Origin of the sequence: Burkholderia sp. WSM2232, assembly GCF_000472545.1 — a bacterium.
Classification (GTDB): domain Bacteria; phylum Pseudomonadota; class Gammaproteobacteria; order Burkholderiales; family Burkholderiaceae; genus Paraburkholderia.
Genome location: NZ_AWZV01000019.1, coordinates 1 through 57,671, shown reverse-complemented (window position 1 = coordinate 57,671; position 57,671 = coordinate 1). Strand labels below are relative to the sequence as shown.

Genomic DNA, 57,671 nt, shown 5'->3' with positions numbered 1-57,671 from the left:
ATCGTGCCGCCCAACTGGAACATGCCGGTAATGGCGGCCGCGCGCTCGACAGGCAAGCCCGCATCCTTGATAAGTGTCGGCAGCCAGCCCGTCAGCAGATAGATAATCAGCAGGCCCATGAAGTACGTGAGCCACAGCATCAGTGTGCTGAATGCGTAACCGTCGGCAAACAGCATGCGTACCGGCGCTTTTGCAACAACTACGGGCTCGGGCGCCGTGAAGCGAACGTCCTTGTCGAATGCGTGAGCGCAGACGCGCCCAAGCGTCGCCGCAATCCGTTCGGTCGGCAGCTTGCGTACCAGCATCAGACGCGCGGATTCCGGCAGGAGCCATACAAGCAGCGGCACGCTCACGAGCGGCAGGATGCCGCCGAACAGGAATACCGCGCGCCAGCCGTAATGAGGAATCAACGATGCGGCGACGAAACCGCCCGCGCCCGAGCCGAAGTTAAAGCCGGTAAACATGATGGTGAGCAACAGCGAACGGCTGCGCGAGGGCACATATTCGGACAACAGCGTGGTCGAATTCGGCATGGCGGCGCCGAGGCCCAGCCCGGTCAGAAACCGCAGTACGACAAGCTGCAGCGGAGATTCGGCAAACGCACAGATCAGGCTGAACAGACCGAAGCAGAGCACCGAAGCGATGAGCACCTTCTTGCGTCCGATGCGATCGGCAATCGGACCGGCCGCCAATGCGCCGACCGCGAGGCCGACCATGGCAGCGCTCATGACCGGCCCAAACGCGGCACGGCCCACATTCCAGTCATGCATGATGACGGGCGCGACGAAGCCCATCACGGCCGTATCGAGGCCGTCCATCATGACGATCAAAAAGCAGAGAATAAGGACAAGCCATTGGTAGGGCGACATTTTGCGCGCGTCGATAAACGCCTTGATGTCGACTGAGTCAGCTGGTTTCATGCGTGTCTCCGAAGAAAATAGTTTCCCGTCCCGGCTTTCTGTGGAAGCTGGGTTTTGTTCTGTTATCCGAATCAAACGCCGACGTCGTGCGGCGCACTGCCACGCGCGTTAAACCGCTTGCGGCACTTTGCGCGTTTTCAGAAACGCTTCGAGGGTTTCGCCGCGCATGCTTGCGTACATACCCAGATTGGTGATCTTCACGACGCGCGCGAATTTCTCCAGTACGAAAAAGCAGACGCCGTAGCGGATCAGGCCGATCCAGTCGGCGTTATCGACGAGCGTGCGCTCTTCTGGCGTGAGCCGTGCCGCGTCGTAGGCCGCCTCGCGGTTCTCCTGCCACAGAGCGCGCGCGGGCGCTTCGCGCATCTGCCAGAAGAAGCGGTTCAGCCGCATCGCCTTCATGCTCTGGCGAATGTCGAACGGATATGTACCCGTCAATTCTTCGACGCCTTGCAGTTGCGGATTCATTGCGCCGCCTCGTCTTCGTAGATCGTGACCGCCATTGCCGTGCTGGTGGCGAGGTAATAGTTGCGATGCAGTTCGCGCACCTTCGGGCCCAGCGCGCCGCGCATGGCGAGCCACATGATCGTTTCGACACTTTCCGCGCCGCCTAGCCGGACGTAGTCGACATGCTTCATCGCCGCAAGGCGCTCTGGGTCGTGAACGATAAGATCCAGGAACTCCATGTCCCACTCGGTGTTGTTAAAGCCGCTGCGCTCGCCGTGCACCTGGTGCGACAGACCGCCCGTGCCAACCACTACGACGTCGAGGTCCTCCTCGTAGGATTCGATCGCGCGGCGCAGCGCCTGCCCGAGTCGATAGCAACGGTTCGCGGTCGGCAGCGGATACTGCAACACGTTGACTTCCATGGGCACGAGCGCAAGCGGCCAGCCGCCGGCATGCGGCAACATCAGCGACAGTGGCGAATTGCAGCCGTGATCAAGCGGACGGTCCTGGAAAATCGTGAGGTCGAATTCGTCGTTGACGAGTTGCTCGGCAATATGAATTGCGAGATCGGGGTGGCCTGCGATGTCGGGAAGCGGACGCTTACCCGCGCCTTCGTCCGCGAATTCATGATTGGCCGATACGCCGAGCGCGAACGTTGGATAGCAGTCGAAGAAGAAGCTATTCGCGTGGTCGTTGTAGAACATCACCATCGCGTCCGGCCTGCGCTCGGCGAGCCAGCTTGCCACCGGCTCATAGCCTTTGAAAAGCGGCGCCCACGCGGGATCGTTCTGCTTGCCCTTGTCGTACGCCATGCCGATAGTCGGCACATGCGATGTGCCTATGCCGCCAATAATCCTTGCCATTTCGTGTCGTCCGTTACTTCGTGTTGCGCCATGCAGGCGCGTCGATCGGATAGATTGCAGGAGCACTACAAGCTGCCCATGCAACCGCCTTGGGATACAAAGTTAGGGATTTTGGCGTTCTTGCGAAAGTGCGGGTAAACGTGGGACAGACCTGGAATTAGCACTAAGTGCGCGCTAAAGCGTGGCTCCCGCGCTATTGGCTCCGGCTGGGAGCCGCATCGCGCCGGGGCATTTTGGTATCCCGAACCCGACCGCAAGCGCGATAGACACTGCATTTCTTCCGCACATGCCATAAACAGAACAGATGGCCTATAAAGCAACTCGCAAGCCGTATTTCTCGCGTGGTGCGACACCGTTTGCGTGGCTATACTGGACGACGTCCAACGAGTCCACCACGATGAACGAAACTACTCAGCAGGCTATTGTTCAGACCTTACGCGAGAAAATACTCGCAGGCGAACTGTCGCCGGGCCAGCGGCTCGTCGAAGCGCAACTTGCTCAATGGCTCGGCGTCTCGCGCACGCCGCTACGTTATGCATTGAGCGTGCTGTCTTCCGAGGGACTGCTCGACCGTTCCGGAGCGCGGGGTTACGTGGTGCGCCGTTTCAGCGTGCGCGACGTGCTCAACGCGATTGACGTGCGCGGCGTACTCGAAGGTCTTGCGGCGCGTTCCGTCGCCGAAAGCGGAGTAAGCGCCGCGCTTGCTGCGGCGCTCGACGACTGCCTGCGCGAAGGCGACGACATCTTCCGCAACGCCCAGCTGCAACCAGGCGACGACGTGCGCTATGCCGCGATGAACGGGCGCTTTCACTCGCTCATCATCGAGGCTGCGCACAATACCGCGGTGAGCGCCGCGTTGAGCCTGAACGACAAGATACCGTTCGTGTCTCCCTTCACGATTGCATTCGACGAAGCCGCACGCGAGCGCCAGTTCATGATGCTGATGTACGCACACCGGCAACACCATGCGATCGCGGACGCGTTGAAGAAAGGCGAAGGCGCCCGCGTGGAGGCGCTAATGAAGGAACACACGCACATCTCGAAGGAAAGCTTGAACCTGTCGCTGCCGGCCTTGCATATGATCGCGGGCGCGGCATGACACACGACGCATCGCTCAGTCGCATCAAGAATGCTGGGAGAGCGCAAACAGGCGCTCGGGAAGACGCGCAGCCAGGCGCCCTCTCCCTCGGCAACGCGCTCGCGAAGCACACGGCGCCCGCGAGCACCAAAGCGCTTCTCAACCTCGCGCAACTCCGCGCATTCCGCCTTGTCGCCGATAGAGGCAGCGCAACGCGCGCGGCGGCGGCGCTGTTTCGGGCGCAATCGGCGGTGACACGATCGGTGCAGGAACTCGAGTCGGCGCTCGGCGAACCGCTATTCGATCGCGGTCCTTCCGGCATGCTGCCCACGCCCGTTGGCCGCGCCGTGCTGCTTCGCTGCGAAAGAATTTTTGCGGAACTGGAAGAACTCGCGCAATGGTGCGCCGCGCGCCAGACGCGCCGCCGCCCCACTGTTGAGGGCGCATTGCCGGCATACCTGCTGAACACGCGGCGGCTGCAAATCTTCGTCGCGCTTGCGCGGCATCGTCATATGCCCAGCGCGGCAAAGACTTTCGGCATCAGTCAGCCCGCAGTGAGCACCGCCATTCGCGTGCTCGAAAGCGGCTCGGGTTTGAGCCTTTTTCACCGCAGCCCGCGTGGCATCCTGCTCACCGCCGAAGGCGAAACCTTCGTGCTGCACGTGCGCCGCGCGTTGAACGAACTGCGCCACGTCCCCGACGATATCGCTGCGTTGCGCGGCAACATTCAGGGTGCGGTAACGGTCGGTGCGTTGCCGCTCGGGCGCACGCTCATTCTGCCTAAAGCCATTGCGAAGATGAGCGCGGAACATCCCGGTGTTCGCGTCGTCACGGACGAAAGCGCGTATGAAGCGCTGGTCGCGGGTCTGCGAGCGGGCGACATCGACTTCATTCTCGGCGCGCTGCGCGAGAACGACGCGACCAGCGGGCTAAGAAATGAGCGCCTGATGTCGGAAGACATGGTACTTCTTGTGCGCCGCGATCATCCGCTTACGCGCGTGCGCGAGCCGAGCATCATGGACCTGCGCGACGTGCAATGGATTCTGCCGCGCAGCCACGCACCGGCTCGCGCGCTGTTCGAAGCGCAGTTCAAACGAATGAAAGTCAAGCCGCCGCTGCCCACGGTCGAAACCGCCGACCTCGCGGTAATTCGCGGCCTGCTGCTGGGCACCGATATGGTTGCGGCGTTGTCCGCGCAGCAGTTGCACTACGAGGTAGAGGCGGGCCAACTCGCGGTGCTGAACGTGCCGCTGCACAACACGCGCCGCGACATTGGCCTGACGCTGCGCGCAGCGGGCGCGCCTTCGCCAGCGGCACGCGCGCTGATCGACGCCATCCGTCTGTCCGTGGTGGACGTTACGCGAACAGTCAGCGCGGCCGCGAACTGATCGCAGTCTACGCAGAGGCGCGAGCGTCCCACACCGAAGCAGGCAGGCCTACCACGCCGTCGAACAGCCAGCGCGCGGTGCGCAACAGCGCCGCACTCAACACTTCAGGATGATCGCGCTCGCCGCCGAGCGTGAGTTCGACAGTGAACTCGCCGGTCGGATGCTCGACAGATACGCGCTTGCGCGCACCTTCCGCATCGACCTTTGCGAGCCCTTCGCATACGGTGCCGGGCAACACCGTGGCGGTTGCCACGCTAACCGCGCCGAGCACGCCAATGGAGGCGTGGCAGCGGTGCGGAATGAAGCTGCGCGTGGAAATGGCGCCGCCGTCGCGCGGCTCCGCGACGAGGCACATCTTCGGCACGGTGCGTGAGCTAACGTCGCCGAGATTCATCATCGGACCCACGGCCAGACGGATCTTTTCGATGCGCGCCTTCAGTTCGTCGTCCGCGTCGAGGTCCTCGCGGGTTTCGTAACCGGTACGCTGCAGATCGCGCGCTCGCATCAGCACGAGCGGCATGCCGTTGTCGATGCACGTGACTTCCACGCCTTCCACCGTGTTTTTTAGTTGACCCGTCGGCAACAGCGCGCCGCATGTCGAACCAGCCGTGTCCCTGAATTCCAGTGGAATGGGCGCCGCGTGACCCGGCACGCCATCGATGCGCGAGTCGCCTTCATACGTCACGCGAGAGTCTGGCGTACTGACCGTTGCCACCGCGATCTGCCCAGTGTTGACCATGTGGATGGCCACGCGCGTGCTGCCGTCTTGCGCTTTGACCAGTCCGCGCTCGATCGCAAAGGGACCGACGCCCGCCAGAATGTTGCCGCAGTTCTGGCCGAAATCGACGCGCGCCTCGTTGACGACAACTTGAGCAAACAGGTAATCGACGTCGGCATCCTCGCGCGACGAGCGGGAAATGATCGCCACCTTGCTGGTGAGCGGGTCCGCGCCGCCGATACCGTCGATCTGGCGCGGGTCGGGCGACCCCATTACGGCAAGCAGAACGCGGTCGCGCTCCGTCGAGTCGGCGGGCAGGTCGGACGCCATGAAAAACGCGCCTTTCGAGGTGCCGCCACGAATCATCATGCAGGGAATGCGGGTCTGTGTGCGACCTGACATCGCGGGTCTCCAACGCTAATGTGCGACTCATATTGTAGGTTCGGCACCGGTGGATCGAGCACCTAAAGCGACCCGTGCCGGCATCTAATTTCTTTATCGGTAAGGTCGGCATAGGGGCGTTCCGACCTGCTGACCGTCGCGCCCGAGGCCCTGCTGCTGGTTGCGGCAATGCGCTTGAGCAAAGCGCTTTTCAGCGCGCTTTCTACAGACAAAAGGGCGCTGACCAGCCATCGCCTCGATTGCCCCTCAAACCCCCCTCTATTCGACGAATTGAAGTTCGCGTGCGCGGCGCACACTGGCATCGTCGTAATCAGATGAATCGCCCGATTGCCTCACACCCGCAAGGAGCTTCAGATGTCTTTCCGTGATCGCCCGAATCGCCAGTTCGACGAAAACTTTCCTGAGCCCGCACCGGCGGACCTGGGCGACGCTGCGCCTATCGGCGACCCGCGGACCATGCAGGGCCTGCACGTTGCTTCGCAGAATGTGTTGCGCCTGGCCACACAGACGTACAATGCAGCGGCGCGCGGCGACGACACAGCGGTGCATGCGGCGCGTGCGTCGCTGGAACAGCAGCTCGGACTCGCCACGCAGCTGATCGCCGAGCTTCTTTCCAGCGGCACCGACCAACCCACGATGCACTAACCGGCCTGTTTGCACGGCCAACGATAACGACAGCGGTTTCCAATCTTCGAGACACGAAATGAGCGCTTTGACGGTAATTTTCTGCATCTGGGCAATGGTCGCGTTCTGCGCGGTGCTGTTCATTCGCGGCGCCACCGCGCGCGTCGAGCGTCCTGTCAAATCGGCGCAAACCCGTCCTGCACGGTTTTCCATCGCGGAATAAGGGCTCAAAAGGCGCAAGCGCCGGCTGCATCAACCTGTGACGCCGTTGCGCCGAACCTGTGCGAACGACAGTGCAACCGCGCCTTTTGCCGACACCGCTCGCGCATCGAACTCGACGTGATTCGAGCCGATGCGGCTCAACGCTTTGTAAAGATCCGGTCTGCGCGCCGCGAGCCATTCGCGGCCAGGGCTAACCCTTACGAGCGTGGCATCGAGCCCGGCATGGACTAAAGCGCCCGGCGCCTCGCCCTCCGGGCTACTCGCCAATATCCGGCCGAATGGGTCGACTATCATCGCCGTGCCGGCCGGTCGGTTCTCTCGCGCAATCTCCGCGCCATCGCTGAACACCACGAACATTCCATTGTCGACAGCACGCGCAGGCAGCCAGCGGCGCAGCCACTCGTCCGAGTTCTCGCGTTCTGCACGCTGCGCCGCCTTTGCGCCTGATTCACGCGCAAGCGCCGGCTGTCTCGACACGGGGTGCGCGTACTTACTGCGCTCGTCGCCGAAACCATAGCTTCGATGCGGCGCGAGCAGCAGCGTCGCGCCCATCAGCGCAGTCATGCGCACATTCTCGACCACATAGTTGTCCGCGCCGATCAGGATACCGATGCGTACATCCGCCGACGCATCGAAAACAGTGAAGCGATCGCCACTGACGATACGCGGATGCTCGATCGCATGCAGCTTTCTGTGGCAGTGGAGCACGCCGCCCGGCAGACACACCACATAGCTGTTGAAGAACTGCCCGTCCGTCGCTCGCTCGACGAATCCCACACCGGCCCCGACACCTGTTCGCTCCACCGCATCCGCAACGGCTCGCATAGAAGGACCGTCCAGCGTCTGTGCAAGGGCATTCAATTCAGCGCGGCCCAACTTCGCCATGCTCGCATAGCCGCTAATGCAGGCCTCGGGAAAGACCACGAGGTCGATATTCTGCGAAGCCGCGAGTGCGAGCCAGTCCGCAACGCGCGCGACATTGTGTGCAGCTTCGCTGCGGCACGAAACCAGTGGAACAGATGCAACGCAAAACGATGAAGCAGTCGAAGACGGCATGTTAACGGCCCCACAATATGAGAACAGCATCATTGGACCGGTTGGCTATCGATACGTAAAATGAAAGTTTTGACGCATTCAATTACTAAACAGAATGGAACTGAAACTCCTGCGGGCGTTCCTCACGGTCACCGAATTGCGTCATTTCGGCCAGGCAGCAGAGCTTTTGTGCGTGAGCCAACCGGCTCTTAGCAAGCAGATTGCCGCATTGGAAGCGAGCCTCGGAGCGCGCCTCTTCGAGCGCGGCCGGCACGGTGCAGAACTCACGACTTTCGGCGCGGGCTTTCTGGCGGACGCGCAAGCGCTGGTTCGCGATGCTGACGAAGTGCTCGCCCGAGCCCGCGAAGCCAGCAGCGGCGCGCGAGGATTTTTGCGCATCGGCCTCGGGCTCTCCACATTGACCGAAGTCCCGCAACTGGTAGCCGATTTTCGCAAGCGCTATCCGAACGTCAGCGTGACGCTGAACGACCTCTCGTCGGCTGAGCAAACGCGGCGGCTTCTTTCCGGCAAGCTGGAGGTGGGCTTTCTGCGCTTGCCGGCCGACGCCGGCCTCTGCTCTTTCCCCATGATCGACGAAGCGCTGGGTCTGGCTGTTCCGCAGCATGCGCGCTGGAAGCGCATTCCGTCCAATCTCAACGAACTGAATGAGCCAGGCTTCATTGCACTCGCGCGCGGACGCGGTCCCGGACTCGCAGCACAGGTCGACCGGTGGTGCGCGGCACACCGATTCGTTCCCAACGTCATCCAGCAGACCGACGACATACAAACCGTACTTGCCAGTGTTGCCGCAGGCGTCGGTGCCGCTTTTCTTCCGTCACGTGTGCAGTACCTGCTGCGCGATGCACGAGTGCTTCCCTTGACAGGACCTGGCGCCCGCTGGCGCGTCGGCCTCACCTGGCAAAGCGCGCGTGACGACGCGGTCGTGAAATGCTTCGTCGCGTTCGTGCAGGCAGAGATGAAGAGCAAGCGGCCCAACGGCACGAAGCGAAGTTAAGGCCGCCCGCGCGAATCGACACGCGCTTGCACTCGCAGCCCCGGCTTGACACGTATATGCCTCACGAGGTATATAAACACTATGGACTCAACTTTCGCCATCATCGCCGAGCCTAGTCGTCGCGCCATTCTCAGCCTGCTTGCATCTTCGGAGCGGTCCGTGGGCGACATCGAGGAGCAGCTCAACCTCTCGCAGCCCTCGGTTTCAAAGCATTTGCGCGTGCTGCGCGAGGCCGGCTTCGTGGAGTCGCGCGTGGAAGCACAGCGGCGCGTGTACCGCATCAAGCCCGAGCCGCTCATGGAAATCGACGCGTGGCTCGCGCCATTCCGACGTTTCTGGTCGGTCCATCTGGACGCTCTGGAGCGTCACCTCGATCAAACTCATGCCGCACCACGCCGTAAGGAGAAAAAACGATGAGCAATCGCGATTCATATAGACCCGGCCCCGCCGCCGACGCACACGTTCAGAAAGACGCAGACACGTGGACGCTCGTGCTCGTGCGAGAGTTGCGCCATTCTCCGGAAAGGGTGTGGCACGCGCTGACCGACCCTGCAAGTCTGCGGGAGTGGGCGCCGTTCGATGCGGACCATAGCCTCGCGTCAGTCGGTCCCGTCAATCTTTCCACGGTCGGCACCCCTACACCGCAAGTCTCCGAAACCGAGGTGACGCGCGCCGACGCACCGCATCTGCTCGAATACCGCTGGGGCGACAATGGTCTGCGCTGGCAACTGGAGCCGCTTGGCGACGGTACGCGACTCACGCTGTGGCATAGCATCGATCGCAAGTTTATTTCGATGGGCGCAGCAGGCTGGCACATCTGCTTCGACGTGCTGGATCATTTGCTCGCGGGCGATCCGCTCGGACGCATCGTTGCGGGGGACGCGATGAAGTTCGAATGGCCGCGTCTGAACACCGAATACGCAAAGCAGTTCGGTCTTTGAACCGCCAAAGCTTAGGAGAGCAATATGAGCAGATCGACCTCAACGGGAGCGCTGCCGGCCTCGGAACTGATCGACAAAAGAATTACCGATCTCGCGGACTGGCGCGGTGCGACGCTGAGCAGAATACGCAAGCTCATCCACGAGGCCGATCCCGACGTGCTGGAAGAATGGAAATGGATGGGTACGCCTGTCTGGTCGCACGATGGAATCATTTGTACCGGCGAGTCGTACAAGTCGGTCGTCAAGCTGACGTTCCTGAAGGGTGCTTCGCTCGAAGATCCGGCAAAATTGTTCAACTCGAGCCTGGACGGTAATGCGAGGCGAGCAATCGACATTCGCGAGGGTGAAGAACTCGACGCCGACGCGTTCAAGTCCCTGATTCATGCGGCGATTGCACTCAACACGGCAGGCAAGAAATCGAAGCCTAAACGCGCCGGGTAGCTCGCGGCCGTGGGGGCCGGGCAGCAGTCAGGCGCGCACGCCGAATCGCGCAGCACACGCCTGCTTCACTCGCTCCACGGTCGCCGCCCAATCTTCGCCTTTGTCGCGGCGAAATAGCCGCAACGTGTGCGGATACCACGGCGAATCGCTGCGCGCGTGCATCCAGCGCCAGTCCACATCTTTCTCCGGCAGCATCACCCAGCATGGCTTGCCGAGCGACGCAGCGAGATGCGCAATCGAGGTGTCCACACAAATCACCAGATCGAGTTGCGCGACAATTGCGGCGCTGTCGGCCAGATCGGTCACCATCGAACCGACATGTAGCAGAGGCTGAGCAGCGGGCGGGTTGCGCGCTTCGTCTTCGCCCTGCCCTTTCTGCAGACTCACGAAGCTGAGGCCGGCCACGCTCCACAGCGGCGCTAGCGCGGTGAGCGAGGGAATAGAACGGTTGATGTCGTTGTGATGCCTCGCATTGCCCTTCCACACGAGCCCGATCCTGCGGCCCGGCGGCAACGTGTCGAGCAAGGGCCGCCACTTTTCGACGAGCGAAGCGTCGGCCGCGAGCCTGACGGGTCGGGCAATGGTGTCGATCGTCGTGCGCAGATGAAGCGGCGCACTCAGGAGGCTCGTCCAGCAATCATAAGTGGAAGCGCGAGCTGCCGCGGTGTCGTGATCGAGCACGACGTCCACGCCGTCGACGCGAGCCATCAATCGGTGCAGCGCGGGTGCGCAGGCAAATGCGATATGTGCGGCACCCTGTGCTTTCAACAACGCGAAATAGCGGCTGAATTGCAGCATGTCGCCGAGGCCGTCTTCCTGCCAGACCAGCAACGAGCGTCCCGACAGCGCATCGCCCTGCCACTGTGCACAGGCAAGCCGCTCAGCAGTGTGTCGATGCACGAATGCGGGGTGCTCGTAGCGGCACTCGTAAAGCCGCCAGCCCTCCTCGAAGCGCCCTTCGCCGAGCAACAATACCGCGAGCCCGAAACGCGCATCGTGGTAATGGTTGCGCAAGGCGAGCGCGCGGCGATAGGCGCTTTCCGCCTCAGGAAAACGCCTCAGTTGCGCGAGTGCGGAACCGAGGTTGTAATGCGCTTCGGCTAGTTCCGGTTGAACCGATAGCGCCTGTTCGAAGGCCTCGACGGCCTCGGTCAACCTGTCGAGCACGCGCAAAACGCAGCCCAGATTGTTACGCGCCGGCGCAATGTCGGGACGCAAGCGAACCGCCTCCCGATAAGCGGCAACGGCCTCGTCCAGGCGTTCCAGTTTGAAGAGTGTGACGCCGAGGTTGTAATGAGCCTCTGCGTAATCGGAGCGAAGCGCAATAGCCTTCCGGTACGCCGCTTCGGCCTCGGCGAGGCGGGCGAGATCGGTGAGCGCCGCGCCGAGATTGACGTACGCTTCGGCGTAATCGGGACGCAAGGTCAACGCAAGCCGGCAGGCGAGTTCGGCCTCGGTCAGGCGGTTCGCCGCCTTCAGCGCGCCCGCGAGGTTATTCAATGCTTCCGGATATTGCGGCCTGATGACGAGCGCGTCGCGATACGCAGCGTCTGCTTGCGCAACACGGCCCAGATCCATCAATACGTTGCCCAGATTGTTGTGCGCCTCCGCATGTGCGGGCAATAAGCGCAGTGTCTCGCGATAGGCTGCTTCCGCTTCGTCGAGGCGTCGCAGTGCGTGCAGCACTACGCCGTGGTTATAGTGTGCTTCGGCATGCTCCGGATGAAGCGCGAGCGCGTGCCGATACGACTTCTCCGCCTCTTCGTGTTGACCCTGTGCGTGCAACACCGCACCGAGCTGATTGTGAGCGTCCGTATGGCCGGGCTGCAGTGCGATCAGCCGCCGGTAAATCGCCTTCGCTGCGGTAAGGCTGCCGCGCGCCTTGAGCAATGCGCCAAAGCTTTCATAAACCTCGGCATAGCCGGGCATCATGCGCAGGCATCGGCGCCAGTGGCGTTCCGCATCGTCCAGTTGACCGAGACGGCATGACGAAGCACCTGCGATATTCAGCGCGTCGGCCAGGGCATGAAGCGCCGCGTCGTCCAACGTCCTTTCGTCGTGCTCGATCGCAGGCAGCACAGTCGACAATGCCGCCGCAAAATCGTCACTCGAGTAGAGCGCTATCGCCTGCTGGTTCAGTTGGACGATTGATGAAGCGAGCGGCTGGGTGAGAGTCATGAGTCCAATAACGATGCGATTGCGGCGTCCACATGTGGATTCGCCCATGTTGCGAAACGCCGACATGTACCACGCAGATTAAGCGATCCCGCGCCGTTGTAACGCCCGGAAATGAGCGGGTTTCCGCCTTTAATCCGCTGTTATGCCCGGCATCAGGCAGAAAAATACGGCAGGCAATGCTAGAATCGCCGGCGTTTCCCTGCTCATCGACATGAATCCACGCGCGCACAACCGATTGACAGCCTGGCTTGGCCTCGTCGCCATGTGGCTCATCGTGTTTGCGCCGGTTGTGAGTCAGGTGCTTGCGTCGAGCAGCGCGCAGGAGCCCATTGCGGCACTGTGTTCGGCGCTGCAAACCGTGCAGCCCGGCCTGCCGGGCCCAACGCAGCAGGTCGCCCAGGCGGATCATGCGGCTCACGCGGGCCATGCCGGTACCACGGCCATGCATCTCAGCCACGATGACGCGTTCGGTGCCTGCGGTTACTGTCATCTGTTGCAGCATCATGTGGCAATGCCCACGGTTGCCGCGCCACAGGCGCAGCTTCTGGTCGTCGTGGCAGGCACGGCTGCTCCCACTCTCTCCACCCGCTTCACACCACTCGGCGCGTTTCCTTCCGGACGCCCCAGAGCCCCGCCCGTCGTTTCCTGATCGCCGTTGTTCCTGATCGCCCGCATTGGCCATGTTGGGCCGCGTTTGTCGCATCCGTCGACAAATGCGCGCGATCGTCCGTTCAATGCATCCAGGAAACGTTCATGTTCATCTTCGCATGGCGAAGGCTGCCCGCCTTCGTGCCTGCTGTCGTCACGACGTTCGCGACCGCTCCGGTCCACGCCGATACGGCGGGCGCCGAAACGACGCTGCCCGCGGTCAGCGTCAGTGCAAATAGCGCTGCCAATGAAGGTCTCGCAATCCGCACCGTCGATCCCAATCTGCCGGCCTCGGTTGAAACGGTCACACGCGCTCAATTCTCGAACTGGAATGTCGTCAACACAGAAGACGTGTTGAAGTACATGCCGAGTCTTGCGGTGCGCAAGCGTTTTATCGGCGACCTGAACTCCATCATCGCGGTGCGCGGCACCAGCAATACGCAAAGCGCGCGGGGCCTCGTGTATGCAGACGGATTGCTGCTCAGCAATCTGCTTGGCAACAGCTACTCTTTCCCGCCACGCTGGTCGATGGTATTTCCCGAAGAAATCCAGCAAGTCGATGTGATTTACGGCCCCTATTCCGCGCTTTATCCGGGCAATTCGCTTGGCGCGACTGTGCTCATCAGCACGCGCATGCCGAAGAAGTTCGAAGGCGAGGCCGACGTGAAAGCATTCACGCAGCACTTCAGCCTCTACGGCGTCAATCGCAATTTCAACGGCAGTGAAACCAGTGCGTCTCTAGGCAATCGCATTGGCAGGTTCTCGTTTCTGCTCGGTGTGAACCATCTGGAGAACACCAGCCAGCCGCTGCAGTTCGCGACGCTAGCGACGTCGCGCACACCCGCACGGGCCGGCGATACGCCTGTAACAGGCGCGTACTTCTACAACAACCAGAACAATACGCCGACTGCGGTACTCGGCATTAACGGCGAAGGCATTGAACATACGGCGCAGGACCAGTTAAAGCTGAAGATGCAATACGACTTTACGCCGACACTGCAGGCTGCCTTCACACTGGGCTACTGGCATCAGACGTACAACAGCCAGACCTCCAGCTTCCTGCGCGACGCGAACGGCAACCCGGTGTATAGCGGCAAGGTCTCTATCGACGGCTACGAGTACACGATTCCCGCCTCGGCATTCGCGCCGAGTCTCGGTCATAGCGAGAACTGGCTGTATGGCGTGACGCTCAAAACACGCAACGCGACGGGTTGGAATGGTGAGGCCGTTGCTTCGTATTACGACATCGGCAATAGCGTTGCGCGTCTCGCGAATTCAGGCGCGCCGGCCAACGGCGCGGGCACCGTCACGTTTGGCGACGGCACCGGCTGGAAGACACTGGACCTGAGAAGCACCTACACGCCGGCGTCAAAGCAAGCGGGTCTTGCGAATCATGCGCTCGCCTTTGGCTATCACTACGACAACTACTTTCTCGATAACGAAAGCTATTCGACGCCCAATTGGCGCGACGGCCCGGCGGCTTCGTTCGCCAATGCATTTGCGGGAAAAACGCAGACTCAGGCGCTCTATGCGCAGGACGCCTGGCACTTTCTACCGCGCTGGAAACTCGTGTACGGTGTGCGTTATGAAGACTGGCGCGCCTACGGTGGATCGCAAGCGGCGCCGGGCACCACCGTCGCACTCGGTGACGCAAGTCAGCAGCATTTTTCGCCGAAGGCCTCACTTTCATTCGACGCTAGTGACGATCTGACATTACGTGCCTCGATTGGCCGCGCGTATCGCTTTCCAACCGTCGGTGAGTTGTTCCAGGGGCAAATCAACGGTTCGTCGATCGTCAACAACAACCCGAACCTGAAACCGGAAGACGATCTTTCCAAAGAACTCACTGCCGAATGGGCGCACTGGAATGGCATCTTCCGCTTCTCGCTGTTTCAGGACGATGTGAAGAACACCATTTTCAGTCAGACAGATACCACCGTCATTCCCAACGTAACGAACTTCCAGAACATCGGCAAGGTACGCTCGCGAGGTGTGGAAACAAGCTATTCAGGCGAGAACGTGCTGCTACGTGGACTCGATCTGCTTGCGAGCGTGGCTTACACACAGTCGAAGATCATTGCAAACACACAGAATCCCGCGAGCGTCGGCAAGTATTTTTATCGCATTCCGCTGTGGCGTGTGAATGTCGCCGCGACCTATCGCCTCGACGAACGCGCGGCCGTGACGCTCGCCGCGCGTTATTCCGGGCGCCAATACAACACGCTGACCAATACGGATACCAATCCGGACGTATTCGGCGGCACCAGTTCGTACACCGTGGCGGACGCGAAATTCACGTATAGGCCGACAAAGCTGAGCGAAGTGGGTATTGGCGTGGACAACATCTTCGATGCGCGCTACTTCGTCTATCACCCGTATCCCGGACGCACTTTCTATGTGGAAGCAAAGTTACGCATGTGATGCGCAAACCTGAGCGCCTCGCCACAAGAAACCCGTTAACTCTGTTCAGGAGCATTCATGTCCACCCTCGCTCGACACAATGCTGCATCAGACATGGCGAATTCCAATAGCGGCTATCGCACCCTGTGGCGGTGGCACTTCTACGCCGGACTATTCGTCATGCCGTTTCTCATAGTGCTGGCGATAACCGGCACGTTGTACTGCTTTCAACCGCAGATAGAGCCGCTGCTTTATCCGCAGCTTCTGGTCGTCGAGCCGCAAACGGCACCGCGCATGACAGAAGACGTACTGCTCGCGCGAGCGCGCGCAGCAATGCCAGCTGACGCTACGGCGGTGACCGCCACTATCTCGAACGAGCCCCAGCGCAGCACGGAATTCATCTTTCGTCTTGCAGACGGCGAAAAGGAAAGCGTCTATCTGAATCCGTATACCGGAGCCGTGCTCGGCAGGTTGAGCGTGGATCAGCGTTTCATGCAGGTCGACCGCATGCTTCACCGAAAGCTGTTGCTCGGCAAACCGGGCGAACTGCTGATGGAGCTGGCCGCATGCTGGACACTCGTGATGCTCGGCACCGGCGTCGCGCTGTGGTGGCCACGTCAAGCAGCGAGCGTACGCGATGCACTGGTGCCGCGCTTCACGCTGAAAGGCCGGCCGCTGTGGAAGAACGTTCACGCGGTCGCGGGCATCTGGCTTGCGCTCGGCGCGCTGGCATTCGTGCTGACGGGCCTTCCGTGGTCCGGCTCGTGGGGCAAACAGTTCAAGGCGCTTGCCACCGCTGCCAATCTTGGCGCGCCGCCCGGCACGTGGGGCGGCTTGCCATTGCGCTCGACGCTGCCTGCGGGTGCGGGCACTGCGGCAAGTGCAGAAATAGATGGTACGGCCAGCATGGATGCAACGCACTCCGCGCATGCAGCACATTCAGCGCATACAGCACAGGCCACGCAGACCGATTCCATGCCCGGCATGGTGATGGATGACTTGCCGCTGCCGCAAACGCCGTGGGCGGTCGGCAACGCACCGGTGCCCGCCTCTACCGACTATGCCTCTACCCACGATAAAGCGGCCACGCCATTGCCGCTCGGGCGCATCGTCGCGCAAGCCGCCTCACTCGGTGTGACGAGCGGCTACAACGTCGCATTGCCTACGTCAGCGACGGGCGTCTACACGGTGTCGTATTTTCCGGCCGATCCGCAACTGGAACGCACTATTTATATCGATCAGTACAGCGGCCGGGTTCTCAAGGATATTCGCTACGCGGACTACGGCGGCATATCGAAAGCCGTGTCGTATGGGACGTCGTTGCACATGGGCCGTTACTTCGGCATAGCGAACCAGATCCTGTGCGCCGCCATTTCGCTGGGTCTCGCGTTGATGGCGGTAACTGGCTGCGTGATGTGGTGGAAACGCAGACCGCAAGGCTCGCTCGGCGCGCCCTCGCGAGAAAGAGCTGCACCGCCGATGCGCGGCTGGAAAGCAGGCCTCGTCGTACTCGGCATCGTGTTTCCGTTGATGGGCGCAACGCTTCTTGCCGTATGGCTCGGCGACCGTGCAATCTTCGGCCGTGCCGGGCAACGCAAGCGCGCGGCCCAGTAGCGGCATGCAACATGGCGCAGTGCGCGGCGCACGCGCCGCGCAAGCTTACATCAGCCCGCCGCAATCACGTCGATACGCAACGCCGGCGCGCCCGCAGCTATTGCAAGAAGATGATCGACGTTCGGATGAGCACCGGGCCTGTTGCGGGCGTCGGCCCTATGCTCGCCGAACACGGCGAGGCCGTGCTCGGCCGCTTTCGCATCGAGCGTACCGAAAGTCTGTTGCAGATAGTTGTACACCGCAAGCGAGCCCAGTTTGCCGGGCTTGTTTTCGATGCTTGCCGCCACCGCACCCTGCGCGTCGATCAGATCGATACGCGCAATGCCGTCGATGGCGGGCAATTGCGCAAGGTTCTCCTTGAATACATTGCTCGGCTGAATCACTCTAGCCACTCCTTTAAGCGGGGAAATTGTCACGAGGGCCGTATCTTATCCGATGGTCCCCGCGCGAAGCAGCCGCTCGCCACTCATGGCGTCCAGCGATGCACGATGATGCTCGATCCGTTGTAGTTATCTTTCGTGACTACGTACTCGCCGCTCGCGCGCAGAAAGGCCCGCAGCCCGTACATCGAATCGACGTCGTTGCCCACGTCCACTGTACCGGGGCTATTGTTGATGAGTGTCGCGTCGAGATTGCCGGTATTCAGATTGAAAGCGTCGATGTTCGGCACCGTATGCACGTAACCGACGAACAGATAATTGCCGACTGCCGTAATCGACTTCGGATTCGCGCTGGTGAGATTGATCACCGGTTGGGGCCGCGTGGTGTTGCCCGCGCTCCAGCCGTGATAGACCTCGATGCGCGACTGCATCGCCGTCCAGTCCCAACTGCCTGCCACGCCTTGAGCAAGAATCATTGTGTCACTCTCGGGCAGATAGATGATGCGCGTGAGCGGCCGGATGCTCATTGGAATCTTGATCGTGACCGCAGGCCCCCACAATGGTTTGCCGTTGCCATCGAAACCCGTGAGCGGGTAGTGATAGATATGGTTGGTTCTATCGAGACCGGCCCACACGTCGCCACGGCTGTCGATGCAAAAGCCCCCCGTCACCTTCACGGTGGTATTGAACGCGGGCCCAGGCAGCGACCCATCGGGTATCGCAATGTAGCCGCTTGCCGCATTGAAATGGTAGAAGTTGAACGTATCCGGATTCTGGCCCGACGCAACCAGAATCCGGTTCCCGCCAACGGCGACCATCTGACCGAAATGCTGACCGCGCTGGGTGTCGTTTATGTCCAGGCGCGGATCGGACGGATAGGTGAAGGGGTCGATCGTATTTGCCACAAAAGTACCGCCTGCACTGCCTGTGTAGATGTGCGCGCCGCTGTAGAAATACGCGCCGTCTGTCAAAGGATCCGGCGCTGCCACCGCTTCGAAATTCAGCGCCTGCAACTTCCATTTCAGATTGCCGGCGCTGTCGTATGCATGCAGATCGGTCGGCCCATTGCGGCCCAAATCCCAGCCGCCGCCCCACGGATTATTCAGTACGTACAGGTTGCCCGCGGCGTCCTTGCCGATGCCCGCTACGCGCGTAAAGCGCTTGTCGCCAACCTGACCTTTGATTCCAGTGGTGGTGTTCAGATAACCGCCTTGAATGCCGAAGGTGCCGGCCAACGTGGGTGCACCCGCCACGTTGTAGATCTTGATGTTCATGTCGGGGCCTTCGTCGCCGACCATCAGGCGTCCCGTGGACGCATCGAAATACAACGCCGAAGGTCGCGATGCGGCGGGCATCTGAATCGTCTTCAAGGGCGCACCGCCCGGGCTGAACTGCGCGACGACACCGGCGCTCTTTCGCGCGACCCAAAGATTGCCCGCGCCATCGAGTGCAAGCGCGCCGGGACCGGTTACCGCGAAATCCTGCTGCCACACGCCGTCGGTCGTATAGACGCGCACGCGGTTGCCATAGAAGTCGCTGACATAAAGCAGCGTGCCAGCGGTGGCGAGCCCCGTGATGACGTCGGCGTGAGTGATGCCGGTCCACACGCTCACGGGAATGCGAAGTTCGAGCGCTTTGGTTGCACGGTTGTAGCGTCCCACAGAGCCGCTGCCGAACGTCCTGTTGTATTGCAACGCGGTGAAAATGGAGGTTGCATTGCCGGTAATCGCGCTGCCCTGAAAATCGGCGTGTGTGCCTATAGAACCCAGGCTCTGGCCGTTCTGATAGATCGCGACGCCGCCCGCGTTTTCGTCCCATAGCGACGAGGTATAAATCACGCCTTCCGGCGTGACCCACATCGAGCGTGCACCGTTGCCGACGTGCGCGGCGAGCGTGCCATAGGTATTGGCGAGCCAGTCGGTCGTGTATTGCGCCTGGCACACGCAGGCAAGCGCCATCAACGCGAAGCCGAGCAACGCGGCGTAGATTCGTTTAGCAAGCATGAACGGAAGTCCTCCGGCAGTACTTCGTCAAAGTCATAACAAGCCTGCTCATGCACAGGCGTTCAGATACGGAAGTGCCGGCCTAGGCTTCGGCCAGAATCTGCGAAATGACCTGCTCGAAGGTCTCGACAGGTTGCCCGCCGCTCACGAGATAGCGGCGATTGAAGATGATTGCCGGCACGGACTGAATGCCCTGTGACTGGTATTCATGTTCTTCCGCGCGGACTTCTTCGGCATAGTCGCCGCTTTGCAGGACCTTGCGGGCCGCGTCGGCGTCGAGTCCTACCGACTGTGCCGTTTCGACCAGCACGTCATGATTGCTCGGATCGCGGCCCTCGGAATGATACGCACGCATCAACGCGAGCTTGAGCGGCAACTGCTTGCCCTCCATACCGGCCCAATGCAACAGGCGGTGTGCATCGAACGTGTTGTACACATAAGTGCGCGGGCCAAAGGTAAAGCCCACGCTCGCACCGCGCTCGCGGATCAGGGCCTGCGTTTGCTCGATCTGCTCCGGCGTACGCCCATATTTCTTGCCGAGATAGTCGACAATCGCTTCGCCCTCGGGCCCCATCTGCGGATTCAGTTCGAACGGGTGCACGACGATCTGCGCATCCACTGCATCTCCCAGGCGCGACAATGCAAGTTGCAGCGACGAGAGGCCGATTGCACACCAAGGGCATGCAATATCAGAGACGAAATCGATGGTGAGGGGTTGCGACATGGTTTTCCCAAAGGCTGTCTGAATAAGCCTATTGTCACCGATCCAGATTACTCTCGTGCGACGCCTAGCAAAAACCATGCGCTAGCTGGCCTTAAATTATGCGCGACGGTTTTTTCTGACCAGCAGGCCAATACCGCCTGCGATTCCGATGCCAGCCAATGCGCATAGAATGCCCCGATGCCGAACCGCACACATCTCCAGGCTCGTCGATCTGGACTCGAGGTCAAAGCGGCCGTGTGCGGCGTAATCGCCAGGCACGGGCTCAAACAGATTGCCGGGCGCATCGGAAGCGAGCGGCTCGTCGGTAAGCTGCCCTTCATAGCCGGCCTTGGCCAGATATCTGTCCAGCAGCCCCGGTGCAATGAAGTTCGCAAGAATCGCCTTGACGGTCGGAAAGCCCACCCAGACCTCGCGACGCTTATGGGTTGCGGCGAAGTAGATTGCACGCGCGGCCACTTCCGGCTGGAAGATCGGCGCAACGGGTTTAGCCTTTCTTCCCATCTTGTTGCGCGCCCAATCGAACTGCGGTGTATTCAGTGCAGGCAGATCGACCATCGTCAAATGCACTTTGAGGCCGTCGTGGATGATCTCGGAGCGCAGCGCGTCGGTAAAGCCGCGTACCGCGAATTTCGCCCCGCAATAAATGGATTGCAGCGGCACTGAGCGATAGCCGAGCGCGGACCCCACGTTGACGATCGTGCCGCGATTACGCACGCGCATGCGCGAGAGCGCGGCCATTGTGCCGTGAACCTGGCCGAGATATGTCACGCGGGTCCCGCGCTCGAACTCTTGCGCTGTAAGTCGGGATACGGGCGCAAAGACAGTGGCCATTGCAACATTGACCCACACGTCGATAGGCCCGAGCTCTGCTTCTGTGCGCGACGCGGCCTCTTCCACCTGTTCCGCCTCGGCAACATCGGTCGGGAGGGCCAGTGCGTGCACGCCATATTGGCGCTCCAGTTCCATAGCAAAGCGCTCGAGCCGCGCGCTGTCCCGTGAAAGCAATGCAACGTTATAGCCGTGCCGCGCGAATTCCGCCGCAGTAGCGCGCCCTGCTCCCGCGCCCGCTCCAGTGATCACGACCACCTTGTTCATAGCGAATCCCTTGCAACGCCTGGCAACCGCCCTTGCGCACAACCGGCCAGCAAAAACCGCGCCCGCTGCGCTGATGCAACCAGCTCGGGCTTCGTTCTTTCCGAATGAAAGAACGCGGAACAAGGTTTGCAGCCAGTCTGTTGTGACGGTTTCTACTTTGAGGAGTTGTCCATGTCCACTACTGTCGGTGACTTTATCGTCGAGCGGCTTCACGCGTGGGGCGTGCGCCGGATTTTCGGTTACCCCGGCGACGGCATCAACGGCGTGTTTGGCGCGTTGAACCGCGCACAAGCCGAAGCAAAAAAGCGTCACAAGACGACCGATCAACCGGGGCCGATCGAATTCATCCAGGTTCGTCACGAGGAAATGGCGGCCTTCATGGCATCTGCCCATGCAAAATTCACCGGAGAACTCGGGGTCTGCATCGCGACCTCCGGGCCAGGTGCATCGCACCTCGTGACCGGACTCTACGACGCCCGCATGGACCACATGCCTGTGCTCGCAATCACGGGCCAGCAGGCGCGCGCGGCGCTGGGCGGCCACTATCAGCAGGAAGTCGATCTCGTCTCGCTCTTCAAGGACGTGGCAGGCGCGTTTGTCGGACAGGCCTCGGTGCCCGCACAAGTGCGCCATCTCGTGGATCGCGCGATACGTACCGCACTTGCCGAGCGCAAGGTAACGGCCCTTGTACTGCCTAACGATCTGCAGGATCTCCCATATGAGCCCCCGGCGCGCAAGCATGGCACCCTGCACTCGGGAGTGGGCTATCGCGCACCCCGGCTCGTTCCTCAGCCTGACGATCTTCAGCAGGCCGCCGACGTGCTCAACGCCGGCAAAAAAGTCGCGATTCTCGTCGGTGCTGGAGCACTGCACGCCACCGATGAAGTGATCGCCGTCGCCGAAAAACTCGGTGCGGGCGTGGCAAAGGCGCTGCTTGGCAAAGCCGTGCTGCCCGACGATCTGCCTTGGGTCACAGGCTCTATCGGCCTGTTGGGCACCAAGCCGAGTTACGACCTGATGACCGAATGCGACACCTTGCTGATGATCGGCTCCGGATTTCCCTATGCAGAGTTCCTGCCTAAGGAAGGGGCGGCGCGCGGCGTGCAGATCGACCTGAAAGCCGACATGCTGAGTCTGCGCTATCCGATGGAAGTTAATCTCGTCGGCGATAGCGCGGAAACGTTGCGAGAGTTGCTGCCATTGCTCGAGCACAAGCAGGACCGCGCATGGCGCAACACCATTGAAGGGTGGACCGCCGACTGGTGGAAGACACTTGAGAAACGCGCACACGAGCCCGGCAAGGACGCGGTCAATCCCCAACGCACAGTGTGGGAACTGTCACCGCGCATCCCTTCGAATACCATCGTCACAAGTGATTCGGGATCCTGTGCAAACTGGTATGCCCGCGATCTGAAGGTCAAACGCGGCATGATGTGCTCGTTGTCGGGCGGGCTCGCTTCGATGGGCGCGGCGGTACCGTATGCGATTGCTGCCAAGTTCGCTTATCCGGAGCGCCCCGTCATCGCTCTCGTAGGCGACGGAGCCATGCAGATGAACAACATGGCGGAACTCATCACCGTATCGAAGTACTGGCAAGGCTGGGCCGACCGGCGCTGGATCTGCATGGTGCTGAATAACCAGGACCTGAACCAGGTCACGTGGGAACAGCGCGTGATGGAAGGCGACCCGAAGTTCGAGGCGTCACAGGACATTCCTTCCGTGCCTTATCACAAGTTCGCGGAATTGATCGGCCTGAAAGGCATTTACGTCGACGACGCCGAACAGATGGGCGTGGCCTGGGACGCAGCGCTTGCCGCAGACCGTCCGGTCGTGATCGAAGTGAAGGCGGACCCGAACATTGCACCGTTGCCGCCGCATATCACGCTCGCTCAGGCGAAGGCGTTTGCATCGACGCTGCTCAAGGGCGATCCCGATGAGGGCAATGTCATCGTACAGACCGCGAAGCAGGTTCTCGGCGCGGTACTTCCCGGCCACCACGACAGCTAATGTGCGCCGCGATGAAGCGCTCACGCTGCTGCCGGTAGCTGCCGGCAGCTGCCGGTGGCTGGCGGTGGCTTCCGGCGGCTCATGGACTTCTAAAGCCGCGTCCCGCCACCGCCGCGGTATTCACGAGCGAGGCGAACCAAGGCATGCGGGATGCTGCGCAATATGACTCGCCAACCGTTTTCCAAGGAGGGCCACATCATGAAGCTCTACTACTCGCCCGGCGCGTGCAGTCTCGCCGACCACATCGCAATGCACGAAGCGGATTTGCAGTTCGACCGCGTGCGCGTCGACCTCAAGACAAAAACGACCGAAAGCGGTCAGAAGTTCGACGATATCAACCCGAAGAGCTATGTGCCGACACTCGAATTCGACGACGGCCAGCGGCTCACCGAAAACGTCGCCATCCTTTCCTGGGTGGCGCAGCGCAAGCCCTCCCTCGGACCGTCAGGCGAACTCGGCACGACACGGTTAGTCGAAATGCTGGCATTTATTTCGACGGAGATTCACAAACAGTTCGGCCGCGTATTCAAGCCGACATCTGATGAGGAAGCAAACGCCGCGCGAGAAAAAATTGGCCAGCGCTTTGCACTTGTGTCGAACATGCTCCAAGGCGACTATCTGTTCGGAACAGAGGCAAGTGTCGCAGACGCCTATCTGTTCACCATGCTTTTGTGGGCGCACAAAGTGAGCATTGATGTGCCGCAGAAACTGGCGGATTTCGAGCGACGCATGCGCGCGCGGCCCGCAGTACAACTGGCCCTGAAACACGAAGGAATCGAATGAAGCAACGGGCTTGCAAGGCCCGAGCCGGCGTTTCACTGGGTGAGCCATGTCGACCGACCCTACTCTCGCGATCCTGATGTACTTCGTGTTGCCGGTGTGGCTTGCAGCCGGTTTCGCGGACTGGCTGTGCCATCGGGCCACTCATATCGAATCCACCACGGGCGCGAAGGAATCGGTGATTCATCTGTTGATGTTCGCCGAGGTGGGACTGCCGCTCCTTACCGCAATCTTTCTCGAGATCAACGCGGGCATCATTCTGTTGATGATCGTCGCGTTCTTTGCGCACGAGGCGACCGCGCTATGGGACGTCAGCTACGCGGTCGGCGGGCGCAAGGTAACGCCGTTCGAACAGCACGTTCACAGCTTTCTCGAACTGGTGCCGCTCATGGCTATAGTGCTGGTCGTGTCACGTCACTGGTCGCAATTCCAGGCGTTGCTCGGCCTTGGCGGCGAACCCGCGCGGTTCGAGCTCGTTGCAAAGAGCGAGCCGTTACCCGTCGCTTATATCGTCACGCTGTTCGCACTGATTCTGGTGTTCGAGCTGCTGCCTTACCTCGAAGAACTATGGCGAGGACTGCGCACGCGACGACGCGATTTTGCATCGGCGCGTGCGGGTGCGCGTGCGGGTGCGCGCGCGGGTGCGAGTGGCCGCAGCTCGCCTTGATCATCAATCGGCGTTGGACCCGTCGAACTGCACGATCTCGATCCAGTTCGCGCCCTTGCCGACTGGATACTGCCCGAGTGCGCTCAATGCACCCGTCTTGCGATCAATTCGGTAAGCGCTCAGGTTCGTCGACAACTGGCCGACTGCGAGTAGATAATTGCCCGAAGGGTCGACATTGAAGCCGCGCGGCTGCTTTTCCGTCGAATACGTACCGATGCGCGTCAGCTTGCCCGTGGCACGGTCCACGCGATAAGCAGCCAGCGTGCTCGACGTGCGTTCCGATGCATAGACGAAGCGGCCGTCGGGCGTGGTGTGAACATCCGCACCCCAAGGCTTATCGCCGGAAAAATTGGGCGGCAGAATGGAGATGGTCTGCAGCGGTTTGACCGCGTCGCGTTGTTTGTCGAATGCGAGAACATGCAGCTTGCCATCGAGTTCGTCGATCAGATACGCAAAGCGCTGATCCGGCGAGAACACGAAATGGCGCGGGCCCGACTTGGCGGGCAGCGAATAGGCCGGCGTTGCGTCTTCAGTCAGTGCGCCGTTCGACGGATCGAATTTCAAACGCAACCATGCGTCGGCGCCCAGCACGGAGGCGAAGACGTAACGATTATCCGGAGCGTTGCGAATGGCATGGGCCATGGGGCCCGTCTTGACGATCTGCTGAACCTCGCCAGCCACGCCGTTTGCGCCAATGCTGTTTACTGCAAGCAGGTTGCCGCCATACGACGCCGAGAACAGATAACGGCCGCTCGCGTCGGTCGACACATAAGCCATGCTTTCCGCGAGCGGCGCTTTGCCAAGTTCCGTCAGGCGTCCATCAAGCGGATTGACCGCAAAGCTCACCACGCGATAAGGCTTGGAACGTAGCCCGGCATACAGCCGCAAATGATTCGGAGAGAAAGCCATCGGCATGACAGTGCCGCCCACGTTCACTGTTTCGACGGGCTTTAGCGTCCCATTCGTCGGATCGAGGCTGAAGACCGAAATGTCCTGACTGTCCGCGTTCGACACATACGCATAGGTAGACGCATGCACTGAGGCGGACAGCGCCGCGCCAGCCAGCAGAATTGCAATCGCACGCGAGACGGCTTTAACGCTCATATTTGTTTCCCGATCCAGTGAGTATGAATTGTTTGACGCCGGTTAGTGCAGGCGGAATGCCGACACCGCGTCGGTCATGGACTGCGCCTGATGCTCGAGCGCGCTCGCAGCGGCGGCGGCCTGCTCGACCAGAGCGGCATTCTGTTGCGTCACCTGATCCATCTGGCTCACGGCTTTGCCCACCTGTTCGATGCCCGCGGTTTGCTCGGCCGTTGCCGAAGTGATCTCCGCCATGATAGTGGCAACGCCCTGCACCGCCCCGACGATTTCATTCATTGTCTGGCCAGCTTGGGTCACGAGTTCATTGCCGTTGCGCACGTCGTCGACGGAAGCCGAAATGAGTGACTTGATTTCCTGCGCGGCGCTCGCACTGCGTTGAGCAAGCGTGCGTACCTCGCCCGCCACGACGGCAAAACCGCGGCCCTGCTCGCCCGCACGCGCAGATTCCACTGCGGCATTGAGCGCCAGGATGTTGGTCTGGAAGGCGATGCTGTCGATCATGCCGGTGATCTCGGCGATCTTGTGCGAGCTCGCGGTGATCGCGGTCATGGTCTGCACCGCGCGCTGCACGACGTCGCCGCCACGCTGCGCGACATCGGCTGCGCTTGCGGCGAGCGTGCTCGCCTGGCGGGCGTTGTCCGCGTTCTGCCTGACTGTCGACGTCAGCTCTTCCATGCTCGCCGCGGTTTCCTCGAGCGAAGCCGATTGTTGCTCTGTGCGGCTCGACAAATCGAGGTTGCCCGCCGCGATTTCGCGCGCACCGCCATGAATCGCCTCGCAATTCACACGCACGTTCGACACCGTATGCGCGAGTCCGGCCTGCATTCGCGACATCGACCTGAACAACTGGCCGATCTCGCTCTTGCCGCCGTCTGGAATGGACGCGGTCAGATCGTTGCCCGCAATCCGGTCAAGCAGTTTCGACGCCTGCTGCAACGGCCCAATCACAATGGTGCGCAACGCAAAGTGCGTCGCGACGATCAATGCGAGCGCAAGCGCGACGCCTGTTATCACCATCGCGACGATCAACCCATATTCGCGTTCGTTTCTCGCCGCGGACTCCTTCGCAAGCGCGCCCGCCAGATTCTGGAATTTCTCCACGTTCGCCGAATAGACCTGCCCGGCAAGCGTAATGTCGCGATCGTTAATGGCGACGTAGGCGTCGGTATCGCCACGCTGCAGCGCCTCGAATGCCCTTTTGAGCGTGGCTGCCAACGCATTGGACGAGTCGACTAGCTGCTGCTTCAGCGCATCGTCCTGTCCCATGAATCGGGACGCGGACGCGAAAGCACGCGTTTCGGCGTCGGCGCGATCGAGGGTGCGCTGCGCGCTGCCAAGTGCGGAGTCGCGGGTAGCGACGTCGTTGCGCTCCTTGAGCGCCGCATAAGCGCGGGTCAAGGCAGCGCGAGTGCGCGTGCTGTCCTTGTAGCCGTCGTTGGCGAGTATCTCCTGGGTGGCAATCTCCTGAAGCCGCTGCGCGTTCTCATTCGAGCGGCCAAGCGCGAATATGCCGACGACGCCGCCAAACATGATCATCGCGGCAAAAACGACGAGCACTGCAAGTAAGCTCTTTTTTACTGTCAAATCGCGCATGCTTCCCACACCCTCTTGATTGTCTATTTCTCTCAAATCGTTTACGGCAAAAAACGCCGGGAACTTAAGCGCCGCCGCCCGCGCAGGCATAGGCTCTTTGCTTACGCACTCTTTACTGCCGCAGGGTCTCTGGCGCACAATCGCAGCCAAAGCGGCTATCCACGGCTTTCCTTGTGCTGCCGATTGTTCGCATCCCAACGCCAATCCGGCAGCGCAGCGACGGCCGGCAACATGCGTCTTTCCAATCGGACCTTTCATGAGCGATAAAACTTCTGGCAAGCGTGAAGATCTGCTGGCAGGCGGCAGCCGTCACCACCAGATCTTTCCAAAGCTGAACGACGCGCAGTTCGCGGTCCTCGAACGATATGGCGAGCGGCGCAAGCTGAGCGCCGGCGACGTATTGTTTACCGAAGGCGATCGCCATATTCCGATGTACGCGATCGTCTCGGGCACCATAGAGGCAACGCGCGGCAGCGGCGACAATCTGCATGCTCTCGGCACTCACGGTCCCGGCAGCTTTACCGGCGAAGTCGGCACCCTTGCGGGGCGGGGCGCCGTGGCGTCCGCGCGTGCAACGAGCGATTGCGAGGTGATCGTCATAGACGAGGAATCGCTGCGCGCGCTCGTAATTGCCGAAGCCGAATTGAGCGAGACGATCATGCGCGCGTACATTCTGCGCCGTGTCGCCTATATTCAGGACCAAAGCGGCGGGGTCGTCGTAATTGGCAGCTCCGCCTCTTTCCCGACACTGGTGTTGCGGCACTTCCTGAGCCGCAACGCGCAACCGTCGGCGTATTTCGACATTGCCGAGCATGAAGAAGCGAAAGTACTTCTCGAGCGCTACGGCGCCACGGAAGAAGATCTGCCGGTACTCGTCACGTTGCAAGGAGTCGTGCTCAAGCGTCCGACGAATCGTGCCGTTGCGGACGCAATCGGCCTGAGTCCCGACCGTCTGAACGGCGAACGGTTCGACGTGGTCGTGGTCGGCGCGGGCCCAGCGGGACTTGCCGCGGCCGTATATGCGGCATCCGAAGGGTTGAGAGTCGCGGTTCTGGACACAAAAGCACCTGGCGGCCAGGCCGGCACCAGCTCGAAGATCGAAAACTACTTTGGATTTCCCACCGGCATCTCGGGTCAGGCTCTTGCCGGGCGCGGGCTTTCGCAATGCCGCAAATTCGGCGCGGAAGTGGGTGTGCCAATCGAGGCGCTCGGCATTGAATGCGACAAGGGGCAGCCATTTCATATCCGCCTCAGTCACGACGAGCACGTTTATGGCCGCGCAGTGGTAATCGCGACAGGCGCGCGTTATCGAAAGCCGGAGCTCGCGCGTCTAGAACATTTTCAGGGCCGCGGCGTCTACTACAGCGCCACGTATATGGAAGCCGCGTTCTGCGGCAACGAAGAGCTCGTCATTGTGGGTGGAGGCAATTCGGCGGGACAGGCAGCGGTGTTCCTGTCCGGATTTGCGCGCCATGTGCACATTGTGATTCGCGGTGAAGGGTTGGCCGCGAGCATGTCTAACTACCTGATCCGACGTATCGAGGCGGCGCCCAACATCACGGTTCATGTGCGAACGCAAATCGTCGCGCTGAATGGCGAAGCGCATCTCGAGTCGATTCACTGGAATCAGCAGGGAAGAATCGAAGAGAAGCCTATTCGCCACGTGTTCCTGTTTCTCGGCGCGCAGCCCAATACCGGCTGGCTGGGCGACTGCGTCGAACTGGACAGGAACGGCTTCGTGCTCACCGGACCGGATGTCGCCCACAAGTGGACCTCCGAGCGCCCCGCGCATTTCCTCGAAACGAGCCGGCCGGGCATTTTCGCAGTGGGCGACGTACGCAGCGGCTCGGTGAAGAGAGTGGCAGCAGCCGTCGGTGAAGGCGCGGCCGCCATCCAGTCTCTTCACCAGTACCTTGCACTGGACGTTTGACGCGCGATAATCAATATTCGACGAGTATCGTTACCCGGCGATTAGCGGTGTTGGCCGCCGCGTCGTTGCCAATGATCAGCGGGAAATTGTCCGCACGCCCGATTGCGGCCATGCGGTGCGCCTGAATGCCCTTGTCGGCGAAAAAGCGCACCACAGCCCCCGCGCGCGCGGACGACAGTTCCCAATTGGATTCGTACTTCGCGGTGGCTATCGGCAGACTGTCGGTGTGTCCTTCCACCAGAATGTTATTTTTTGCGCGATCGCGCAGCACCGTCGCAATCTGATTGAGCACGCCGTACGACTCCGGCAAAAGGCGCGCATCGCCCGAAATGAACAGTACTTTCGCATTGATCGCGATTTCCACGCCTTGCGGCGTGTGCCCAATCGTGATCTGGCGATTGTCCTGCAACGGCGCGAGCAATGAGAGAAGTTGCTTTTTCGCGGCTTCTTTCGCGTTCGCTGCATCGGCCCCGGGCTGCACGTTCACCGCCTCCTTCACAGGACGATGTTGCAGCGTCTTGATCTGCAACTCGCTGTTTTTCGCGAGCTGCAACACATAGAGCGCGAGGAACAGCACCATCAGCGTGGTAATCAGATCGGCATACGAGATCAGCCAGCGGTCCGACTGCTCGCCGCTATCGTGCCCGTCATGGTGTTTGCTATCGTCCGTCGTGAGACGCTTGCTGCCAGTGGTTGTGCTCATACACACGAGTCCGCGATAAGTTGTGCCCGTTTTTTCGATGCGACTAGCCGAGCAGTTCGGCAGAGCGCTCGCGTACGTCGCCCGCCAGACGCGTTTCGATGGTGTGCGGCGATTCCTTGCGCGAGATGGCGAGCAGGCCGTCCAGATAGAGACGCCTGAAACGCAATTCGCTGTCCACCTGCGCGCGGATTTTGCCGAACAGCGGCAGAAACACCAGGTTCGCAAGCGCGAGACCGTACAGCGTCGCAACGAACGCGACGGCTATGCCCTGCCCCAGTTGCGATGGCTCGAGCATATGCCCGGTCACCTGAATCAGGCCGAGCACGGCGCCGAGAATGCCGAAGGTCGGCGCATAACCACCCGCCTGTTGCCAGATGCGGGCAGCCGCCATGCAATTGCGCTCGTAAGCGTCGACTTCGCGTTGCAACGCATCTTCGAGCACCGCCGTGGTCACGCCGTTTGCGAGCAGTTCGAGACCGCGCTTGGCAAATGGACTGATGCCCTTCGCCTCGATCGATTCGAACACCAGCATACCGTTCAGCTTCGCCTGGTCGCCCCATTCGAGCAGAACGGACAGACTCTTGCGATCCACTTGCCGTGCCTTCACGAAAGCGAAGCGCAGCAGTTTCACACCGTCATAAAAGCGTGCCCAGGTGTTCTGGATCATTACCGCAGCCAACGTGCCGCCAAGCACGATGACAAACGCCTCCAGCTGAATCAGCGACGTAAAGTTGCCGCCTTCGAGCGAGAAGCCCGCGACGATTGCCGCCACCCCGAACACTGCGCCAAATACCGTCAAAAGATCCATACGTCCTCGCGAGCGGCTGCACGAGCCTGCAAATTACAGTTAAACGCTACGTCCGATCGTGTCGGGCGAACCTAACGGGCGTCACGACTCGGCGGGTGCTGCGTGCGCCGCGGGCGACTTCAGCGCCCGAACCGTTTCAATGAAGCGCTGCTCGATCTCCACGATCTCGACCGGATCGATTCTGATCTCGCGCCGCATTACCCACGACACTTCTTTCTTGCGCGCTTCGGTCATGACGGATTGCAGGCGCTCGTCAATGGGCTGGCCGGCCGACGCGGAAAGAAGTTTTGCGAGGTCATAGGTATCGAACGCGCTCACTGCTTCGAACAGGGTTCGCTGATCGATGAACTCCAGGTCGTCGAGCGATTTCAACTCTGCTGCACCGCGCGCAGTGCGGCGCGAGAAGTAGCTCAGGCCCTTCTCCTCGACGTAATTGAGCACTTTGGACTTGCGGAACGCGAAGATGTCTTCGGCGATCTCCGCGTGCGAGAGCTTGTTCAGAATCACTTTCCTGTCCACACCGATCAGTGCTTCCAGATCGTCGAGTTCGATCAGCTCGAGTTCGCTGCTGATCGAAACGTCGAGATCATGGTCGGCCACCTGCTGCGCGCGGTCGGTGATTTTCACCGGATCGAACGTGACGAGTTGGCGGCCCGTTGCGCCCTCGCTCGCCGAATAGCGTCCCGCCGTGTTGTTCAGCCGCTCGGAGCGCCCCGCTTCAATCGACACGAGGTTGAGCTTTTCCATCCGCTTTAGCATGGCCATCACATGCGGGCGCGAATGGCCCGCAATTGCGTTGCATTTCTTGATGACTTCCGAAAGCGGAATGGAGACTTCTTCGTTTTGAGGGCGGCGTGCGCGCGCATCGAAGCGGTCGTTCATCTCGGCGCCTGCCATCAACGACAGAACATGCGCGTAGGAAAGCACGCCGGGAAGAAAGTCGGCATGCGTATTGGTCGCGAGAATGTCGTCTTTCTTTTTTACGCGCCGAATCATCGTGCGCACGATGTGGCGCAAGAGGGGCGACACGCGTTCCAGTTCTTCTTCAACGATACCGCCCGCGATAGCCGTCAATTGACAGAAGCTCAGCGCCTTGGCGGTGTGGGCTCGGGGCTCGGGCGGCAACAACGCCGCTTCGCCGAAGAATTCGCCCTTGCCGAGCGTGGCCAGAATGACCTTTTTTTCATCGCACTGAGTGGAGATTTCGACTTTGCCATCTGCAATGACGTAGATGACGGCGTCGCCCACGAAGCCTTCGGAATAGATGACTTCCCCCGGAGCCGCAGTGCGCGTCCATGGCGAGCGTTGTTGGTTCAAGATTGGTACCCCCGATGAGCTTTGGTCCAGCGCATGCCTTTCTTCAAGCACGAGTCAGTTCGACGGTCTGACTTATTTCACTGGATAACGACAAAGCCGTCCCAATCTTTAATTAGGGCAAACGTGGTGGAAATTGAGCAAACGTTTGCTAGCGCTTCTTGGAAGGCCCGGCGCTCGTTCGCGGAACGCAAATTCTCGTTGGAAGGCTCGCGTGGAACGACCCGTCGGTTGCGTCAACCCTTGGTCGCACCGAACGTCAGGCCGGCGACAAAGTGCTTTTGCATCGCGAAGAACATCGCCACCGAAGGCAGCGCAGCCAGAATGGAGCCCGCCGAAACCAGGTTCCACGCAGTCGTCCATTGACCCTTCAATGCGGCGACGCCCACCGTGATCGGCGCGGCGTCATCCCCTTGCGTTAAACATAGCGCCCAGAAGTAATCGTTCCAGACAAAAGTGAAAACGAGGATCGCCAGGGCCGCCAGGGCGGGCCGGATCAACGGCAGCACGATCTTGAAGAACACCGTCCATTCGTTCGCGCCTTCGATGCGAGCTGCCTCGACGAGTTCGAACGGCAACTGCTTGATGAAGTTGCGCAGGAACAGCGCACAAAACCCCGTTTGAAACGAAATATGAAAGAGGATCAGCGCGCTGACGGAATTGAACAGGCCGAGTTGCAGCGACAGGTCGCGCACGGGAATCATCAACACCTGGACCGGCACGAAATTGCCTGCGACAAACGTCGCGAACAACGCGGAGTTGCCGCGAAAACGATAGATTGCGAGCGCAAAACCCGCCATTGCCGCGAGCGCGATCGAACCGACCACCGCTGGTACAGTAATGAGCACGCTGTTCCAGAAGTAATGCAACATGGGCGAGCTGGTGAGCGCCTCGCGGTAGTTGTCGATTAGCGCGAAGTGCCTGGGCCAGCCCCAGTAGTTGCCTTCGCTGAGTTCTTCCGTGGAGCGCACCGATGTGACGAGCACCGCGATCATCGGCAGAAGCCAGATCAGCAATGCGATAGGCAATGTCAGTTTGTAGGCGCGGCGCGTGGCCGGTTTCCATTTGTCGATTGGAATGGGAAACATGGTGGCTCCTTATTGCTCCGCGCGCAGCATCCGCCGCAAGTGGTAAACGATATACACCAGCATGATGCCGAACAGCACGACAGCGACCGCCGCCGAATAACCGATGCGGAAATACTTGATTGCCTGGTCGTACATGTAGTAGGCCAGCACCGTCGAGCTCTCGAACGGACCGCCGCCGGTCATTACCGATATGAGGTCAAAGCTGCGCAATGCGCCAATTATCGTGACGACAATCGCCATGAACGTGGTGGGCCGCAATTGCGGAAGGATCACGTGCCACAACATCGACCAGCCGCGTGCTCCCTCCATACGTGCCGCCTCGATCTGCTCGGCATTGAGCGATGTCAGACCGGTCAGATAAAGAATCATGCAATAGGCCGTTTGCGGCCACAGTGCGGCAAATACGATGCCGAAAGTCGCATAGCGCGGATCGCCGAGCACCGGCACCCCGTGCCCCAGAATCATCGCGAGCAGACCGAAAGTCGGGTCGTAGAACCACGAGAAGATTAGCCCAACCACCACGCCGGACAACACGAACGGTGCAAAGAACAGCGACTTGACGATGCGAATGCCGGCCACCGCCTGGTTAAGGTACAGTGCGACCGCGAGCCCCATCGGCGGAGCGAGCAGAAAGAGCAGCAGCCAGATGAGATTGTTCTTTAGCGCCGTGTAGAACGTCGGAGCATTGAACAGTTCGACGTAATTGGCGAGGCCGACGAAAGTCGGCTCAGTCATGCCGTCCCAGTTGAAAAAGCTGAGGCGGATTGTCGAAAGGATCGGCCAGATCACGTAAATGGCGACCATCACGCAAGCCGGCGCGAGAAACAGAAAGGCAGCACGCCGCTGGCGCCGCGCGGTGGGCGAAGGACGGCGCCCCGGCGCGCGCGCGTGAGCACTCGATGCGCTGCCCGGCGCCGGCAAGCCGGAACCGCCCGGTGCAACGGATCCGCCTACAGTATGGCGGGTGACGGAATGCGACAAGATGACCCTCCGATACCATGCAAAGCTGTCGGCAGGAGTTTGCGCTTTAGCGCTTACTCCTGCCCCATGCAAAGCTGTCGGCCGGAGCGACCCGCTCCCGCCAGATACAACAGTCAGCGGCCCTACGGCCGCCACCCTTGCCTACTTCTTATAGATGCGCTTGCGAGTCTGCTCGAGCTGCGCAAGCACGCTGTCGAGTTTCGACGGATCGGAAACGAACTGCTGCATTCCCTTCATGCCTTCATCGGCCATTTCCTTCGTCATGTCGCGATCGTAGAACTGCGCAATCCCGCCCTTCGTATTTGCAAGGATCTGAAAGCCGATCTTCGAAATGGGGTCTTCCGGCTCGGGAGATTTGCTGTTCGCCGATAGCGAGCCAAGGCCCTTGGCCAGCTTTGCGCCGATTTCCGGTGTCTCGACAAAAGCGAGGAACGTGTGTGCGTCTGCCTTGTTCTTCGCCTTCGACGGGATATGCAGCGATTCCACCGGACCGTCTTCCGCAGTCGGTACGTTGGCATCGATAATAGGAAACTGGAAATAGCCCATTTCAGGCTTTACGTTCGCCGGGAAACCCGCGGTAATGAACGTGCCCATCAACATCATTGCGGCCTTGCCCTGGAACAGGAACGGCTGCACGGCGTCGAGATCGTACGAAAGCGAGTTGTCGATGAAATAGCCGGCGTCTATCAGTTGCTTCCACGTCGTATAAACCTTCTTCACGCGCGCGTCCGTGTACGGCACTTCGCCCGCCATCAGCTTCTGATGAAACGCGTTGCCGTTCAGCCGCAGGTCGAGATAATCGAACCAGCCGGCGAGCGTCCATGCATCGCGGCCCGCCACGGCAATGGGCGTAATGCCGGCTGCCTTCAGCTTCTTGCAGTCGTCCAGAAACTGGTCCCACGTTTTCGGTTCGCCGGAGATGCCCGCCTTCTGGAACAGATCCTTGCGATAGAACATGCCCCACGAGTAGTACACCGTGGGCGCCGCATATTGCTTGCCCTTGTACGAAGACGCTTCTTTCGTCGAAGCGTACATTTCGTTCCAGCCGTTCTTCGTCCAATCGCCGCTCAGGTCTTCGAAAAGACCGCGCTGCGCGTAATAGGCCATGCGTTCGCCGTCATGCCAGTTGACGATGTCCGGCGCGACCGTCGAAAGCCAGCCGGGCAGTTGCACCTTGTAGGCTTCTTCGTCGATAAACGACACCTTTACGTCGATACCGGGCTGAGCCTTCCTGAAGTCGTCCACTACCGATTGCCAGACGGCGCGCTGGCTCGCGCCCTTGAACGCAATGTTGGCTGTCAGCGTGCCGGCCTGCGCGGGGCTGAGAACGGACGCTCCGAGTGTGGCTGCAGCGAGCGCGAGTGTCAGCAGAACCTTGCGTGGTTTCATTTTCATGCTACCTGTCTCCTTTATTTCTTGATCTTGCGTCGTTGTCGTGAGTGTTTGCAATGCCGGCTTGAAAACGTCCCGTTACCTAACTGCTCAGCTCGATCGGTAAACCGCTACGCCCTGTGGTGGTACTGTGCTCGAACCGATCACGAACCTGTCTTCTGCTACATCGGTAAGCGTATGCACAGCGTTGCCGTAGTTGAACACGTAAGTCAGCGCGCCGCGCCGGCTCATGCGGACGCTTTCGCCGAGCGGATTCGTCTGGATACCCGCGTGCTGTGCGACTTGCGCGAACAGCCGAACAGTGAGCGAGTCGTCGAACAGGCTCGCGAAGTAATGGAACGCGCCGCTTCGCACGTATGCAGGGTGGCCGTCAGCAAAACGCGCGAGCACGTCAAATGCATTCGCGTCACGGCTTTCAATGAAATCGCGCCAGTGACGTGCATGGCCAATCGCCGTATCCGGCTCCTGCGTGCCTGCACCCAACACGGGTTCAGTCACATTGGGGCGCATTGATTCGACACGCCACACTCGCAGCGGCAACAAGTCTGCGAGCGGACCAGGGGGAAGATTCGGCGGAATCTGCAAGTCCTGCGTCTTCGAACCGGTGCGCGGCCCCAACACCACTTGCGCGCCCGAGCTTGCCAGACGCGCGGCAAAATCCACTGGCATCATCGGCAGCGGCGGCACCACGATCATGCTGTAGCCGTCGAACGATGCGTCGACGGGCACGACATCGACATCAAGACCTAGCGCGCGCAACGCGGAGTAGTACTCGAATGCGAAGCGCGGGTAGTGAAAGTCCGCACCCTGTGGATGAATTTCGAATAGCCACTTCGCTTCGTAGTCGTACACGAGTGCGACTTTCGAGCGAACCGCGGCATCGGCGTCGGCGTTCGCCGCAAGTACTGCGCGAATGTCTTTGGCGACCTGCTGCGCCTCGCTACCGCCCACGTCGAGCCGGTTATCCGGCGTATTCAGGCCCGCGTGCATCTGCTCCTGTGCAAACGGCGCCTGACGCCAGCGGAAATACGATACGCAGCCCGCACCATGCGCGAACGCCTCCCAACTCCACAAACGCACCATGCCAGGAAGCGGCGCGGGATTCCACATCGCCCAGTTCACCGGACCCGGCTGCTGTTCCATGACCCAGAACGGCAGCTTCGACATGCCGCGGTACACGTCATGATTGAACGACGCGAAGTCAGGATGACCGCTGCGCAACCAGCGCGCTTTTACTTCGGGCGCGAACCATTGCTCTTCGAGTGCGCCTAGCGGATAACTGTCCCACGTGGCGATGTCCAGATCGGCGGCAACCTTGTAGTGATCGAACTCGGTGAACAGCTGCATGAAGTTGTGCGCGACCGGACGCCCCGGCGAATGCGCGCGGATGATCTCGACCTGCATCCGGTTATAACGCGCAACCTCGTCGGACGCGAAGCGCCGGTAATCGAGCCGATGCGACGGATGCGCTTCAGTGACGGTTGCCACCGGCGCGTCAATCTCGTCGAAACTGCGGTACTCCATACTCCAGAAGACCGTACCCCACGCGCGATTCAATGCGTCGACCGTTTTATAGCGCGCTCTCAGCCACTCGCGAAAACGCGTAACTGCTGCTGGCGAATAACTCACCACGGTGTGATGGCAACCAAACTCGTTGTCGGTCTGCCAGTACGCTACGGCCGGATGCTTGCCGTAACGCTCGGCAATCGCCGTGCAGATCTTTTGTGAGGCCGCAAAATACGAGGGCGACGAGAAGTCATAGTGACGCCGCGAGCCGAACGCGCGCGGGCGGCCATCGGCACCAATCGGCAAGATGTCCGGATGACGATCGATCAGCCACTTCGGCGGCGTCGCCGTCGGCGTGCACATGACCACCTGCAAACCAGCCGCGCCCAGTACCTCTACCGCGCGATCAAGCCACGCCCAATCGTATTCGCCAGGCGTCGGTTCAATACGGCTCCATGCGAACTCGGCGATTCGCACCTGCTCGATGCCGAGTGCTTTCATGCGGCGCGCGTCGTCTTCCCACATCGACTCTGGCCAGTGTTCCGGGTAATAGCAGACTCCAAGGCGCATCCGAATGTCCTTTATGCGTAGTGTTCGACGGATTCGAGCGAAACGGCGGCAAAGCCGTCTTCGGTAAACAAGTGCGTGGCATGGCGCGGCACGCGCAAATGCGCACGATTGCCGGGCGCGAGCTGCGTATTGCCCGGCGCTTTTGCAATCAGAGCGGCGCCGCCGGGTTGATCGAGGTGCACATAGCTGTGTTCGCCGAGTTGCTCGACGAGCGAGACCGTGCGCGTCAATACCGCGTCGTCATGAGTGGCCGACGTGTCGATGAATTCCAGGTGCTCGGGACGCACGCCGAGCGTGACCGCCTGGGCGACCTGCAATGCCGCGCCATCCACAGGCACGCGCACGGTTTCCTGGGTAGCGTCGAGTGTGACGACCACCCCTTGCGCGTCGACGCAAGCCACCTTTCCCGGCAAAAAGTTCATTCGCGGAGAACCGATAAAGCCGGCGACAAAGCGGCTCTTCGGACGGTGATACAACTCGAGCGGCGCGCCGATCTGCGCGATGCTGCCGTAGCGCTCGGTGTCCTTGCCTGCATGCAGCAACACGATCTTGTCCGCGAGCGTCATTGCTTCAATCTGATCGTGGGTGACGTACACCACGCTCGCCTTCGCAAACTGCTTATGCAGCCGCGCAATTTCAATGCGAGTCTGGCCGCGCAGCGTTGCGTCGAGATTGGAAAGCGGCTCGTCGAATAGAAATACGCCCGGCTCGCGCACGATTGCGCGGCCAATTGCAACGCGTTGCCGCTGACCGCCCGACAAAGCTCTCGGCTTGCGGTCGAGCAACGCTTCCAGTTGCAGAATGCGCGCGGCTTCACGCACCTTGCGGTCGATTTCTTCCTTGGGAGTTTTAGCGAGTTTCAATCCGAAGGCCATGTTCTCGAACACGGTCATGTGCGGAAAGAGCGCATAGCTCTGAAACACCATGGCCACGCCGCGCTGCGCAGCCGGCACGTCGTTCATGATGTTGCCGCCGATGAAAAGGTCGCCATCGGTCACGTCTTCGAGCCCGGCGATCATGCGCAACAACGTGGATTTACCGCAGCCGGAAGGTCCGAGGAAAACGCAGAATTCGTTCTCGCCAATTTCCAGATCCACGTCGCGGATCACCGGCGCGCCCTCGCCATACGCTTTCTGCACGCCTCTTAACGAAATGCTCGCCATCGCATCGACTCCGTGATTTAATCGGCCCGACGACGGAGATTAAGCGCTTAATCAGCAAGGCCGAAAAAATCGATCGCATTGCGATCGCCGGTTCTCGCCCTGTCTCCATGTCGTTTTGTCTGTGCGACAAATGGTGCCGTGCCTTGTACTTTGATGCAAATGCCGGGTAACCATCCCAAATAATGAAGAGACATGCCCACACTTAGCGAAGTCGCGCGTCATGCCGGCGTCACGCCCGCCACCGTGTCCAACGTGCTGCGCAACCGCGGCCGCGTCGGTGAGGCGACGCGCCAACGCGTGCTCGCGTCTGTCGATGCCCTCGGCTACCGGCCGCATCTCGCCGCTCGCGCGCTGGCCGAAGGCCGCGCGCCCACGCTCGCACTCATGGTGTCGAGCATCGCCAATCCGTTCTACCCGGAGTTCGCGCTCGCCGTCGAACGTGCGGCGCGCACGAGCGGCCACTTCGTCATCATCTGCAATACTAACGATGATCCCGTGACCGGCCGCGCATACCTGGACCAGATTGCCGGCACGCTCTCCGAGGGCGTGCTGGTAACGAATGCCAATTTGCAGTTCGCCGACCTTCACGTGATCGAATCGCGCGGCACGCCGGTGGTTTTATGCATGTGGGAGCGGCCCAACGAGCCGCCGGGCCTGCCCTGCGTCGCCGTGGATTTTCGTCTGGCCGGACAATTGGCAGGCCAGCATCTGCTCGAGCTGGGTCATCGGCGAATCGGGGCAATCGTAGGCAGCAAGGTCTCGGGCATTCATGCCGCACGCTATGAAGGTTTCGTCGACGCGCTGCGCGCAGCAGGTGTGCGCAAGGGCCGCGTCAAACATGCAGCGGACACGGTGCACGGCGGCTATACGGCGGCGCGTGCGTTGCTCGAGGCCGATCCGCGGATAACCGCGATCTTCGCCACTAACGACCTGCCGGCGCTGGGCGCAATGCATGCGGCCGCGGACCTCGGCCTCGCCGTGCCGAGGGATCTGTCCGTGATCGGCATCACCGATATTCAACTTGCGCACGAATCGCGGCCCGCGTTGACCACAGTGGCCGTGCCGACCGTCGAAGTGGCCGGCCTCGCGGTGTCGTTATTGCGTGAGCTGATCGAATCTTCGTACGGACAGACGGCACGCGGCAAGGCCAAAGTGCCCATGCGCGTTTCGTCGGCGCCGAAACTGGTGGTGCGGGCGTCGACGGGCACGCCGCGGCTGGATTGAAGCTTTCGACAGCAGCGGTTGCGAAGCGATCGGAACAACGTCGCCCTTTCGCCCGGATGTATGCCGTTTTGCTTTCATCATGCTTTCACCACAGCCAGGACTTTCCCCAATCCGGCTCGCGCGTTGCTGCACTGCACCAATCCCCGAAATGCTTGGCGGACAAGGCTTTGCCAGCTTGTTCAGGACGAGCCGCGCTCGCACGACCGCGAACAGCATCGCTTGACGCGCACACCCGCGCCTGCTGTACTAAATCAACCAAAGTGATTTAGGCGGCGTCTTTCGACTAGCGTCACGCGTTCGAATCAGCCGCCGTTCAGGTTGCGACCGCGCAGCGTTCGCGTGTGCAACCGCCCACAGTTCCAAGCGTCATTGTCAATAACCGGAGGAGCGTCCCATGAATCTGAAGTCCCGCAGGCTTCCTGTCGCCAGGAAAGTGATCCCGCTGTGCGTAGCGGCCTCGGCCGTCTGGTGTGCGAGCGTGAGCCAGGCGGCCGACCAGCCGGTAGTCGGCCTCATCACCAAGACGGACACCAACCCGTTCTTCGTGAAGATGAAGCAGGGCGCCGAAGCGGCCGCGTCGAAAGACGGCGCGAAGGTGATCACCGCTGCCGGCAGATTCGACGGTGACAACGCGAGCCAGGTCACCGCGATCGAGAACATGATGACGGCCGGTGCGAAAGCAATTCTGATCACGCCGAGCGACACCAAAGCGATCGTGCCGAGCATCAAGAAAGCGCGCGCAGCGGGCGTCATGGTGGTCGCGCTCGACACGCCCACCGATCCGCAGGACGCCACCGACGCCCTCTTCGCCACCGACAATTTCAAGGCCGGCGTGTTGATCGGCAAATACGCGAAAGCCGCGTTAAACGGCAAGCCCGCCAAAATCGCCACGCTCGACCTCGCACCGGGCGTTTCGGTGGGCGTATTGCGCCATAACGGCTTTCTTGAAGGCTTCGGCGTGAAGCCGGGCGACCCGTCCATTGTCTGCAGCCAGGACACGCGCGGCGATCAGGCGAAAGGCCAGACGGCAATGGAAAACTGCTTGCAGAAAGCGCCCGACATCAACGTCGTGTACACCATCAACGAACCGGCGGCCGCGGGCGCGTACCGTGCGCTGAAGGCAGCGGGCAAGGAAAAGGGCGTGATGATCGTTTCCATCGACGGCGGCTGTGAAGGCGTGCGCAACGTCAAGGCCGGTGCGATCGCCGCAACCTCGCAGCAGTATCCGCTGAAGATGGCCTCGCTCGGCGTGACGGCCGGCGTGGATTACGCCAGAACCGGCAAGAAAGTGTCGGGCTACCAGGACACGGGCGTGACGCTGATTACCGACAAGCCAATGTCCGGCATCGACAGCAAGGACACGAAATTCGGCCTCGACAACTGCTGGGGCAACAAGTAACGCGCACTGAATGGCGGCCCGCCTATCGGGCCGCCGAATGATTCGCCGCGCGGCACATGCCGCGCTCATGTCTTGAGGACATCATCATGTCGACTCCATCCGCGCCCGCGGGCCATCCGCGCCATTTCTCCGACCGCCTGCCGTCGCTCGCCGAAGTCGGGCCGCTCATTGCGCTCGTGCTGGCATGCGCGTTCTTCATTTCGCAGAGCAGCCGCTTTCTGTCGTTCCAGAACCTCTCGCTGATCCTGCAACAGACAATGGTCGTCGCTGTCATCGCCATCGGTCAGACGCTGATCGTGCTGACGGGCGGCATCGATCTTTCCTGTGGCATGGTAATGGCGTTTGGGTCCATCATCATGACCAAGTTCGCGGTCACGCTGGGCCTGCCGCCGGCCGTCGCGATTCTCTGCGGCATCGGCGCCAGTACATTATTCGGCGTACTGAACGGTGTGCTGATAACCCGCATCAAGCTGCCTGCGTTCATCGTCACGCTTGGCACGCTGAACATTGCGTTTGCACTCACGCAGATCTATTCGAACGCGGAAAGCGTGTCGAATCTGCCGGACGCCATCATGTTCTTCGGCAATACGTTCAAGCTCGGCCCCGCCGATGTCACCTACGGCACCGTGCTCACCTTGCTGATGTATCTGGCCACCTGGTTCGTGCTGCGCGACACGGTTCCCGGCAGGCACCTGTATGCGCTCGGCAATAACGCCGAGGCTGCACGGCTGATGGGTCTGTCCTCGCAGAAAATCCTGTTGACGGTTTATACGCTGGCCGGCGCGATCTACGGCATTGCCGCGTTGCTCGCGGTATCGCGTACCGGTGTGGGCGATCCGCAGGCCGGTCAGACAGAGAACCTGGACAGCATCACCGCGGTCGTGCTGGGCGGCACGAGTCTTTTCGGCGGACGCGGTTCGATTGCCGGCACGCTGCTCGGCGCGCTGATTGTGGGCGTGTTCCGCAATGGCCTGACCCTGATCGGCGTTTCTTCGGTCTACCAGGTTTTGATCACCGGCATGCTGGTGATTCTCGCGGTAGCCGCAGACAAACTCTCACATCGCCGCGGTTGAGCACTGCACCGCGATCATCTTGAACGCTGCCCGGACAGGCTCGTAAGCACCCGATTACGCGTCCGTCCAGGCTGCCAGGAGCACGTCATGTCGACAACTACTTCCACTTCCGCCCCGCTGCCCGTCCTGCAGGCACGGGGGCTCGTCAAACGTTATGGCAACGTGACCGCGCTCGACGGTTGCGATTTCGAGGTGCTGCCCGGCGAGATTCTCGCCGTGATCGGTGACAATGGCGCGGGCAAATCTTCGCTGATCAAGGCGCTTTCCGGCGCAACGGTGCCAGACGAAGGCGAAATTCTGCTCGACGGCAAGCCCGTCAAATTTCGCAGCCCGCTGGATGCACGCGCCCAAGGCATTGAAACGGTATATCAGGAGCTTGCCGTCGCGCCGGCCATGAGCATTGCGGAGAACCTCTTTCTCGCGCGCGAATTGCTCAAGCCTGGCTGGCGCGGCTCGATCTTCAAGATGATCGACAAACGCCGCATGCTCGAAGAAGCGACCGCGCATATGAAAGACCTGCAAATCGGCATTCGCTCGATGCGCCAGGCAGTCGAAACGCTTTCCGGCGGACAGCGCCAGGGCGTTGCAGTGGCGCGCAGCGCGGCATTCGCCCGCCATGTCGTGATTCTCGACGAGCCCACCGCCGCGCTCGGCGTAAAGGAAGGCAACATGGTGCTCGAACTGATTCGCCGCGTGCGCGACCGCGGCTTGCCGGTGATTCTCATCAGCCACAACATGCCGCATGTATTCGAAGTCGCGGACCGCATTCACATTCAGCGACTCGGACGGCGTGCCGCGCTCGTCAGGACGAAAGACGTGCATATGTCGGAGGCCGTGGCGATCATGACCGGCGCCAAAGAAGCCGACGTCAAGGCGATTGCATGATGCAAACATTGCGCTGAGGGCCCGCCGTCATGGATACCACCGGCATGCGCCCGTCCCTCAAACGCACGGTCGGCTCGAACCAGGTCGGCATGCGGCAGTTCAACGAACGCATCGTGCTGCAGGCGATCCGTTTGCACGGGCCGCTGCCGAAGGCCGACGTGGGCCGCCTCACGCGGCTTTCGATGCAGACCGTGTCGATGATCGTCGATCGCCTGATCGACGACGGCCTGCTGGAAAAGCAGGCTCGCGTACGCGGGAAAATCGGTCAGCCGTCGGTGCCCATTGCGTTGCGCGCGGACGGTGCGTACACAATCGGCATCAAGGTAGGACGCCGCAGTCTCGACGTGCTGGCAATGGACTTCGCCGGCCGCGTAGTCTGCCGCGATGTGTTCGAGTACCCGTATCCCGATCCGCGCACGCTGTTTCCCGCGCTGGAAACCAGGCTCGCGCGCGTGAATCAGGCACTTGGCGCGAATGCGGGCAAGGTAGTCGGCGTCGGGGTTGCCGCGCCGCTGTGGCTCGGTGGATGGCGCGACTTTCTCGGCGCGCCGCCCGACGCGCTCGATGCGTGGCACGAAATCGACCTGCGCTCACGGATCGGGACAATGACGGGTCTGCCGGTCGAATTCGCAAAGGACACCACCGCCGCGTGTGCCGCCGAACTGGTGATGGGCCAGGGACGTGGCATCCACAATTTTCTCTATCTGTTCGTGGGCACTTTCATCGGCGGCGGACTCGTGATCGACGGACGCCTGCATGGCGGGCCGCACGAAAACGCGGGCGCAGTGGGCTCCATTCCGCTACGCGAGAACAACGCGCGCAAGCCCGCCCGCCAATTGCTGCATGCCGCGTCCGGCTTCGTGCTTGAACGTCTGCTGAGCGAAGCAGGCAAACCGCCCGCGGCCGCGCACGATCATCGCGCGCTGTCGCCGGACATGTGGCGGCATACAGAGCAATGGCTGGACAGCGCGTGCCCCGCGATTGCCAGCGCGCTCACCAACGCGGCCGCATTGCTCGATCTCGAAGCGGTGGTGATAGACGGTGAGCTCGACCGGCAAATGGTGCGCGAAATCATTCGTCGTACCGAGCGCGTACTCGACCGGTTCGAATGGGAAGGAATGGTGCGCCCGCAACTACTGGAAGGCGCAATTGGCGCCGACGCTCGCGCGATGGGCGGCGCGATTCTGCCGATGTACGCGCATTTCGCACCCGTACACGAACTCTTTCTCAAGCCCGCGATCGAGCCCGCCTATTGATGCCCGACAGTCGCGTTCAGTGCACCGCGACCCTGGTGGCTGCGACCGATGCGGTCTTCGCAGGCGCCGGGTCGAGGAGCGGCTGCAACGCGGGCGCCATCGACTTCAGTAATTGCACGGACAGCGCACTCGTGAACTCGTAATGCGCGGCATACGGTTCGTGCACCCATGCGGTCAATGTGCCGTAAAAACGGTCGCCGAAAGAGAACACGAATGTCGCGCTGCGGTTCACCTTGCGCGACTCGATAAGCCGCGCGCCCTTCGCGAAGACATTAAAGCGCTGATCGCCGGTGCCGGTCTTGCCGTACACCTGCACGGTGCGGCCGTCCGGGAACGTGATGCCCTGCGCAAGACGCCGCGCGGTGCCGCCCGTCACCACGTCACGTAACATGCTTTTTACCGTTCCTGCGATTTCCGGCGCAAGCTGCTGTTGCGGCGCGACTGCGGCGCGCCGGAAATGGGTTTCGTATGGGGTGTCTTTTGCGAAGTCCAGTTGCGTGAGGCTCTCGGTCGGCACCTTGTTGCCGTCGTTTGCGATCAGGCCGATCAGTTGTGCGAGCGCGGCGGGCCTGTCACCCGACGCGCCGATGGCCGCCGCATACGAAGGCGTCAGCGTCGCGAACGGATAGCCGAGTGCCTGCCACGATCTGCCGATTGCCTCGTACGCGCGCAATTCGACCATGCGTTTGATGCGGCGGTCCTGTGTCGCGTGATAACGCGTTTTGAAAAGCCACGAATAGCTTTGCAGGCGCACGTCCTTGCTTGCGTTCTGAATCTCGTTGAGGGTGGCGTCCGGATGCTCGCGCAGATAATTGAGCGTCCATAGTTCGAGTGGATGCACGCTCGCGATATAGCCGCGATCGTTCAGATTGAAGCGGTCAATGCCGTATTTCGAGTAAAGCCTCGCGAGATCCTCGTCGTCGAGCACAGAGGCCGCCGGGGTATTTTTCAGTGCGGCTCGCATCTTCTGATTGAACCACGCGCTCGATTCGTCCGGCGCGACGCTGCGCAATACGGTGGCTACCTTGGGCGGAGACTTGCGCACGCCGAGCAGCAATAACGCGAGCGCCTGTTCGCGCGTCTTGCCGTGATACTTCGTGTAGAAGCGATTCATGTACACGCGGCTTTCCTGATCGGCAAAACGCGTCAGGTACATCTTGCGGATCGCCGGATCGCTCAGCCACTGCGACGAAGGTCCGGTGGTCTGCACCATCTCATAGTGAACGATGTCGCGCATCAGCCGCACGAACACCAGATTCACCGAATGCTGGAATGCGCGGCGCACCGTGAGAATACGGCTATTGTCGTCCGCCTCGAAATTGTTGAAGGTCTGCGCGCCGCCCCCGGTGTAGAACGTTTCGCCGGGATTCGCCGAGTACTTGCGCTCCACGGCCGCATCGAGCATGGGCTGCAACGAGCGGTCCTGTGTATGGGACAGATAGTCGAGTGCCCAACGGGTCAACTGGTCGCCAGGATCGGGCTTGATGGCCTTGAGCTCAGCGGCGCTGCGAGCCGCGTAACGGTCATGCAGTTGCGCCACGATCTGCAAGTACGTCACCATGGTGCGCAGTTTTGCAGTGGAACCCAGGTTGAGCCGCGCGCCGGAATTGATGTCGAACGGCTGGTTCACGCTGTCCGTCTGCACGCGCACGAGATTGGCGCCGTCGCGCCGCTCGAACAGCGTAAAGCTGTAGGCGATTTTCGAAGGGTCGTCGGAAGCACGCAGCATTTCATAGCCGACCAGACCCGCAGCCTTTGCGCCCTCCCGCGTGGCGGCAGCGGCAAGCCGTTCGCTCACCGCCTGTTGCACGGCATTATTGAGCGTACCCGTGGCTTGCAGATCAAGCCGGTCCAGTTCGTAGAAGCTCGGAATGCCGAGGGCGGCAAGGAGATTGGACCGCATCGACGTGACGGCCTTGCGCGACACGAACGAGCCCGCGTTTTCAGCGGGTTTTGCCGCGCGGTGCAATTGCACGTTCGCGGAAAGCGCGGCATCGCGCAGCGCGGCCGAAATCACGCCGCCATTCGCAAGCAGGCGCAAATAGCTGTCGGTGAGCCGCTCCAGTTCGCGGTAGCCGCGATGCAGCAGATAGGAAGGCGCGCGCTGCGCAATCATCAGCGAAAGTACCTGGCGGAAAGCCTCGCCCTGTTCGGGGAGATTCTGCGCGGTAGAAGGCGCACTCAGTATGCGGTTCACCTCCGCGAAATCGCGCCCGTACCAGGCGGCGAGACCGTCGCCCATGCCGTTTATTTCGCCGATGCCAGGTTGCGCGGCAAGCGGCACCGAGTTCAGGTAATGCACGACTATCTGCTGGCGTGCGGGCATGGTTTGCGGTCCGTCCAGATAGGCACGCACCGAGGCCGACGCGATCTGCCGCAGCTTTTCCGGCGGCGTGGCAGTGCGCCCTCCCGCCGAGTGGCGGAATTTCTCGATCTGCGTGGCAAGCGTGCTGCCGCCGGGCGTCGCCTGATGGTGATTGAAAACACGCGCGCCCTGGTCGACGAGCGCTCGACTGAAACGCCCCCAGTCGATGGCGGGATTACGGTTCGGCTGATTCGGATCGAGTAGATAGCGGTCTTCGATAAACAGCAGCGAGTTGACGATGACAGGCGGAATTGCCTCGAAGCCACTGTATGCGTGGCCCGGAAAGCTCGCGCTGAAAAGCGGCGCTCCAGTACCGTCGAAGAGCTGCAGGCCAGCCTGATCTTTCTCCGCGTAAGGCAGAAACAGGCTTCTATCTGCAAGGGAAAGCATGCGTTCTGAATCGCGCGCCTGGGCAGTGATTTCGAAGCCGCGTTGCAGGAGGCGCTGCTGGATGGACGGCAGCAACGCATAACCGAGGCGTGTGTCGTAGGGGCCTTTATCGGCTGCGGGAAAGCGGATGGAATGACTGGGACCGTCGTCCACGGTGAAGCCGACGTCGCGCGTGAGCTCGGACAGATAATGCGCCTGCAACCGGGACGTTTCGATTTCGAGCTGACATAAGCGCACGAGCCACGCAAGGCCCAACAATAACGCCGCCGCCAGCGCCCATTTGAACCACTTGCGCACCGACGCGGTGCTGGTGGCACGTAGCGGAAACCGAACCGATGGCCGATTCATGACTGCTCTCCCCGGACGGGAGTCGGCCTCGTAAATCCGACACCCTTTAATGAGTGTAGCGCGGACGCACACACACAATTGGTTCGGTTAAACCCCAGTGTCGCCGCTACAACACCCGCCGCGAGGACATAGCAAAGTGCGAATTGCCGTGCGATATTCGACGTCTGCGACGTGCTTCGAAAACCGCTGGTTCAGGCGGCTTTTCGCCTGGCCGGCGCAACGGCCGGCTTGCGTTTTGGCGCGGGCTTGTGCTTCTCTGGCCCTGCCTCTTGCTGCATCTGCGTGTGCTGCCGCAGCAATTCGACGAAGCGCTCGGCTGGCGGCGACAGCACGCCTCCCTTGCGCGTCACGACGCCAAAGGTCTGTGAAGGCGACTTCAGCGTGACCGGTACGAGGCGCAGCATTTTTTGCCGAATGAACATTTCAGCAATGGCGGTCGGCAACAACGACACGAACTCCGCACTGCTTTGCAGAAGCGCGACCGTCACGAACGTAGACGCCGTGGAAATCCGGTTATCGGGCATTGTGAGCCCTGCCAGATCCATCTCGCGTTCGAGCAGCGCGTGCAACGGCATATGCGACGGATACATCACCCAACGATGACCCGCCAGATCGGCGAGCCTCAACTCCCTCTTTGGCCACGGCGGATGACCATAGCCCACCACAACGGATAGCGGCTCATCCGCGAGCGGACGATACTGGTATTTCGACGGATCGGCCGCCACGGCCGCACGGCCGATCACGAGATCCAGACGGCCGTCGTCGAGTTGCGCGAGCATGCGCGCGCTCGTGTCCTCCACCACTTCGATAGACAGCTTCGGATAGCCGGCATGCAGGCGATTGACGGCAGGAATCACGCATTGCGCAATCGCACCCATGATCGCGCCAATTGCAAGCCGCCCGCCGCGCCCCGAGCGAATTTCAGCCACGTCCTGGCAGAGTGCGGTGATGTCCGTCGCCACGAGGCGCGCATGGCGGATCACGCAGTGTCCCAACTGGTTGGGGATCATGCCGCTTTTCGAGCGCTCGAAAAGCGGTGCTTCGAACATCGATTCCAGTTCCTGCAATGCCTTGCTGGCAGCCGACTGCGTCATCGACATGAGGCCCGCCGCCTTGTGCAGCGACTTCTGGTCGTCCAGCGCAATCAGCAATTGCAGCTGCTTCATGCGCAATTTGCCCAGCAGAACATTCAACGTGTTTTTCATGAGTGCGGCGGTGAGTCGTAAAAGCGATCAAAGGATGGAAACAATTCAATATACCCGCGAGTTGTAGAGCCGTATAGTCGGTTGTGGAGACGCTTGTAGTCGCTTCATAGCCGTTTTATTGCCGCTTTATAGCCGCTTTATAGATCCCATAACATATGAAAGGCGCCTGAATCATGAGCCAGACCACCCATGCCGCCGCACTGCGCGGCGTATTTCCCGTCGCTCCTACGATATTCGACGACGCCGGCCAACTGGACCTGGAAGGCCAGAAGCGCTGCATCGACTTCATGATCGATGCAGGCTCGAACGGCCTGTGCATTCTGGCGAACTTCTCCGAGCAGTTCGCGCTTTCCGACGAAGAACGCAATACGCTGATGCACGTGGTGCTCGACCATGTGGCGGGCCGCGTGCCGGTGATCGTCACCACCACGCATTTCAGTTCCTATCAATGCGCTGAGCGCAGCCGCCGCGCGCAGGAGGCAGGCGCCGCGATGGTCATGATCATGCCGCCCTATCACGGCGCCACGATCCGCATCGGCGAGCGCGGCATCGAGGAGTTCTATCGCACCGTGTCCGACGCGATCGACATTCCGATCATGATCCAGGACGCGCCGGTTAGCGGCACGCCGTTGTCGGCGCCGTTTCTCGCGCGCATGGCCCGCGAGATCGAACACGTGTCGTACTTCAAGATCGAAGTGCCGCAAGCAGCGAACAAGCTGCGCGAGCTCATCCAGTTGGGCGGCGACGCGATTGTCGGCCCCTGGGACGGTGAAGAGGCGATCACGCTGATGGCCGATCTCGATGCAGGCGCAACGGGTTCCATGACCGGCGGCGGTTATGCGGACGGCATCCGCCTGATTGTCGACGCCTATGCGGCCGGCGACACAGAAGCGGCCGCCGCGCATTATCAGCAATGGCTGCCGCTCATCAACTATGAGAACCGCCAGGGCGGTCTCGCATCGTGCAAGGCGCTGATGAAGGAAGGCGGCGTGATTCGCTCGGACGCGGTGCGCCATCCGCTGCCTGCGATGCATCCCGCCACCCGCGAAGGATTGCTGAAGATCGCGCGACGGCTCGATCCGCTAGTGCTGCGCTGGGGCAAATAAGGCCCGGCAGCGGCAAGCGGCTGGACGCGGGCATGTGTTGCCGCTACGCTAGCCGCCATGGAAAACTTCTACGAAGCCACTGTCGCCCGTTCGTCTGCATACGCGCCGCTTGCCGGGCGGCAAAGCATCGACGTTTGCATCGTGGGCGGCGGGCTGGCAGGACTTTCCACCGCACTGGGGCTTGCGGAGCGCGGCCTCACGAATGTGGCCGTGCTCGAAGCGCGGCAAGTCGGTTTCGGTGCGTCCGGACGCAACGGCGGCTTCGTGTTCGGCGGCTACAGCCTCGATTGCGCCGATCTGCTTAACACGCTGGGTGCGGCTCGCGCGCGCGAGCTGTATGCGCTCACCGTCGAGGCCGTCGATCTGATGCGCGCCCGCATCGCGCGCTATCGCATGGATTGCGATGCGACCGACGCCGGGGTGATTCTCGCCAACTGGTTCGACGAACCCGCGCGGCTCGACGCACAACGGCGCCTGATGCGCGATTCGTTCGGCGTGGACTGGGAACCGCTGAGCGCTGACCAGCTTGCCTCGCAACTGAAGACGCGCCGCTACCACGGCGGCCTTTTTGAGCGCAACGCTTTTCACTTTCATCCGCTGAAATACGTGCTCGGCGTCGCGCATGCAGCAGCCCGTGCCGGCGTGCAGATTCACGAGCAGTCGCCCGTGGTGCGTTTGCAGCGCGACGGTGCGGGCTTTATCGTGCATACGCCGCAAGGCGCCGTCGACGCGCGGCATGTGGTGATGGCTGGCGGCGGTTACGCGCGCAACGTGTACGCAAAAGTGGAACGTGCGGTGCTGCCCATTGCCACTTACGTGATGGCTACCGAACCGCTCGGCGCGCGTCTGCAGGATGCGATCGGCACGCGTGCGGCCGTCTACGACACCCGCTTCGCGTTCGACTACTACCGGCCTTTGCCCGACACGCGCATTCTGTGGGGCGGCCGCATCTCAGTGCGCGACCGCGCGCCGGAGATCATTGCGCGCTTACTGCGGCGCGACCTGCTGAAGGTGTATCCGCAACTACATGACGTGCGTGTCGATTACGCGTGGGGCGGCCTGATGAGCTACGCGCGTCACAAGATGCCGCAAATCGGCCGCAGCGTGGACGGCGTCTGGCATGCCGTCGGCTTCGGCGGACATGGCATGGCGCCGACCACCGTCGCGGGCGAACTGCTGGCCGCGGCCATTGCGGGCGAGCGCCCGGTGCCCGAAGCGTTCGCCGCATTCGGGCTCACACCTGCATACGGCGCGCTCGGACTCGCCGCTGCGCAGTTGACCTACACCGCGATGCAAACGCGCGATGCGTTGGCCGCACGTCGCCGGCGGACTCGCCATACCGTTTGAAACCGGCGTGCAAACATGCCGCGTTTGCCCGCATCGTGAGACAGATGAGCGCAGGGCCTAACGCGCCGAAAGGCGCCAGAACGCGCGCGGGAGCCTGTTTCCCGCATGCTAGAATGCGCCGTCATCGCCGCTCGAACAGCTCGAATACACAATGAAAAAGGGAAGCAAGGCAGCCGAATCCGATACCAACGGCATTGCGTCCGGCGCGCCGCCGAAGGACGCGCGACGCAGCGAGGCCCGACGTACCGACGCGCGCCGCAAGTACGACCCCGAGCAGACCAAGCGCAACATTCTGGATGTCGCCACGCAGGAATTCTCCGCGATGGGACTGACGGGCGCGCGCGTGGACGCCATCGCGGAGCGCACCAACACCACCAAGCGCATGCTGTACTACTACTTCGGCAGCAAGGAGGGCCTGTATCAGGCGGTGCTCGAGAAGGTGTACGGCGACATTCGCGCGCTCGAGCAGGACCTGCATGTGAGCGAACTTGACCCGGTGGAAGGCATGCGCGCGCTCGTCGAATTCACGTTCGACTATCACGACCGCCAGCGCGACTTCGTGCGCCTCGTGACGATCGAGAACATCAACGGCGCAAAGTATGTCGAGCAGGTGAAGAGTTTCAAAGGCCGCAACGTCACCGTCATCCACACGATCGAAGATCTACTTGCGCGCGGCGTGGCGACGGGCCAGTTTCGCAGCGACGTCGACGCCATCGACCTGCATCTGCTGATCAGTTCTCTGTGCTTTCATCGCGTGGGCAATCGTCATACGTTCGGCACGGCGTTTGGGCGCGATCCGTCGCATCCGCGATTGCGCGCGCGTCATCGCGCGATGATCGTGGATGCTGTCTTGCGTTTTGTGCGCAAGGAAGACTGAGCCAAGTCACTGCCGGTGGGTCAGCAAATGCAAAACGGGACGTGGCTCGCGCCACGTCCCGTTCATTATTGCACTTCTGCTGCGGCCTGCGCCTGCCTCGTAAGAGCGCTTAGTGCACCAGCACGATCCGCTTGATGTCGCCGACAATGAAGATGTACGACAGCGCGCCAATCAGCGCCACGACGCCGATAAATACCAGCGCACCAACAAACGATCCCGTCGCGGCGACAATGAAGCCGACCACGAGCGGCGTCACGATGCCGGCCAGGTTCGCGGCGAAGTTGAAGATGCCGCCGGTCACACCCAACAGCCCTTCAGGCGCGATATCCGACACCAGCGTCCAGCCGAGCGCAGCCATGCCCTGCGCAAAAAACGCCACGGAGAGAATCGCGATCACGGCGACATTGCTCTCTACGTAGTTAGCGAGAATGATCGTCGAGGCGAGCAGCAAACCAGCGATGATCGGCAGCTTGCGCGCAACGTTTGCCGACTTGCCGCGACGCAACAGCCAGTCGGAAAAGAGGCCGCCGAACATCACACCTACCGACGCCGCGATGAACGGCATGATCGCGAAGAAGCCGATCTTCAGCCAGCCCATATGACGCTCGGTGGCGAGGTAGGTCGGGAACCACGTGAGAAAGAACACGAGCGTCGAGTTGCCGGCGAACTGGCCGAGGCAGATGCCCGTCAGTTGACGATGCTTGAGCAGGCGGCCAATGGTGCGCCATTCGAAACCGCTCTTCGCGGGCGCCGTTCCCGCGCTTGCGGCAGCGCCGTGCCGCTGCGTGAGGCCGCCGCCTGCCTCGATGTAGTCGAGTTCAGCCTGATTCGCCGACGGATGATCGCGCGGTTCGCGATACATCAGCCACCAGATGCCGCCGAACACGATGCCCACGCCGCCCACCACGTAGAACAGCGAGCGCCAGCCGAATGCGCCCATCAGCATGAAGAGGAACGGGCTGAAAAACGCGAGCCCGATGTATTCGCCGACAGTGTAGGTGCCTGTCGCCATCGCGCGTTCGCTTTGCGGGAACCACGTGGCCACGACGCGGCTATTGGTCGGAAAGCACGGCGCCTCTGAAACACCCAGACCAAGACGGAACACGAATAGTCCCGCAATGCCGTGCACCAGCCCTTGCGCGAGCGTGCAAAGCGACCAGAGCGTCATGGACAGGAAATACGTCAGCTTGCTGCCGAAACGGTCGAGAAACAGGCCACCGGGAATTTGCGAAGCAACGTAGCTCCACGAGAACACCGAGAACAGCAGGCCCATCATTGCGGCGTTAATGCCGAGTTCTTTGGTCAATTGCGGTGCGGCAATGCCGAGGACCGTACGGTCCAGATAGTTAATCATGGTGCCGACGGCGAGCAGCCCAAGTATCTGATAACGCGCGTTCGAACGGCGCGCCTTACTGGTGTTCGCAGTCGTAGGCGCGCCGGCTTGACGCGTTGCGTCGGCCGGGCTGGATTGGCTGGGTTGCGGCATGGGTTTTCGTCTCCTCTAACTGATTAGGTATCCGTCATTTACCGGCGTGCGCAACCGGTTAGCGTTCCAGCAACGACTGAAAATGGGTGTAGACGCGCTCGGCATCGGGCTCCCGTCCCGTGAAAATGCGCATGGCGTCGACTGCCTGATACACCGCCATTCCGCCGCCCGTCAGCGTGCGGCAGCCGAGCGCTTCGGCCGCCTGCAACAACGCGGTGCGAATCGGGAAATAGACGATGTCCGCGACCCACAGGTCGCGATGCAGCAATTCGGCGGGCAGCGGCAGTCCAGGCAGTTTGGCCATGCCCGTGGGCGTCGCGTGAATCAGCCCGTTTGCGGCGGCCAGTGTTGCTCCGAGCGCTGCGTCGGACGATTCGCCGGCTGTCACGGTGCGGTCGGCAAAGCGCTTTTGCAGCTCTGCGGCAAGCGATGCGGCGCGTGCTGCGTCGACGTCGAACAAGGTCAGCGTTTGCGCGCCCATCGTGAGGGCCGCATGCGCGACCGCCGCGCCTGCGCCGCCGGCGCCCAGTTGCACGACGCGTTCTAGCGACGCGTCAGGCAAGCCGCGTTGAAAAGCGCGGGCGAAGCCGGACCAGTCCGTGTTGTGGCCGATGCGCTTGCCGTCCTTGAAAAGCACGGTGTTGACGGCACCCAGCGCGCGGGCATCGTCGGACAATTCGTCGAGCAGAGGAATGACCGCCTGCTTGCACGGATACGTGATGTTCAGACCGTTGAAGCCCATGCGTTCCGCGGCAAGCAGCAGGTCGGGCAGTGCCGCAACGTCGAGTTTCAGCGCTTCCAGATCGATGCGGCGGTACACATAATGCAGGCCCAGCCGGCTGCCTTCTTCCTCGTGCATTGCGGGGCTCAGCGAGCCGCCGATGCCTGCGCCGATCAGACCGACCAGATACGATTCCGCGGTGGCTTGCGGGTTCGCGTTTGTGTTCATTTTGCCGCCCTATTCCTGAGTATGGTGGCCATTCGCTCGAGCGCGAGCACATAGCCTTGGGTACCGCAACCAACAATGATTGCGTCCGCCACTGCGGACACATACGAGTGATGCCGGAATGCCTCGCGCCGATGCACGTTTGAAATATGCACTTCGATCACGGGCTTTTCGATTGCAGTGAGCGCGTCGGCAATTGCCACCGACGTATGCGTGTAAGCGGCCGGATTGATCACGATGCCGTCGACCTTCGTGCGCGCCGCATGCAGCCAGTCGATCAACTGGTGCTCGGCATTCGACTGACAGAAATCGACCGACAGCTGGAGGCGCTCGCCGGCGTCGCGGCACAGCCGGGCCACGTCGTCCAGCGTCTCCGAGCCATAGATGGCCGGCTCGCGTGTGCCGAGCAGGTTGAGGTTCGGTCCGTTGAGGACCAGTACTGACGCGAAACTCATGATGGTCTCCTGTGAGCCGGAGCCAGCGCGTGCACTGAATCCGGAGTTCGCGCCTGAGCGCACCACTGCGTTCTCATGCACAGCACTTACTCCGCTTCCCTGCACCGTAGCTGCAAAAGTGGAACATGGTGAAACAGGAAGCGCACGGCCACCGACCCGCAACGCCTCTCAACATAGCCGCAGTGTGCGCTCATGAGCCGTCCGCGTCATTCGGGGTTTATCCGAATTTGTACCATCTAGTTAGTTTGTATATGCTGTCGAAAAAATGCGCTTATTGTGAGCAATCTTTGCCCGCGGCTTGCTGCTCAGGTAACGAACTAGCCCATTTGCGCATCGCAACATCGCCGCGCGAACGCCGGCGTATCACTGCCGTGCGCACCGCCCGCGGCCGTCCGACTGTTTTTGCAGGAGCTGTTTATGCAACGTTCCATTGCCACCGTGTCGATCAGCGGCACCCTCGTCGAGAAGCTGACCGCGATCCAGGCGGCCGGCTTCGAGGGCGTCGAAATCTTCGAGAACGATCTGCTGTATTTCGACGGTTCGCCCGCCGACGTGCGGCGCATTGCTGAAGACCTCGGCCTGAAAATCATGCTGTTCCAGCCGTTTCGCGACTTCGACGGCGTGAGCGCCGAGCGCCTCGCACGCAATCTCGACCGGGCGAAACGCAAGTTCGACGTGATGCACGAACTGGGCACAGATCGCATTCTGGTGTGCAGCAACGTGTCGCCGGACACCATCTGCGACGACGCGCTGATGACCGACCAGCTCGGCGCGCTCGCGCAGGCGGCCGAGGCGGCCGGCGTGATAGCCGGGTACGAGGCGCTTGCATGGGGCAGGCATGTCAAGACTTACCGGCATGCGTGGAAGCTGGTGAACGCGGTGAATCACCCTCATCTCGGACTCGTGCTCGACAGTTTTCACACGCTGTCGCTTAACGACAGCGTCGAAGGTATCGCCGACATTCCGGGCGAGCGCATTGCGTTCGTACAGATCGCCGACGCGCCGAGGCTTGCAATGGATGTGCTGGAATGGAGCCGCCATTACCGCTGCTTTCCGGGCCAGGGCGATTTCGACGTGGCGAACTTCACGGCTCAGGTCGTCAAAGCGGGCTACAAGGGCCCGCTTTCGCTGGAAATTTTCAACGACGGTTTTCGCGCGGCGCCAACCACGATCACCGCTGCCGACGGGCATCGCTCCCTGCTGTTTCTCGAGGAGCAGACGCGCGCGTTGCTGGAAAGCAGGCGCGAAACGGTAGGCGAGCTTTACGAGTCGCCGGCCGCGCCCGCGCACGTCGGCTATCAGTTCCTCGAATTTGCGGTGGATCACACCACGCGCGCGCATCTGGCCGACTGGCTCGGCAAGCTGCGCTTTCGCCAGGCAGGCCAGCATCGTTCGAAAGATGTGACGCTGTATCAGCATGGCGCAGCTTCGATCGTGCTGAACGCGGAGCCTGACTCGTTCGCCAATGCGTTCTTCCAGCAACACGGTTTGTCGCTGTGCGCCTCGGCGTTTCGCGTCGACGACGCGCGGCAGGCATTCCAGCGCGCCGCCGGCTTCGGCTATGCGCCGTTCTCCGGTCAGGTCGGCCCTAACGAGCGCGTCGTGCCCGCCGTGCAGGCGCCGGACGGCAGCCTCAACTACTTCGTCGACGAAACGCCCGACCAGCCCACGCTGTTCGAGGCCGATTTCGTGCTTACGGACGTCAACGGTCCTGCGGAGGTCGGGCCGCTTAGCCGCATCGATCACGTATGCCTTGCGGTGCCGGCCAATTCGCTGGATACGTGGGTGCTGTTTCTGCGCACGGCGTTCGGTTTTCAGGCGGAGCCCGGCGTACTCGTGCCCGATCCGTATGGCCTCGTGCGCAGCCGCGCGTTGCGCAGTCGCGACGGTTCGGTGCGCGTGGTGCTGAATGCTTCCGTGGATCATCACACGGCGGTGGCCGAGGCGCTGCACACCTATCACGGCTCCGGTCTGAACCATGTGGCGTTCAGCACTGGCGACATTTTCGGCGCAGTTGCTCAATTCGCTGCCGACGGCCTGCCGGTGCTGCGCATTCCACGCAATTACTACGACGATCTTGCCGCCCGTTACGCGTTGCCGGACGACATGCTCGAAGCGCTGCGGGAGCACAACATCCTGTACGACCGCGATGAGCGCGGTGGGGAATTCTTCCACGCCTACACGGAACAGCTGGATCAGCGCTTTTTCATGGAGATCGTCGAGCGGCGCGGCGGCTATGACGGCTACGGCGCGGGAAACGCGGCGGTGCGGCTCGCGGCCCAGGCGCAGCGGCGTAGGTAGGCGGCGCAGGTAGGCGGCGCAGGTAGGCGGCGCAGGTAGGCGGCGCAGGTAGGCGGCGCAGGTAGGCGGCGCAGGTAGGCGGCGCAGGTAGGCGGCGGGGCTGCGGTACGCGGCACGGATAAAGGATAAAGGGCGCAGATAAGCGCCGTAGAAACCGGCGACTTCGATAATCGGCGGCGACAAGCGGCAACAAACAACAGCGCCAATCGGCGACCCGCCAAGCCCATCAGGCACGCACCATGCGGCACCGGCTGGTGGCGCGCCCT

Annotated in this window: 49 protein-coding genes (1 of these 49 running past the window's edge); 24 read left to right on the top strand and 25 right to left on the bottom strand. The window is 61.4% G+C overall.

What is annotated here, in order from left to right; translation table 11 throughout:
• The 3 genes from F757_RS0118565 to F757_RS0118555 all read right to left on the bottom strand — a co-directional run.
• A protein-coding gene (locus tag F757_RS0118565) for an MFS transporter (RefSeq protein WP_027212697.1) crosses the window boundary here: on the bottom strand, window positions 1–920 show its 5' portion. The gene continues 424 nt to the left of window position 1, outside the view; the window shows 920 of its 1,344 coding nt (coding positions 1–920); the start codon lies at window positions 918–920; the stop codon falls past the left edge of the window.
• Between the two features lie 108 nt (window positions 921–1,028).
• On the bottom strand, window positions 1,029–1,388 hold the full coding sequence (locus tag F757_RS0118560; protein ID WP_027212696.1) for a protocatechuate 3,4-dioxygenase: 360 nt from the start codon (window positions 1,386–1,388) through the stop codon (window positions 1,029–1,031).
• The gene (locus F757_RS0118555; protein WP_027212695.1) at window positions 1,385–2,230 is read right to left on the bottom strand and encodes a gallate dioxygenase; all 846 of its coding nucleotides are present in this window, start codon (window positions 2,228–2,230) and stop codon (window positions 1,385–1,387) included. The genes F757_RS0118560 and F757_RS0118555 overlap by 4 nt, the downstream gene beginning before the upstream one ends.
• 397 nt (window positions 2,231–2,627) lie before the next feature.
• On the opposite strand from F757_RS0118555, the gene F757_RS0118550 reads away from it, so the two are divergent.
• Window positions 2,628–3,329, top strand: a complete 702-nt coding sequence (locus F757_RS0118550; protein WP_027212694.1) for a GntR family transcriptional regulator — start codon at window positions 2,628–2,630, stop codon at window positions 3,327–3,329.
• The gene (locus tag F757_RS0118545) at window positions 3,326–4,696 is read left to right on the top strand and encodes a LysR family transcriptional regulator (RefSeq protein ID WP_027212693.1); all 1,371 of its coding nucleotides are present in this window, start codon (window positions 3,326–3,328) and stop codon (window positions 4,694–4,696) included. Before F757_RS0118550 ends, F757_RS0118545 begins: the two co-directional genes overlap by 4 nt.
• A gap of 7 nt (window positions 4,697–4,703) precedes the next feature.
• Here the strand turns inward: F757_RS0118545 and F757_RS0118540 are convergent, their stop codons facing one another.
• Entirely contained in the window at window positions 4,704–5,816 is a 1,113-nt protein-coding gene (locus F757_RS0118540; protein ID WP_027212692.1) for a 4-oxalomesaconate tautomerase, read from the bottom strand.
• Window positions 5,817–6,170: 354 nt separating this feature from the next.
• Between F757_RS0118540 and F757_RS0118535 the strand changes: the two genes are divergently transcribed.
• Both F757_RS0118535 and F757_RS36240 read left to right on the top strand, forming a co-directional pair.
• The gene (locus tag F757_RS0118535; RefSeq protein ID WP_027212691.1) at window positions 6,171–6,461 is read left to right on the top strand and encodes a hypothetical protein; all 291 of its coding nucleotides are present in this window, start codon (window positions 6,171–6,173) and stop codon (window positions 6,459–6,461) included.
• 58 nt (window positions 6,462–6,519) lie between these two features.
• Window positions 6,520–6,663, top strand: a complete 144-nt coding sequence (locus tag F757_RS36240) for a hypothetical protein (protein ID WP_198021418.1) — start codon at window positions 6,520–6,522, stop codon at window positions 6,661–6,663.
• A 29-nt stretch (window positions 6,664–6,692) separates the two neighbouring features.
• Here F757_RS36240 and F757_RS0118525 read toward each other — a convergent pair whose 3' ends face one another.
• Window positions 6,693–7,718, bottom strand: coding sequence for a nitrilase-related carbon-nitrogen hydrolase (locus F757_RS0118525; RefSeq protein WP_232221428.1), 1,026 nt, complete (start codon window positions 7,716–7,718; stop codon window positions 6,693–6,695).
• A 94-nt stretch (window positions 7,719–7,812) separates the two neighbouring features.
• On the opposite strand from F757_RS0118525, the gene F757_RS0118520 reads away from it, so the two are divergent.
• The 4 genes from F757_RS0118520 (at window position 7,813) to F757_RS0118505 (ending at window position 10,094) form a co-directional block, all read left to right on the top strand.
• Window positions 7,813–8,712 (top strand): LysR family transcriptional regulator, encoded by a 900-nt coding sequence (locus F757_RS0118520; RefSeq protein WP_027212689.1) that lies wholly within the window; start codon window positions 7,813–7,815, stop codon window positions 8,710–8,712.
• Window positions 8,713–8,793: 81 nt separating this feature from the next.
• A complete protein-coding gene (locus tag F757_RS0118515) occupies window positions 8,794–9,129 on the top strand; it encodes an ArsR/SmtB family transcription factor (protein WP_027212688.1) in 336 nt (111 codons plus the stop codon).
• Entirely contained in the window at window positions 9,126–9,653 is a 528-nt protein-coding gene (locus F757_RS0118510; RefSeq protein ID WP_027212687.1) for an SRPBCC family protein, read from the top strand. Before F757_RS0118515 ends, F757_RS0118510 begins: the two co-directional genes overlap by 4 nt.
• A 24-nt stretch (window positions 9,654–9,677) precedes the next feature.
• Window positions 9,678–10,094, top strand: coding sequence for a DUF1801 domain-containing protein (locus tag F757_RS0118505; protein WP_027212686.1), 417 nt, complete (start codon window positions 9,678–9,680; stop codon window positions 10,092–10,094).
• A 27-nt stretch (window positions 10,095–10,121) separates the two neighbouring features.
• Here the strand turns inward: F757_RS0118505 and F757_RS0118500 are convergent, their stop codons facing one another.
• Window positions 10,122–12,272: a tetratricopeptide repeat protein gene (locus F757_RS0118500; RefSeq protein ID WP_027212685.1), complete on the bottom strand. Its 2,151-nt coding sequence runs from the start codon at window positions 12,270–12,272 to the stop codon at window positions 10,122–10,124.
• A 211-nt stretch (window positions 12,273–12,483) separates the two neighbouring features.
• On the opposite strand from F757_RS0118500, the gene F757_RS0118495 reads away from it, so the two are divergent.
• From F757_RS0118495 to F757_RS0118485, 3 genes are all read left to right on the top strand, one after another.
• Window positions 12,484–12,921 (top strand): DUF2946 domain-containing protein, encoded by a 438-nt coding sequence (locus F757_RS0118495; RefSeq protein ID WP_027212684.1) that lies wholly within the window; start codon window positions 12,484–12,486, stop codon window positions 12,919–12,921.
• A 104-nt stretch (window positions 12,922–13,025) separates the two neighbouring features.
• Window positions 13,026–15,341, top strand: a complete 2,316-nt coding sequence (locus F757_RS0118490) for a TonB-dependent receptor (protein ID WP_027212683.1) — start codon at window positions 13,026–13,028, stop codon at window positions 15,339–15,341.
• A 57-nt stretch (window positions 15,342–15,398) separates the two neighbouring features.
• On the top strand, window positions 15,399–16,934 hold the full coding sequence (locus tag F757_RS0118485; protein ID WP_027212682.1) for a PepSY-associated TM helix domain-containing protein: 1,536 nt from the start codon (window positions 15,399–15,401) through the stop codon (window positions 16,932–16,934).
• A 50-nt stretch (window positions 16,935–16,984) separates the two neighbouring features.
• Here the strand turns inward: F757_RS0118485 and F757_RS0118480 are convergent, their stop codons facing one another.
• From F757_RS0118480 to F757_RS0118465, 4 genes are all read right to left on the bottom strand, one after another.
• Window positions 16,985–17,317, bottom strand: coding sequence for a DUF2322 family protein (locus F757_RS0118480; RefSeq protein WP_027212681.1), 333 nt, complete (start codon window positions 17,315–17,317; stop codon window positions 16,985–16,987).
• Between the two features lie 83 nt (window positions 17,318–17,400).
• Window positions 17,401–19,317 (bottom strand): SMP-30/gluconolactonase/LRE family protein, encoded by a 1,917-nt coding sequence (locus F757_RS0118475; protein ID WP_027212680.1) that lies wholly within the window; start codon window positions 19,315–19,317, stop codon window positions 17,401–17,403.
• An 82-nt stretch (window positions 19,318–19,399) separates the two neighbouring features.
• Complete coding sequence (locus F757_RS0118470; RefSeq protein WP_027212679.1) at window positions 19,400–20,041, bottom strand: DsbA family oxidoreductase; 642 nt, start codon at window positions 20,039–20,041, stop codon at window positions 19,400–19,402.
• Between the two features lie 96 nt (window positions 20,042–20,137).
• Window positions 20,138–21,136: an SDR family oxidoreductase gene (locus tag F757_RS0118465; protein WP_027212678.1), complete on the bottom strand. Its 999-nt coding sequence runs from the start codon at window positions 21,134–21,136 to the stop codon at window positions 20,138–20,140.
• Between the two features lie 171 nt (window positions 21,137–21,307).
• On the opposite strand from F757_RS0118465, the gene F757_RS0118460 reads away from it, so the two are divergent.
• From F757_RS0118460 to F757_RS0118450, 3 genes are all read left to right on the top strand, one after another.
• Window positions 21,308–23,143 carry a thiamine pyrophosphate-requiring protein gene (locus tag F757_RS0118460; RefSeq protein ID WP_027212677.1) on the top strand — a complete coding sequence of 612 codons (1,836 nt, stop codon included), beginning with the start codon at window positions 21,308–21,310 and terminating at the stop codon, window positions 23,141–23,143.
• Window positions 23,144–23,341: 198 nt separating this feature from the next.
• Window positions 23,342–23,926: a glutathione binding-like protein gene (locus F757_RS0118455; RefSeq protein WP_027212676.1), complete on the top strand. Its 585-nt coding sequence runs from the start codon at window positions 23,342–23,344 to the stop codon at window positions 23,924–23,926.
• Window positions 23,927–23,972: 46 nt separating this feature from the next.
• Entirely contained in the window at window positions 23,973–24,590 is a 618-nt protein-coding gene (locus tag F757_RS0118450) for a hypothetical protein (RefSeq protein WP_027212675.1), read from the top strand.
• A 3-nt stretch (window positions 24,591–24,593) separates the two neighbouring features.
• On the opposite strand, the gene F757_RS0118445 is transcribed toward F757_RS0118450, so the two are convergent.
• Together F757_RS0118445 and F757_RS0118440 are read right to left on the bottom strand one after the other, a co-directional pair.
• Window positions 24,594–25,694, bottom strand: coding sequence for a lactonase family protein (locus F757_RS0118445; RefSeq protein ID WP_027212674.1), 1,101 nt, complete (start codon window positions 25,692–25,694; stop codon window positions 24,594–24,596).
• Between the two features lie 42 nt (window positions 25,695–25,736).
• On the bottom strand, window positions 25,737–27,287 hold the full coding sequence (locus tag F757_RS0118440; RefSeq protein ID WP_027212673.1) for a methyl-accepting chemotaxis protein: 1,551 nt from the start codon (window positions 27,285–27,287) through the stop codon (window positions 25,737–25,739).
• Window positions 27,288–27,543: 256 nt separating this feature from the next.
• Here F757_RS0118440 and F757_RS0118435 point away from each other — a divergent pair, with 256 nt between their 5' ends.
• Window positions 27,544–29,217 (top strand): FAD-dependent oxidoreductase, encoded by a 1,674-nt coding sequence (locus F757_RS0118435; RefSeq protein ID WP_027212672.1) that lies wholly within the window; start codon window positions 27,544–27,546, stop codon window positions 29,215–29,217.
• A gap of 10 nt (window positions 29,218–29,227) precedes the next feature.
• Here F757_RS0118435 and F757_RS0118430 read toward each other — a convergent pair whose 3' ends face one another.
• The 8 genes from F757_RS0118430 to F757_RS0118395 form a co-directional block, all read right to left on the bottom strand.
• Window positions 29,228–29,920: an OmpA family protein gene (locus F757_RS0118430; protein ID WP_027212671.1), complete on the bottom strand. Its 693-nt coding sequence runs from the start codon at window positions 29,918–29,920 to the stop codon at window positions 29,228–29,230.
• Between the two features lie 43 nt (window positions 29,921–29,963).
• Window positions 29,964–30,728 (bottom strand): flagellar motor protein, encoded by a 765-nt coding sequence (locus tag F757_RS0118425; protein ID WP_027212670.1) that lies wholly within the window; start codon window positions 30,726–30,728, stop codon window positions 29,964–29,966.
• A gap of 81 nt (window positions 30,729–30,809) precedes the next feature.
• Window positions 30,810–32,045: a Crp/Fnr family transcriptional regulator gene (locus F757_RS0118420; RefSeq protein WP_027212669.1), complete on the bottom strand. Its 1,236-nt coding sequence runs from the start codon at window positions 32,043–32,045 to the stop codon at window positions 30,810–30,812.
• A gap of 233 nt (window positions 32,046–32,278) precedes the next feature.
• The gene (locus tag F757_RS0118415; RefSeq protein ID WP_027212668.1) at window positions 32,279–33,130 is read right to left on the bottom strand and encodes a carbohydrate ABC transporter permease; all 852 of its coding nucleotides are present in this window, start codon (window positions 33,128–33,130) and stop codon (window positions 32,279–32,281) included.
• A gap of 9 nt (window positions 33,131–33,139) precedes the next feature.
• Window positions 33,140–34,111, bottom strand: a complete 972-nt coding sequence (locus F757_RS0118410) for a carbohydrate ABC transporter permease (RefSeq protein ID WP_027212667.1) — start codon at window positions 34,109–34,111, stop codon at window positions 33,140–33,142.
• Between the two features lie 141 nt (window positions 34,112–34,252).
• The gene (locus F757_RS0118405; protein WP_027212666.1) at window positions 34,253–35,506 is read right to left on the bottom strand and encodes an ABC transporter substrate-binding protein; all 1,254 of its coding nucleotides are present in this window, start codon (window positions 35,504–35,506) and stop codon (window positions 34,253–34,255) included.
• Window positions 35,507–35,593: 87 nt separating this feature from the next.
• Window positions 35,594–37,579, bottom strand: a complete 1,986-nt coding sequence (locus tag F757_RS0118400) for a beta-galactosidase (RefSeq protein WP_027212665.1) — start codon at window positions 37,577–37,579, stop codon at window positions 35,594–35,596.
• Window positions 37,580–37,590: 11 nt separating this feature from the next.
• On the bottom strand, window positions 37,591–38,742 hold the full coding sequence (locus tag F757_RS0118395) for an ABC transporter ATP-binding protein (RefSeq protein WP_027212664.1): 1,152 nt from the start codon (window positions 38,740–38,742) through the stop codon (window positions 37,591–37,593).
• Between the two features lie 192 nt (window positions 38,743–38,934).
• Between F757_RS0118395 and F757_RS0118390 the strand changes: the two genes are divergently transcribed.
• From F757_RS0118390 to F757_RS0118370, 5 genes are all read left to right on the top strand, one after another.
• Window positions 38,935–39,966 (top strand): LacI family DNA-binding transcriptional regulator, encoded by a 1,032-nt coding sequence (locus tag F757_RS0118390; protein ID WP_027212663.1) that lies wholly within the window; start codon window positions 38,935–38,937, stop codon window positions 39,964–39,966.
• A 394-nt stretch (window positions 39,967–40,360) separates the two neighbouring features.
• Window positions 40,361–41,365 carry a sugar ABC transporter substrate-binding protein gene (locus F757_RS0118385; protein ID WP_027212662.1) on the top strand — a complete coding sequence of 335 codons (1,005 nt, stop codon included), beginning with the start codon at window positions 40,361–40,363 and terminating at the stop codon, window positions 41,363–41,365.
• 86 nt (window positions 41,366–41,451) lie between these two features.
• A complete protein-coding gene (locus F757_RS0118380) occupies window positions 41,452–42,438 on the top strand; it encodes an ABC transporter permease (protein ID WP_027212661.1) in 987 nt (328 codons plus the stop codon).
• Window positions 42,439–42,525: 87 nt separating this feature from the next.
• Window positions 42,526–43,323, top strand: a complete 798-nt coding sequence (locus F757_RS0118375; protein ID WP_013342761.1) for an ATP-binding cassette domain-containing protein — start codon at window positions 42,526–42,528, stop codon at window positions 43,321–43,323.
• A 29-nt stretch (window positions 43,324–43,352) separates the two neighbouring features.
• Window positions 43,353–44,579, top strand: a complete 1,227-nt coding sequence (locus F757_RS0118370) for an ROK family transcriptional regulator (RefSeq protein ID WP_027212660.1) — start codon at window positions 43,353–43,355, stop codon at window positions 44,577–44,579.
• Window positions 44,580–44,595: 16 nt separating this feature from the next.
• On the opposite strand, the gene F757_RS0118365 is transcribed toward F757_RS0118370, so the two are convergent.
• Together F757_RS0118365 and F757_RS0118360 are read right to left on the bottom strand one after the other, a co-directional pair.
• Complete coding sequence (locus tag F757_RS0118365; protein ID WP_027212659.1) at window positions 44,596–47,682, bottom strand: transglycosylase domain-containing protein; 3,087 nt, start codon at window positions 47,680–47,682, stop codon at window positions 44,596–44,598.
• Window positions 47,683–47,873: 191 nt separating this feature from the next.
• Complete coding sequence (locus F757_RS0118360; RefSeq protein WP_027212658.1) at window positions 47,874–48,887, bottom strand: LysR family transcriptional regulator; 1,014 nt, start codon at window positions 48,885–48,887, stop codon at window positions 47,874–47,876.
• Window positions 48,888–49,060: 173 nt separating this feature from the next.
• Here F757_RS0118360 and F757_RS0118355 point away from each other — a divergent pair, with 173 nt between their 5' ends.
• From F757_RS0118355 to F757_RS0118345, 3 genes are all read left to right on the top strand, one after another.
• Entirely contained in the window at window positions 49,061–49,993 is a 933-nt protein-coding gene (locus F757_RS0118355; RefSeq protein ID WP_027212657.1) for a dihydrodipicolinate synthase family protein, read from the top strand.
• A gap of 57 nt (window positions 49,994–50,050) precedes the next feature.
• Window positions 50,051–51,340 (top strand): NAD(P)/FAD-dependent oxidoreductase, encoded by a 1,290-nt coding sequence (locus F757_RS0118350; protein ID WP_027212656.1) that lies wholly within the window; start codon window positions 50,051–50,053, stop codon window positions 51,338–51,340.
• 151 nt (window positions 51,341–51,491) lie between these two features.
• On the top strand, window positions 51,492–52,217 hold the full coding sequence (locus tag F757_RS0118345; RefSeq protein ID WP_027212655.1) for a TetR family transcriptional regulator: 726 nt from the start codon (window positions 51,492–51,494) through the stop codon (window positions 52,215–52,217).
• Between the two features lie 109 nt (window positions 52,218–52,326).
• On the opposite strand, the gene F757_RS0118340 is transcribed toward F757_RS0118345, so the two are convergent.
• From F757_RS0118340 to aroQ, 3 genes are read right to left on the bottom strand one after another with little or no spacing between them, the layout of a single operon-like run.
• Complete coding sequence (locus F757_RS0118340) at window positions 52,327–53,703, bottom strand: MFS transporter (RefSeq protein WP_027212654.1); 1,377 nt, start codon at window positions 53,701–53,703, stop codon at window positions 52,327–52,329.
• A gap of 58 nt (window positions 53,704–53,761) precedes the next feature.
• Window positions 53,762–54,652, bottom strand: a complete 891-nt coding sequence (locus tag F757_RS0118335; RefSeq protein WP_027212653.1) for a shikimate dehydrogenase — start codon at window positions 54,650–54,652, stop codon at window positions 53,762–53,764.
• Complete coding sequence (aroQ, locus tag F757_RS0118330; RefSeq protein ID WP_027212652.1) at window positions 54,649–55,104, bottom strand: type II 3-dehydroquinate dehydratase; 456 nt, start codon at window positions 55,102–55,104, stop codon at window positions 54,649–54,651. The genes F757_RS0118335 and aroQ overlap by 4 nt, the downstream gene beginning before the upstream one ends.
• Window positions 55,105–55,521: 417 nt before the next feature.
• On the opposite strand from aroQ, the gene F757_RS0118325 reads away from it, so the two are divergent.
• Entirely contained in the window at window positions 55,522–57,405 is a 1,884-nt protein-coding gene (locus tag F757_RS0118325) for a bifunctional sugar phosphate isomerase/epimerase/4-hydroxyphenylpyruvate dioxygenase family protein (protein WP_027212651.1), read from the top strand.
• Window positions 57,406–57,671: the final 266 nt, after the last annotated feature.

Coding starts and splice junctions, on each gene's coding strand:
- F757_RS0118375 (WP_013342761.1), top strand. CDS start 42,526: ATGTCGACAACTACTTCCACTTCCGCCCCGCTGCCCGTCCTGCAGGCA.
- F757_RS0118405 (WP_027212666.1), bottom strand. CDS start 35,506: ATGAAAATGAAACCACGCAAGGTTCTGCTGACACTCGCGCTCGCTGCA.
- F757_RS0118545 (WP_027212693.1), top strand. CDS start 3,326: ATGACACACGACGCATCGCTCAGTCGCATCAAGAATGCTGGGAGAGCG.
- F757_RS0118400 (WP_027212665.1), bottom strand. CDS start 37,579: ATGCGCCTTGGAGTCTGCTATTACCCGGAACACTGGCCAGAGTCGATG.
- F757_RS0118390 (WP_027212663.1), top strand. CDS start 38,935: ATGCCCACACTTAGCGAAGTCGCGCGTCATGCCGGCGTCACGCCCGCC.
- F757_RS0118440 (WP_027212673.1), bottom strand. CDS start 27,287: ATGCGCGATTTGACAGTAAAAAAGAGCTTACTTGCAGTGCTCGTCGTT.
- F757_RS0118540 (WP_027212692.1), bottom strand. CDS start 5,816: ATGTCAGGTCGCACACAGACCCGCATTCCCTGCATGATGATTCGTGGC.
- F757_RS0118385 (WP_027212662.1), top strand. CDS start 40,361: ATGAATCTGAAGTCCCGCAGGCTTCCTGTCGCCAGGAAAGTGATCCCG.
- F757_RS36240 (WP_198021418.1), top strand. CDS start 6,520: ATGAGCGCTTTGACGGTAATTTTCTGCATCTGGGCAATGGTCGCGTTC.
- F757_RS0118430 (WP_027212671.1), bottom strand. CDS start 29,920: ATGAGCACAACCACTGGCAGCAAGCGTCTCACGACGGACGATAGCAAA.
- F757_RS0118325 (WP_027212651.1), top strand. CDS start 55,522: ATGCAACGTTCCATTGCCACCGTGTCGATCAGCGGCACCCTCGTCGAG.
- F757_RS0118485 (WP_027212682.1), top strand. CDS start 15,399: ATGTCCACCCTCGCTCGACACAATGCTGCATCAGACATGGCGAATTCC.
- F757_RS0118490 (WP_027212683.1), top strand. CDS start 13,026: ATGTTCATCTTCGCATGGCGAAGGCTGCCCGCCTTCGTGCCTGCTGTC.
- aroQ (WP_027212652.1), bottom strand. CDS start 55,104: ATGAGTTTCGCGTCAGTACTGGTCCTCAACGGACCGAACCTCAACCTG.
- F757_RS0118360 (WP_027212658.1), bottom strand. CDS start 48,887: ATGAAAAACACGTTGAATGTTCTGCTGGGCAAATTGCGCATGAAGCAG.
- F757_RS0118355 (WP_027212657.1), top strand. CDS start 49,061: ATGAGCCAGACCACCCATGCCGCCGCACTGCGCGGCGTATTTCCCGTC.
- F757_RS0118555 (WP_027212695.1), bottom strand. CDS start 2,230: ATGGCAAGGATTATTGGCGGCATAGGCACATCGCATGTGCCGACTATC.
- F757_RS0118445 (WP_027212674.1), bottom strand. CDS start 25,694: ATGAGCGTTAAAGCCGTCTCGCGTGCGATTGCAATTCTGCTGGCTGGC.
- F757_RS0118435 (WP_027212672.1), top strand. CDS start 27,544: ATGAGCGATAAAACTTCTGGCAAGCGTGAAGATCTGCTGGCAGGCGGC.
- F757_RS0118340 (WP_027212654.1), bottom strand. CDS start 53,703: ATGCCGCAACCCAGCCAATCCAGCCCGGCCGACGCAACGCGTCAAGCC.
- F757_RS0118460 (WP_027212677.1), top strand. CDS start 21,308: ATGTCCACTACTGTCGGTGACTTTATCGTCGAGCGGCTTCACGCGTGG.
- F757_RS0118535 (WP_027212691.1), top strand. CDS start 6,171: ATGTCTTTCCGTGATCGCCCGAATCGCCAGTTCGACGAAAACTTTCCT.
- F757_RS0118525 (WP_232221428.1), bottom strand. CDS start 7,718: ATGCCGTCTTCGACTGCTTCATCGTTTTGCGTTGCATCTGTTCCACTG.
- F757_RS0118510 (WP_027212687.1), top strand. CDS start 9,126: ATGAGCAATCGCGATTCATATAGACCCGGCCCCGCCGCCGACGCACAC.
- F757_RS0118365 (WP_027212659.1), bottom strand. CDS start 47,682: ATGAATCGGCCATCGGTTCGGTTTCCGCTACGTGCCACCAGCACCGCG.
- F757_RS0118425 (WP_027212670.1), bottom strand. CDS start 30,728: ATGGATCTTTTGACGGTATTTGGCGCAGTGTTCGGGGTGGCGGCAATC.
- F757_RS0118350 (WP_027212656.1), top strand. CDS start 50,051: ATGGAAAACTTCTACGAAGCCACTGTCGCCCGTTCGTCTGCATACGCG.
- F757_RS0118550 (WP_027212694.1), top strand. CDS start 2,628: ATGAACGAAACTACTCAGCAGGCTATTGTTCAGACCTTACGCGAGAAA.
- F757_RS0118495 (WP_027212684.1), top strand. CDS start 12,484: ATGAATCCACGCGCGCACAACCGATTGACAGCCTGGCTTGGCCTCGTC.
- F757_RS0118415 (WP_027212668.1), bottom strand. CDS start 33,130: ATGTTTCCCATTCCAATCGACAAATGGAAACCGGCCACGCGCCGCGCC.
- F757_RS0118560 (WP_027212696.1), bottom strand. CDS start 1,388: ATGAATCCGCAACTGCAAGGCGTCGAAGAATTGACGGGTACATATCCG.
- F757_RS0118370 (WP_027212660.1), top strand. CDS start 43,353: ATGGATACCACCGGCATGCGCCCGTCCCTCAAACGCACGGTCGGCTCG.
- F757_RS0118335 (WP_027212653.1), bottom strand. CDS start 54,652: ATGAACACAAACGCGAACCCGCAAGCCACCGCGGAATCGTATCTGGTC.
- F757_RS0118455 (WP_027212676.1), top strand. CDS start 23,342: ATGAAGCTCTACTACTCGCCCGGCGCGTGCAGTCTCGCCGACCACATC.
- F757_RS0118395 (WP_027212664.1), bottom strand. CDS start 38,742: ATGGCGAGCATTTCGTTAAGAGGCGTGCAGAAAGCGTATGGCGAGGGC.
- F757_RS0118450 (WP_027212675.1), top strand. CDS start 23,973: ATGTCGACCGACCCTACTCTCGCGATCCTGATGTACTTCGTGTTGCCG.
- F757_RS0118505 (WP_027212686.1), top strand. CDS start 9,678: ATGAGCAGATCGACCTCAACGGGAGCGCTGCCGGCCTCGGAACTGATC.
- F757_RS0118500 (WP_027212685.1), bottom strand. CDS start 12,272: ATGACTCTCACCCAGCCGCTCGCTTCATCAATCGTCCAACTGAACCAG.
- F757_RS0118475 (WP_027212680.1), bottom strand. CDS start 19,317: ATGCTTGCTAAACGAATCTACGCCGCGTTGCTCGGCTTCGCGTTGATG.
- F757_RS0118380 (WP_027212661.1), top strand. CDS start 41,452: ATGTCGACTCCATCCGCGCCCGCGGGCCATCCGCGCCATTTCTCCGAC.
- F757_RS0118520 (WP_027212689.1), top strand. CDS start 7,813: ATGGAACTGAAACTCCTGCGGGCGTTCCTCACGGTCACCGAATTGCGT.
- F757_RS0118345 (WP_027212655.1), top strand. CDS start 51,492: ATGAAAAAGGGAAGCAAGGCAGCCGAATCCGATACCAACGGCATTGCG.
- F757_RS0118465 (WP_027212678.1), bottom strand. CDS start 21,136: ATGAACAAGGTGGTCGTGATCACTGGAGCGGGCGCGGGAGCAGGGCGC.
- F757_RS0118515 (WP_027212688.1), top strand. CDS start 8,794: ATGGACTCAACTTTCGCCATCATCGCCGAGCCTAGTCGTCGCGCCATT.
- F757_RS0118470 (WP_027212679.1), bottom strand. CDS start 20,041: ATGTCGCAACCCCTCACCATCGATTTCGTCTCTGATATTGCATGCCCT.